Below are 57671 nucleotides of genomic sequence, written 5' to 3' on the forward strand. Positions count from 1 at the left end.
CGCGGATTCGCTCCTGCTCAGCCCGCGCTCTCGCCGGCGTCCTGCCAGCTCGCCCTGGCCGTCACTCTGCGCCCGGCGCTGCGGATGGCGCCTCCCTCCCCGCCTGTAAATTTTTCATTTTGTTTTTTTTAAAAGTGTTGCGGTGTGGTCTGAAGCTTCTTCACGAAACCTTCAGCCATAAAAAACGTAAGAAAAGAGAAAAAACCAGCAGCGGCGGGAAGCGCCATCCGGCTCCGCCGAGGGAGGGCACGGTTCCGGGATGAGCCGACAGGACGTCGGCGAAAGGGCGCGGTGAGCAGGAGCGAATGGCGGCCGGTCCCCGGGAAGCGGGCGTGAGCGAGGGAACCGCGCAGCGGCGGACGGGGCTGGCGCAGGGCCGGGGAGTGCAGAGGGCGCGGCCTGGCGTCCTCTGCCCGGTCGCCGTGCCGGGGCACAGGCTACTGCCGCCGCTGACGGCGAACGGAACCGCCTCCGTGGCGAACGGAACCGGCGCTTAACCCGGAACCGGTGCCCGTAGCAAACGGAACCGGCGTCCACGCCCCACTCCCAATCGTACCTCTTCGCGACCACGTAAACGGTTGCGGAGTTCCGTTCGCTGCAGATAGAATATGTGACAATTGTCACAAAATAACTGAATCCTATTGCAACACTTTTTGACAAATGTGATGAAAATCTATTTTCTAACGCTCTGTTACAGGCACATTACGCGGGCCTGAAGGCTGGCAGTCAGCACGCGTTATCGCCGCATACTGCTCAATACCCGGGAACGTACTCATTCGATCGTGGCATCTCTGCGGCGATCCTCAGCAAGTGGTCAAACAATAATGAAATTTAAATCGTTGATAGCAGGTGCATTACTGATTGGTAGCGGAATGGGCGCAGCGCAGGCAGAGAGCGACCCGCAATATCTGTCTGACTGGTGGCATCAGAGCGTAAACGTGGTGGGCAGCACCCATACCCGTTTCGGGCCGCAGTTTAATAACGACGTCTACCTGGAATATGAAGCCTTTACCAAACAGGAGTGGTTCGATTTTTACGGCTACATCGATTTGCCAAACTTCTTCGGTGCGGGCAACAGCAACGCCAATGGCATCTTCGATCACGGCACGCCGCTGTTTATGGAAATTGAGCCGCGCCTGTCGCTCGACAAGCTGGCGGGCACCAGCCTGGCATTCGGTCCGTTTAAAGAGTGGTTCTTTGCCAACAACTATATCTACGATATGGGCCGCAACAGCGACAACCGGCAGAACACCTGGTATATGGGTCTCGGTACCGATATCGACACCCACAGCGATGTCGGCCTCTCGCTTAACGTTTACGCCAAATATCAGTGGGAAAACTACGGTGCGGCCAACGAGAACAGCTGGGATGGTTACCGCTTCAAGGTAAAATACTTTGTGCCAATTACCGACCTGTGGGGCGGCAAGCTGAGCTATATCGGCTTCACCAACTTTGACTGGGGCTCCGATCTGCGCGATAAATCTGACCGCTCGCGCACCAGTAACTCTGTTGCCTCAAGTCATATTTTATCACTGAACTACGACCACTGGCACGTCTCTGCCGTTGCGCGTTATTTCCATAACGGCGGTCAGTGGGCGGATGGTCAGGAGCTGAATTTCGGCAATGGTCCGTTTGAAGTGAAATCAACCGGCTGGGGTTACTATCTGGTGGCAGGTTACAACTTCTAAGCATGGCAGTTTTGCCCCGCCGGATGCAGCACCGGAGGGGCAAAAACAGAGGCGTTAATCCTGCGACTTCACGACGTTGATACGCCACGGAATGTTGAACTTATCGATAAACATGCCGAAGCCGTCTGACCAGAATGTCTTCTGCCATTCGGTCGTGATTTTGCCGCCAGCAGAGAGTTTATCAAACCACTCTTTGCCCTCTTTCTCGTCAGTGGTTGCCAGGCTTACCGCATAACCCGCGTGCTCAGACGCCGGTGGCTTGCTGGTATCGCCGTCGCTCAGCATCAGCTCGCCCTGACCAATCTGCAGATGTGCATGCATGATTTTTTCCGGTGGCAGCGGCGGTGCGGATTTATCGCCCACCTGCTCTCCCTGCTCCGGATTATCGCCGAAGGTCATTTTTTGCAGCACTTTGCCGCCGGTGGCCTGCAGGTAAAATTCGATGGCTTCTTCACAGCGACCATACAGAAACAAATAAGGACTTACTTGCATCGTTCCCTCCGCTTATCAGTTAGTGAGCTTTTGCACTCACCACTAAGTGTAGACGATCGCGTTCAGCCCCCGCCCGCGCTGGCTTTGGCTGATCCGTCGCTGTTTTTCGCCCATAAAAAATCCGGGCACCAGGCCCGGATAATTAACGCTCCGCAGGCGCGCTTACTTCTCTAATGCGTGGATATCCGCGCTGCCCTGATAAGGCTGTACCGTTTTATCCTTACGCTGCTTCGCCACGTCGCCAGCCGTTACGCGGGTGGTAACGCCGTTGCCCCAGCTGCTGCGAATAAAGTTCACCACATCCGCAACCTGCTGGTCGCTGAGACGCCAGCCAAATGCCGGCATGGTGATGGCCGTCGGCGCGCCTTTCACGCCTGGGAGCGTACCGCCCACCAGCACAATGTGGATCAGCGAAGCCGGATCGTCAGCCATCACGACCGGGTTGCCGCGCAGCGCCGGATAGAAGCGCTGATAGCCTGAACCGTCAGTTTTATGGCAGGCAGCACAGCTGTCTACGTAGACTGACGCGCCCGGCTGGCTGTCATCGCCGTGCCACAGCGCTTTCGCTACCGTATCATCCGGGGTAAATACCGCCTGCTGCGGATCTTTGGCGCCCAGCGACTTCAGATACTTCGCAATCGCGCTGATATCCTCATCGCTGAGATGCTGCAGGCTGTGTTCCACCACCTCGGTCATACCGCCAAACGCCGCGGTGTGATCGTTACGGCCAAAGCGCAGGAACTGCTTCAGCTCCTCTTCGCTCCAGCGGCCCAGCCCGTCACGGTTGTCACCGCGCAGATTGCTGGCGGTCCAGCCATCAATCGGTGCGTTGCTGCCGGCAAGGTAGTCGCTGCCGTCACCGTTGTTCAGCGCTTTCTCCTGCATCGTAATGCTGCGCGGCGTATGGCACGCTCCGCAGTGTCCGAGCCCTTCAACCAGATAGCGTCCGCGCGCCAGCGCCGGATCTTCCTGTGCGGCGGGCTGGAACGCTTTCACGTCCGGTGCAAAGATGCCGCGCCAGATCGCCAGCGGCCAGCGCATGGAGAGCGGCCAGGGAATGTCGCTCTCTTTGTTCGCCTGGCTGACCGGCGCCACGCCGTGCATAAAATAAGCGTAAAGCGCTTTCATATCCTCGTCGCTGACAACCGCGTAGGAGGGATAAGGCATCGCCGGATAGAGCGTATCGCCATTTTTCGCTACGCCATGACGCACTGCTTTCTGAAAGTCGTCATAGCTGTAGTCACCAATGCCGGTCGCTTTATCAGGTGTGATATTGGTGGAGTAGATGGTGCCAATCGGCGTCGCCATTGCCAGTCCGCCGGCAAACGGCTTGCCGCCGGCCGCGCTATGGCAGGCCACGCAGTCCCCGGCGCGCGCCAGATATTCACCGCGTTTGATCAGTGATTCGGCGGCCACATCGTCAGCCAGCGCGCTGAACGTCAGGGTGCCCAGCATCAGGGCCAAAACTGATTTCATCATCGTCATGTTCCTTATGCCTGTACCAGCGGACCCGGGTTTTTCAGATACTGTTCGCGGATCGCTTTCGCTGACCAGTAGCTCAGTGCAGCGACCATACCGGTCGGGTTATAGCCCAGCCCCTGCGGGAAAGCTGACGCCCCCGGCACAAAGACGTTGGGCACATCCCAGCTCTGCAGATAGCGGTTGACCGCGCTGGTCTGCGGATCTTCACCCATGATCGCACCGCCGCTCATATGTGTGGTCTGATAGGAGGTCGTATCAAAATGGGTTCCCGGCGCTTTGGCGGAGCCGATAATGGTTTTCGGGTTCATCGCCTCGGTGATCTTGCGCATCTTGCCAATCATAAACTGCGCCATTTTGATGTCGTTATCCTGCCAGTCAAAGGTCATACGCAGCAGCGGCTGGCCGTACGCATCTTTATAGTTGGGATCGAGATCGAGATAGTTAGCGCGATAGGACTGGTGCGCACCGTGCGCATCCATGGAAACATGGTGCGTATAGGTATCGGTTACCGCCGCTTTCCACTGGCTGCCCCAGCCTGGCGTACCGGCTGGCACCGGCACGCCGGAGATAGGCTTGGTGCCGGCCTGGTTAACCCAGAAAGGAGACCCGCCAACAAAACCGTGCGGCCCGTGATCAAAGTTGTCCGCGTTAAAATCATCTACCGCCACACCCGCCCCGCCTGCGCCGATAAACGGGTTGGTGGTGGTGTTTTTATCAAACAGCGCTTTCAGCGTGGAGAGATTCTGATAGGCGAAGTTGCGCCCCACCACGCCCTCATTAGTGATCGGATTATAAGGTTTGCCGATCCCGGAGAGCAGCATCAGATGAACATTGTGGAACTGGAAGGCGGAGAGGATCACCAGATCGGCCGGCTGCACCACTTCACGTCCCTGACCATCAAGGTAGGTTACGCCGGTAGCGCGCTTTTTATCATCGGTCAGATTGACGCGCAGAACGTATGAATTGTTGCGCAGCTCAAACTTCGGCTCCTGACGCAGTGCCGGCAGGATATTGACGTTAGGCGACGCTTTGGAATACATGTAGCAGGCGTAGCCGCTGCAGAAGCCGCAGAAGTTGCACGGCCCCATCTGTGCACCGTAGGTATTAGTATAGGGTCCGGAGGTGTTCGCTGACGGCATATCATAAGGGTGATAGCCAACCGACTCCGCCGCCTGCGCAAACAGCTGCGCAGAGTAAGTACGCTTCTGTGCCGGCAGCGGAAAGTCGCTGGAGCGATCCGGCGCAAACGGGTTGCCGCCGTGTGCGTTATTGACCACTTTGCCCTTGATTGACCAGGCGCTGCCGGAGGTGCCAAACACCTTTTCGGCTTTGTCGAAGAACGGTTCCAGCTCATCGTAGCTGACGCCAAAATCCTGAATGGTCATGCCTTCCGGAATAAAGCTTTTACCGTAGCGCTGCTCATAGTGGCTGCGCAGATTCAGCTCAACCGGATCGACGCGGAAATGCACGCCGGACCAGTGCAGGCCCGCACCGCCGGTGCCGGTGCCGGGCAGAAAAGCGGCCAGCTGGCGATAAGGTACCGCGGTCTGCGACGCATCGTGACGGATAGTCACGGTGCTTTTAGAGAGGTCCTGAAACAGCTTTTTGCGAACGTTGTAGGTCAGTTCATCAATCGACTGCGGATAAGAGCCGTCCGGATAGGTGTCGCGATGCGGACCGCGCTCCAGCGCAACGACGTTAAGACCCGCTTCGGTCAGCTCTTTTGCCATAATGGCGCCTGCCCAGCCAAAGCCCACAATCACTGCATCAACTTGTTTTAATTCGTTTGCCACGCTTACGCCCTCGCTCCGCGAATGTCGACTGACGGGAACGGATAACGTTCACCGCGCTCTACCCAATCCATAAAGTCGGCGCGGGCGCCCGGGAAGCCAATCAGCTTCCAGCCCACCATGCCCTGGTTGCCGCCATGAATCGGGTCGCAGAAAAAGCCTTCGCGGGTATTCTGCAGCAGGTAAGAGAAAAAGGTTTTTGCCGGCAGCTGGGCAAACTCAGCCTTACCGGTTTCGAAGGCGCTCAGCAGCGCATCCTGCTGTTCGCCGCTCAGGCTGGCGAACACCTTGCCATGCTGTTTCTGACTCCAGGCATTGGCGTCGGCAATGCCTAAGCGATAAATCTGCTGCGGCACCAGCGGCAGCTGGTAGCCCAGCTCTTTCGGCATATCCGGGTGAAAAGGTCCCTGCATATACCAGTTGCTGCCGGTGGCGTAGGGCGTATTCATCTGACGATCGATAAATTCCGGTACGCCTGCTTCCAGCGCGCCTGGTCCGCGCTCGTCGCTGGGGATCAGCCGCGCCACGGCGGCGGTGATGAAGGCAAACTCTTCGGCGGTAAACCAGCCTGGCTGATAGTCGCGTGCCGGCTGCGCTGGCGCTGCTGCATCGCTGGCGGCGGCGGCAGGCGCGACCAGCACGCCCATGGCGGTTGAACCGACCGCCATAGCGGGTGCGAGGGTGATCGTCCTCAGCAGGAAATCACGACGTGAATGACCCTTTTTTTGTTCTGACATGACATTGCCTCAGTACCGCATATAATGCGGCATGGAAGGTTAAGTAGTTGCGTTGTAATGGTTTTTATTCTTGACTTAAGGGATACAGCACGTTTGTTACCGGTAACAAGATGACAATTGTAACACCGAAACGGTAACGAATTTAGTTTTCCGAAACAATTACGCACAAAATACTTAACATTTTCCCGCGCTGGTTTACATTCCGGCGACGGAATTGTCATGCCCGGAAACAACCCACTACAGACAGATAAACAGAAATAGCGGTATAAACGTGTCTACACCACAGCGGAGTGCTTATGTTTAAATCCTTTTTTCCGCGGCCCGGCGCATTTTTCAGCTCGGCAGCGATTTGGAGCGTGCTTGTTATTTTTGCCTGGTTTGGCTTTTTCAGCGACCTGCCGGCGCGCTGGCCCGCACTGCAGGCCGCGATGCAGCAGCCGCTGCCTACCAATGCCAGCCGGTTTATTCACGCCAGCCAGCTCTGGTTTTACGGCTACTACTGGTCTGCGGTTGCGCTGTTTGCCCTGGCGTGGATGATAATCGATCGCCATCCTTGGCAGCGCTGGTCGGTCTGGGGCACGGCGCTCATCATCTTTGTCACCTGGTTTAACGTTCAGGTCAACGTGGCGGTCAACGCCTGGTATGAGCCGTTTTACGATCTGATCCAGAAAGCGCTGACCAAAGCGGGTGCCGTACAGATAACCCAGTTTTATAGCGAAATCAGCGACTTTCTCGGTATAGCGCTTATCGCCGTGACGATTCTGGTCGCCAACGTCTTTTTCATCAGCCACTGGATTTTCCGCTGGCGTACCGCGATGAACAGCTACTACATGCACAACTGGCAGCGTCTGCGGCATGTGGAGGGGGCGGCACAGCGTGTGCAGGAAGATACGATGCGTTTCTCCACCACGCTGGAGGACTGGGGCGTCAGCTTTATTAGGGCGATCATGACGCTGGTGGCGTTCCTGCCGGTGCTGCTGGCGCTGTCGAAACATGTGAAAGATATTCCGATTCTCGGTTCAACACCCTATGGCCTGGTGATCGCCGCTATCCTCTGGTCGGTATTCGGCACCGCGCTGCTGGCGCTGGTCGGCATTAAGCTGCCGGGACTGGAGTTCCGCAATCAGCGGGTGGAAGCGGCCTACCGAAAAGAGCTGGTCTATGGCGAAGACGATCCGTCGCGCGCGTCACCGCCTACGGTGCAGGCGCTGTTCAGCCGGGTGCGCTACAACTATTTCCGGCTCTACTTTCACTATCTCTATTTCAACGTCACGCGCTTTCTCTATCTGCAGGTAGATAATGTATTTGGCGTGTTTCTGCTGTTTCCGGCGATTGTGGCCGGTGCGCTGACGCTGGGCCTGATGAATCAGATCCTCAACGTGTTTGACCAGGTACGCTCCTCCTTCCAGTATCTGATCACCTCCTGGTCGACGCTGGTCGAGCTGATGTCTATCTACAAGCGTCTGCGCAGCTTTGAGCAGATCCTGCAGGATATCCCGCATCAGGAGATGCTGCGCGAGGCGGCGAAAGAGCCAGCCGGCGAGTAACGGCATCCTGCGCCCGCCTTCTGCATGGCCGGGAAGACGGGCGCAGCTCACTGCGGTATCACTCTGGCGGGCAACTCAGCCTGCCATCACCTGAAATACTTTCTCTACCGCATACGCACCGGGATCTTTTACCCCATCCAGACTCTGCTGGTTGAGATAGGCTGAGCGTCCCGCTTTCGCACTGTTCATCTGCGCCGTGGCATCTGCGCCCTGCGCCGCCGCCTGCGCAGCCGCCGTCAGCGATTCGCCCGCCACCAGTTTTTCCAGCGCTGGCTGTAGCGCATCAATCAGCGTGCGGTCGCCCGGCTGCGCGCCACCGTAGTGCTTCATGCGCTCCAGCCCCTGCATCAGCGCCTCCGGCAGTGAGCTGCCCTCTTCCAGATGCTGTCCGGCGGAGGTAAACAGAATCGACATCAGTACGCCGCTGGAGCCGCCCATCGCCCCTGCCAGCTGCTCGCCAATCAGCGCGATCAGCGTCGGCAGCTCGTTCAGCGGCAGCTGCTTCTCCTGCAGCGCGCGCTGAATACGCTTTGCACCCGCAGCAAACGTGGAGCCGGTATCACCATCGCCGACCTTTGCGTCCAGCGCATTCAGTTCACTCTCCAGATCGATGAGCGTCTGCGTAACGCGCGTGATCCAGCCCGCCACCTCATCATTTTCAGAGGGATCGAAGTCGAGCGCGCTGCTGACTTTCTCTGCCGTCTGCAGATTGATGGGCGCAAACTCATAGGGCGCAACCCAGCCCTGCACCTGAACCGGTGCCTGCAGCGCCAGCAGGAACGGCTCTTCCAGCGCCAGCACGGAGAGTGAAAAGCCTTTCATATCCAGCGCGCTGACCAGCGTAGCGGGACCGATAAGATGGGTAATACGCGCGGCCAGCGGCGTGCGCAGGACTTCACGCGTCAGCAGCGCCAGCTCCAGCTGCGAAAAACCGCCTAAATTGTTGATAAGCAATAGCGCCAGCTTACCGTCCGGCAGCGCCTGCGCCAGTTTATCCGTCATCAGAGCGGTGATTTTTCCGCTGTCCTGCGTATCCAGCGTAATGACCCCCGGCTCGCCGTGGATCCCCATACCGAGTTCACTGTGGCCTGGCGCCACGCGCGCTTCGCGCTTCTCACCCGGAAGATGGCAGGTCGCAAACGCCAGACCAATAGAGAAAACAGACTCAATCGCCCGCTGCGCCAGCGCCTTCACCTCCTGCAGTGAATGCCCGTGCTCAGCCGCGTAGCCCGCAATCTTATGCACCAGTGCGGTGCCGGCGAGACCGCGCGGCTGCGGGTTTTCAGGCAGCGCAATATCATCCTCCACCATGACCAGTTCAACGTGATAACCCAGGTTTTTGGCTTTCTCAGCCGCCAGACCAAAATTAAGGCGATCGCCGGTATAGTTTTTAACGATCAGCAGACAGCCCGCGTCACCGGTCACGTTGATAATGGCGTTAAGCACCGCCTCCACGCTGGGCGATGCGAAAATATCACCGCAGACGGCCGCAGTCAGCATCCCTTTGCCGACGAACCCGGCGTGCGCCGGCTCATGGCCCGATCCGCCACCTGAGATCAGCGCCACCCGGCTTTTATCCCAGTCTGAACGCACCACAACGCGGATATCATCGCCCAAATCGAGACGACGCAGGTTACGCCACGGCGTGCTGAGTAAAATACCTTCGATGGCTTCGTTAATCAGATCGTTCTTTTCATGCATAAAAAACTGGCTCATCGCTTTTTTCCCCCTGGTGTAGTTGTCACTAAAGGTAGCGCATCTGTGCAGAAAACCGTCAAAGCAACGCGCGGAAATGCAAAGGGCGGCACACGCCGCCCCTGAATCAGAAAAAGCCCTGCCGCTGCACCTTAGCCATGCTGCCTGACGCGCGTATAGATGGTTACCGCCGCCAGCAGCATCATGACGCCGCTTGCCATAAAGACGCCGCCCGCGCCCTGCAGGTCAAACATCCAGCCGCCGGCCGCCGCGCCCGCCGTGATCGCCAGCTGAATGGTCGCCACCAGCAGTCCGCCGCCCGACTCTGCATCATCAGGCACGGCACGCGAAATCCATGCTGACCAGCCGGTGGGCATGGAGCCAAATGCCAGTCCCCATAGCGCCACGCCGGCTCCCACCAGCCACGGCAGCTGCGCCATTGCGGAGAGTACCACCGCCGTCACGCTCATCAGCAGCGCCATGCCGGTCAGCGTCAGCGAGACGCTGCGCGTAACCAGCACGCCCGCCAGCGAGGTGCCAAAGAAGTTAGCTATTCCAAACGCCAGCAGCGCGAGCGACAGCTGGTTAACGTTAAGCTGCGCGCTGCCCTCCAGATAAGGTCGCAGGTAGGTAAAGAAAGCAAAATGTCCGGTAAACATCAGGATCACCGCCAGCATGCCCCAGCGCATGACGCCCTGGCGCAGCAGATCAAGCACGCCGCCGCTTTGCGTCCGGTTTTCCGGCGGCATTGCCGGCAGCGTGAAGAACTGCCACAGCAGCGCCAGCACGCCCAGCAGCCCCGTCATCAGAAAAATGTTGCGCCAGCCAATCACATCGCCGAGATAGCTGCCAAGCGGTGCCGCAATAATTGTCGCCAGCGAGATGCCGCTAAAGACAATCGATAGCGCGCGCGGCACCTGCTCCGCCGGCACCAGTCGCATGGTAATGGCGGTTGACAGCGTCCAGAAGCCGCCAATCGCCATACCCAGCAGCACACGTGCCAGCAGGATCATCGGCAGACTGTCCGCCAGCGCCACCAGCAGCGCCGAGGCGATAAGCAGCAGGGTAAATGCCAGCATCACCAGACGACGATCAAACCGCCGCGTAAGCGTGCCGATCACCAGACTGGTGAGCAGCGCAACCAGCGCGGTTACCGTCACCGTCTGCCCCGCCTGACCTTCGCTGACCTGCAGCGACGCGGCTATCGGCGTCAGCAGGCTAACCGGCAGGAACTCAGCGGTGATCAGGCCAAACACGCCAAATGCCATGGCAAATACCGCGCCCCACGCGGGTTTTTCTGCCACCGCGCGGGCAGCTGTCAGTTCAGTTTCCAGACTCATTTGCGATCCCCATCACAAAAAAATAGTTTCGCTAAGGATAGAGCGCTGCGGTAAGACGATCTATGATACAGAAAGTTTATTAGTTGATAATTCGTCTGGATTGCGATGAGCCGTTATAAAGATTTAACCAGCGAGCTGCTGATGGGCATGCGCCTGTACGGCGTAAAATATCAGCGTATTGCGCTGCATGCGCCTTTTGGCCTGCAGTATGACGACGCGCCTGGCCGGGCGCAGCTGCATTTTGTCGGGCGCGGTACGCTGCTGCTGCGCGCCGCTTCCGGTACGATCTATCCGCTGCAGGCGGGCGATGCGTTACTGATCCCGCACGGAAAAGCGCATGCGCTGATCTCAGATGAGACGGCGCACTGTGAACCGATCACCACGTTTAACAGTAAGCCCATCTGCCCCAGCGTCTGCGCGATCAACGATGCGGCAGATGCCGATCTCTGTCCGGCGGATAGCGATGTGATCCTGTTCAGCGCCTGCATGGCGTTTGAACTGGGCGGTATGCAGCCGCTGGTACACACCATGCCGGATGTCATGCTGGTAAGCACCCTGCTGGGACAGTATCCGGAAATCCAGCCGATTCTGGATGCGATGGAGCGGGAAACCCGCCAGCGCAAAGCGGGCTTCGCCGGTATTCTGTCGCGGCTGGCGGATGTGGTGGCCGCGCAGATTGTGCGCGGCTGGGTAGAGAACGGCTGCGGCGCCGGCAGCGGTCTGGTCCAGGCGCTGCGCGATCCGCGACTGAGCCTGGCGATGGCGGCGATGCACCGTGCGCCGGGAGAAAACTGGACGGTGGAGCGGCTGGCGCGTGCGTCAGGCAGCTCGCGATCGGTGTTTGCTGCCCGCTTTCAGAACGCCACCGGCATGACGCCGCTGCGCTATCTTACCGAACTGCGTATGCGGCTGGCGAAAGAGCGTATCGTTGATCAGGGCGAGGCGGTAGAGAGCGTTGCGTTTGAGCTTGGCTATGGGTCGCTGGCTGCGTTCAGCCGCGCCTTTAAACGGATAACGGGCACGTCACCCGGCGCGCTGCGCGCCGGGCGGGAAGTGGCGTAAGCGTTAGCGGAAGACGCTAATCGCCTCAACCAGGCGGTTCGCCTGATGCGCCATGCGGGTTGAGGCTTCTGCGCCTTCAGCCACGCGCGCGGCATTTTGATGGGTTATCTCATCCAGATCTTCTACCGCCGTGCTGACCTCGCTCAGCGCCGTGGCCTGTTCAGCGGTAGCTGCGCTGATCTGTGCAATCAGCGTCGTCACGTTCTGCACCTGGCTGACAATATCCTGCATGGTGCGACCCGCGGCTGCCGCATAGTCGTTGCCTGACGCTACGCGGCTGGCGCTGGTCTCTACCAGCGTTTTAATTTCGCTGGCGGCTTTTGCGCTGCGCTGCGCGAGATTGCGCACTTCACCTGCGACCACGGCAAACCCTTTACCCTGCTCACCGGCCCGCGCCGCCTCTACCGCCGCATTGAGCGCGAGGATATTGGTCTGAAAGGCGATGCTGTCGATCACGCTGGTGATGCTGGCGATGCGCTTCGCGCTGTCGGCAATATCGCCCATCATGCCTGCCATCTCCTGCATCACCTCGCCACCTTTGATAGCAGCGTGGCTGGTGGTGCCCGACAGCGCATTGACCTCGCTGGCGGTTTCCGTGTTGCTCTTCACGGTGGCCGTCATCTCATTCATGGTGGCGGCCGTCTGCTGCACGTTAGCGGCTGCCTGTTCAGTCCGGCGGGAGAGCTCACTGTTGCTGCGTGCCATCGCATCACTGGCGCTGAGGACGTTGATCGCCTGGCCGCTGACGTCATCCACCAGCCAGCGGAACATTAGCCCCAGCTGGCCAATGGCGCGCAGCGTCATGCCGATTTCATCCACGCGGTCGGGCTGATCGACTTTATGGCTATTACCGGTCGCTACGCTCAGCGCCTGCTGGCACATCCGCTCAATGGGACGTGAAATTTGCTGCTCCAGCCAGAGGTTCGCCAGCAGCAGGCAGAGCGCCGTCGCAATGCTGAAGCCGCCGAGTGCCAGCGCCGTCAGGCCTGCCCCCCAGGCGCTGCCCGCGATCAGCGGCAGCAGCAGCGCCAGCGCTGAACGAATGCGCCAGCGCAGCGGCAGCGTTTTCAGCAGTGAGGTGGCGCGGCGCCAGCCGCTGCCGATAATCAATCCTTTATAGAAGCAGCGACCTTTGCTTCGCCCTTCGCGAAAATCGCGGTACAGGGTTTCAGCCTGCTGCACTTCCGCTGCTGAAGGTTTGGTCCGTACCGACATATAGCCGCGTACGCATCCTTCGCGTACCACCGGCACCGCATTGGCCCGCACCCAGTAGTGATCGCCATTCTTACGCCGGTTTTTCACCAGCGCGCTCCAGGGCTGCCCCTGCTTCAGGGTATGCCACATATCGGCAAACGCTTCGGGCGGCATATCCGGATGGCGTACCATGTTGTGGGGCTGACCGTTTACCTCTTCCGGCGTAAAGCCGCTGACCTCAATAAAAGCGTCGTTGGCGTAGGTGATATGGCTGCTGAGATCGGTAGTCGACATCAGCGTCGCATCGTCATTGAAAACGAATTCACGCTGTGTCACGGGCTGGTTGTTGCGCATACAGAGATCCCTGGTCAATTCAGGCTGATAAACATTATTCCGGATCTATCGGCTGATTAGCGGAACGACTTAAGCGCTGATGATTTATTTCTTGCTGCTAAAAAAGAGCTATTTAGATAAGCCACTGTATTTAAACGTTAAAAAGAATAGCTGAAAACCGGGTTGTGCGTTGCGGCTCACACCATTATTTAGCCAGAATGGAGGAAACGGTAAATATTTACGGGCGCAGCAGCGCCCGCAGCGGGCATTAACCCAAATCGATATTTTTCATGCCCCACCACCAGGTGAAGAGAAACCCGCCCGTCCAGGCGACCAGCAGACCGGCAAGATAGACCGCCATACCGGCAAAAATGCCCTGTGCTGACGTCATCAGCGGCAGCGTCACCAGGCCGGAGGGGCCAAACACCGTGTTCATCCCCACCGGCAGGCCGAGCCAGGCGACCAGACCGATAAAGAAACCGCCCAGTGCCCCTCCGCAGCAGGCGGTAATAAAGGGCTTGAGGCGCGGTAGCGTGACCCCGTAAATCAGCGGTTCCCCGACGCCCAGCAGCCCCGGCACAATTGCTCCTTTGATCTGGCTGCGCAGCAGCGACGCTTTTCCGGCTTTGCACCACAGCGCCAGCGAGGCACCGACCTGCCCCGCTCCCGCCATAGCCAGTATGGGAAACAGCGAATTAAAGCCCTGCGTCTCCATCAGCGCGAAATAGACCGGAATAAAGCCCTGATGGATACCGAACATCACCGCAATTAAAAACAGCCCGGCCAGAATGGCACAGCCAAACGGATTGTTATTGAGGTGAATAAACAGCCACGACATTCCTTTAAACAGCTCCCCCCCCACCGGCATAATGAGCAGAAACGTCACGGCGCCGGTAATAAGCAGCGTCAGCAGCGAGGTGAGGATCATATCCAGGTTATCGGGAATGATTTTACGCAGCTGCTTCTCTGTCCAGGCACCAAATATCGCGGCCAGCAGCACGCCGATAATGTTGCCGCGCGGATCGATCGTCAGCCCGAAAAAGTTCTCCATCCCGCTGTAGTACCCGACGGTGGCTTCCGGGCTGTAGCCAAGCACAAACAGCGAGGCGATAATCGCGCCGTTGACGCCGGTGCCGCCAAACGCTTTCTGCGCGTTATAGCCAATCAGAATGCTGAGAAAGGTAAACAGTCCTTTGCCAAACACTTTCATGTAGGCCACGGTCGCCAGCAGCCACGGGGCGTGCTCACCCGGCTGATTAAGGTGAAACAGTTGCTCGGTCAGGGTGGCAAAACCGAGCAGCAGGCCAGCTCCGATAAATCCCGGAATAAGCGGCGTAAAGATGGTGGCAAAGCAGGCGAGAAAGCGGTGCAGCGCACTGCTCTGTTTCGCTTTTAACTGCTGCTTTTGCGCCTGGGCGATCGCCTGCAGATCCTGCGCCGGCGTGCCGTCATTGAGCAATAGCTGCATCTTTTCCGCCGCGGTTTGCGCCTTGCCCGGCCCCAGAACAATCTGCAGCTGGGCGTCGCTGACAATCACGCCCAGTACGCCCGGCAGCTGTTTCAGCTGCGGGCTATCCGCCAGCGCAGCATTCACCAGCGTCAGGCGCAGGCGGGTCATGCAGTTGCCGCACATCGCTACGTTACCCGGCCCGCCCACGGCCCGCAGAATATCGCGCAGCAGCGTTTCAGTGATTGCGGCCATCAGCGTACTCCTGAGTCACGTAATGCGGCGCGGATAAACCCGCGGTTCTGATCCAGCAGCGCGCGCGCCTCTTCCGCCGTCAGGCCCGCCAGCACCATGACGATAGCGGTTTTGCAGTGGCCGCCGCACGCCGTCAGCGCCTGCTGAGCCGTGGCGTCGTCGCATTCGGTGGCCTGCTTAACGATGTTTATCTGGCGCTGAACCAGTTTCTGATTGGTAGCTTCCACGTCCACCATCAGGTTGCCATACACCTTGCCGCTGCGGATCATCGCGCCAGTGCTCAGCATATTCAGCACCAGTTTCTGTGCCGTGCCCGCCTTCATGCGCGACGAGCCGGTGACGACCTCCGGCCCCACAACCGGCGTCAGCGCGACATCAGCCGCCTGCGCCATCGCGCTGTCGGGATTGCAGGTCAGCGCGGCGGTAAACGCGCCCTGTTCGCGTGCGTAAGCGAGCGCGCCCAGCACATAGGGGGTGCGGCCGCTGGCTGCAATTCCGACCAGCACGTCCCGGGGGCTGAAACCGATATCCGCCAGATCCTGTGCGCCCTGTCCGGCGTTATCTTCCGCGTTCTCAACCGCCTGCAGGATCGCCGTATGCCCGCCGGCAATCAGCCCCACCACCTGACCGCGCGGCGTACCAAAAGTAGGCGGGCACTCACTGGCATCCAGGATACCGAGCCGGCCAGACGTGCCGGCGCCGCAGTAAATTAGTCGCCCGCCCTGGCTAAAGGCGTGCGCAATCGCCTCTGTGACCTGTGCGATCTGCGGCACAATCGCCTCTACCGCCAGCGCCACTTTTTTATCTTCGTCATTAATGACGCGCAGCATCGCTTCCGTGCTGAGCTCGTCAATATTCTGGCTGGCCGGATTGCGGCTCTCGGTGATCATCTTGTTGAGATCAAGGGTCATAATACGCTCCTGCAAATGAATAATTTATTCTGAAAAACTTATATCACAAAGAATTGTTAATTCATGTGCAGCGGCGCAGAATTTTTTTATTTTTACTGCAGGCATAAAAAAACCCGCCAGCGGCGGGTTTTGTTCTGCTTAGTAGCGGATCAGGTGGCGCTTTGCATACGCAGCTGCAGCTCGTAGGCGGCAGCCTGCTTAGCATCAAACTGATTTTCCCAGCGTGCAATGACCAGCACAGCGAGCGCATTTCCCACCACGTTCAGCGCCGTACGCGCCATATCCATGATGCGGTCAACGCCTGCGATAAACGCCAGCCCTTCAAGCGGGATCCCCACACTGCCCAGCGTCGCCAGCAGCACCACGAAGGAGACGCCCGGAACACCGGCAATCCCTTTTGAGGTTACCATCAGCGTCAGCACCAGGATGATCTCATCGGTCAGCGACAGGTCAATGCCGTAAAGCTGGGCAATAAAGATGGCGGCAATACTCTGATAGAGCGTAGAGCCATCCAGGTTGAAGGAGTAGCCGGTAGGCACCACAAAGCTGGTGATCGCTTTCGGCGCACCATACGCCTCCATCTTCTGCATAATGCGCGGCAGCACCGTCTCTGAACTGGAGGTAGAGTAAGCCAGAATCAGCTCATCCTTCAGAATACGCATCAGGGTCGTAATACGCAGCTTGCAGAAGCGCGCGACCGCACCGAGCACGACAAAGGCGAAAAACAGGATGGCGGCATAAACCAGCAGTACCAGTTTCGCCAGCGGGTAGAGCGATGCAAAACCGAAGTTCGCAATGGTCACCGCAATCAGTGCAAATACGCCCACCGGCGCATACCGCATGATCATATGAGTCACTTTGAACATGGTTTCTGATACCGAGCGGAACAGGCCGACCAGCGGATCGCGATGTTCCGACGGCAGCGCCGACAGACCCAGGCCAAACAGCACTGAGAAGAAAATAATCGGCAACATATCGCCTTTGACCAGCGAGGCGAAGATGTTCTGCGGGATCAGTGACAGGATGGTACTGACCAGGCCATGAGGAGCGCCCTGAACCGCTTCGGTGGTAGCTTCATATTTAGAGATGTCCACCGTTGCCAGCGTTGACATATCAATGCCGCTGCCGGGTTGGAATACGTTAGCCAGCGTGATGCCGACCACAATGGCAATGGTGGTGATCACTTCAAAATAGATAATGGTTTTCACCCCGATACGCCCGAGTTTTTTCGCGTCCCCGACGCCGGCAATGCCAACAATCAGCGAGGAAATAACAATCGGCACCACAATCATCTTGATCAGATGAATGAAGATATCACCGGCAGGAGTAAGAATATTGGTGATTAACCATTCACGATCGTCTGGCTGATTATGCAGCACGGTTCCTGCGATAATGCCGAGGATCAGGGCAATCAGGATCTGCCAGGCGAGGGTGAGTTTAAAACCTTTCATAACGCGTTATTTCCTCAGTTAAAACCCCTTTGCTCTGCTGCGAAGGTGCAGAAGATGGTACACACAGGGAAGTGAGCAAAAGCCCGATAAAATAGAGGGTTATAATGGGCTGTATTCCGCTTTGTTCTGCTGGCGGTTTGCACCAGCGCAAGGATACAGCCTGAGTTGATACCTGCTGAACAGCGGCCAGATAAGTACCATTTTCACTACGGTAAATGCAACCCCCGGCGCAATAGCTTAAATCGTGCGCAGCTCAGTAGCATAAAATGCTGCTGTTATCCTGTGGCTATAACCCGCTGTTATGAAAAGCGTTAATTCGATAATTTTCCGCATAGCTATTCAGATTTGACGATTTTATCGCCCGGCGCGTTTGCTCAATATTTAATCACAAAACCCTCTGTTGCCTGCTGCCAGCCGCTTTCAGCACGTCGCTTTTTTACCGCAAAAAGCGCCGTTTTCGCGCCCTTTACCGCATGCTGGCAGGCCGTGATCCAGACTGCAAAACCGAAACAAAGCCCCTGCCCCCTCTTCAATTAACCTTTGATTGACATATGATTAACATCTTCAAGGAGGTCAGCCATGAGCCAAATTCACAAGCATCCTGTACCCGCTGCCATTGCAGCGAATGCCCTGATTAATGCCGATGAGTATGCGGCGCGCTATCAGCAGTCCGTGGACGATCCTGACGCCTTCTGGGGTGAGCAGGGAAAGATTCTCGACTGGATCACGCCTTACAGCACGGTGAAAAATACCTCGTTTGCGCCGGGCAATATCTCTATTCGCTGGTATGAAGATGGCACGCTGAATCTTGCGGCTAACTGCCTGGATCGCCATCTGGCGACGCGGGGCGATCGCCCGGCCATTATCTGGGAAGGGGATGACGCCAGTGAAAGTAAAACGCTGACTTTCCGGGAGCTGCACGCTGACGTCTGCCGCATGGCAAATGTATTAACGCAGCTTGAGATTAAAAAAGGCGACGTGGTGGCCATTTATATGCCGATGGTGCCGGAGGCCGCTGTCGCCATGCTGGCCTGCGCGCGTATTGGTGCCGTGCATTCAGTGATTTTTGGCGGCTTTTCGCCGGAAGCCGTGGCGGGACGCGTGGTCGACAGCAACGCGAAGCTGGTGATCACGGCGGATGAGGGTATCCGCGCCGGACGTGCCATTCCGCTGAAAAAGAATGTTGATGACGCGCTGGCAAATCCGCTGGTGACCAGCGTGAAGCAGGTAATCGTATTTAAGCGCACCGGAAAAACCACGGAGTGGCATGAGGGACGCGATCTCTGGTGGCACGATCTGGTCAGCCAGGCCAGCGCAGAGCACGAAGCGGTGGCGGTTGAAGCGGAACACCCGCTGTTTATTCTGTACACCTCCGGTTCGACCGGCAAGCCAAAAGGCGTATTGCATACCACCGGCGGCTATCTGGTCTATGCGGCCAGCACCTTTAAATATGTCTTTGATTACCATGACGACGACGTTTACTGGTGCACCGCAGACGTCGGCTGGATCACCGGTCACAGCTATCTGCTCTACGGGCCGCTGGCCTGTGGCGCAACCACGCTGATGTTTGAAGGGGTGCCCAACTGGCCGAAGCCGAGCCGGATGGCGGAAGTCGTCGACAAGCATAACGTTACCCTGCTCTACACGGCGCCCACCGCGATTCGCGCGCTGATGGCGGAAGGCGATCGGGCGATTGAAGGCACCCGACGCAGCAGCCTGCGCATCATGGGCTCCGTGGGTGAACCGATCAATCCGGAAGCCTGGGAGTGGTATTACAAAAAGATTGGCGACAGCCGCTGTCCCATCGTCGATACCTGGTGGCAGACTGAAACCGGCGGCTTTATGATCACGCCGCTGCCGGGCGCAACCGAGCTGAAAGCGGGCTCGGCCACCAAACCCTTCTTTGGCGTACAGCCGGCGCTGGTGGACAACGAAGGCAATCAGCTTGAGGGCGCAACCGAGGGTAACCTGGTTATTAATGACTCCTGGCCTGGTCAGGCGCGCACGCTGTTTGGCGATCATGAACGCTTTGAACAGACCTACTTCTCCACGTTTAAGCATCGCTACTTCAGCGGTGACGGCGCGCGGCGCGATGAAGATGGCTACTACTGGATCACCGGACGCGTGGATGATGTCCTGAACGTTTCCGGACATCGTCTGGGCACGGCAGAGATTGAGTCCGCGCTGGTTTCACATCCGAAAATTGCTGAAGCGGCCGTGGTCGGTATTCCGCACAGCATTAAAGGGCAGGCCATTTACGCCTATATCACCCTGAATCAGGGCGAAGAGCCGTCAGCGGAGCTGTATACGGAAGTGCGCAACTGGGTACGCAAAGAGATCGGCCCTATCGCCACGCCGGACGTGCTGCACTGGACCGACTCGCTGCCGAAAACCCGCTCCGGTAAAATTATGCGGCGTATTCTGCGCAAAATTGCAGCGGGCGATACCAGCAACTTTGGCGATACCTCTACGCTGGCCGATCCAGGTGTAGTAGAGAAATTACTGGAGGAGAAGCAGTCGATCGCCATGCCGTAATCGTTGCCCTTATCAGCGGAGAGCATCAGCCTGTCCCCGGCAGGCTTCTCTCCGTTAGTTCACCTTACGCCGTATGCTGTTCACCATCGCACAACCCTGATAACCAGAATATTCAATCCGTTAAATCACATTAATGTGAGATTTCCGTCTGCTTTGCCTCTGGAGAAACTGTGATGAATGACACCCTGAATCAACAGGAAGCCGTCTGGCAACAAATAGAAAATAACCCCCGTTTTCAGGAGCTGGTCCATAAGCGCCAGGCTTTTGCGCTGCTGCTGAGCATTATTATGCTGGTCCTGTATGTCGGGTTTATCCTGCTGATCGCGTTTGCGCCCGGCTGGCTCGGTACGCCGCTGCATGCCGGTACTAATGTGACGCGCGGCATTCCTATTGGCGTGGGCCTGATTGTGGTCTCTTTTCTGCTTACCGGCGTCTATGTCTGGCGCGCAAATGGCGAGTTTGATCGCCTGACTAAACAGATCGTCAGCGAGGTAAAATCATGAAGCGCGCGCTCCCGATTCTGCTGGCGCTGGCGCCAGCGGGCGTACTGGCGGCCGATGCGCTGACCGGCGACGTCCAGCAGCAGGCGACCAACTATGAAGCGATAATCATGTTTGTGGTGTTTGTCGCGTTCACGCTGGGTATTACCTGGTGGGCATCAAAGCGCACCCGCTCACGCAGCGACTACTACACCGCAGGCGGCAATATTACCGGCTTCCAGAATGGCCTGGCGATGGCGGGCGATTTTATGTCCGCCGCCTCATTTCTTGGTATTTCGGCGCTGGTCTATACCTCGGGCTATGACGGGCTGATCTATTCGCTCGGCTTTCTGGTCGGCTGGCCGATGATCCTGTTTCTGATCGCTGAGCGGCTGCGCAATCTCGGACGCTATACCTTTGCCGATGTGGCCTCCTACCGGCTGCAGCAGAAACCGATCCGTACCCTTTCCGCCTGCGGTTCGCTGGTGGTGGTTGCGCTCTATCTGATTGCGCAGATGGTGGGAGCCGGCAAGCTTATCCAGCTGCTGTTCGGCCTTGATTATCATATCGCCGTGGTACTGGTTGGCATTCTGATGGTGCTCTATGTGCTGTTCGGCGGCATGCTCGCGACTACCTGGGTGCAGATCATCAAAGCGGTGCTGCTGCTGTTTGGTGCCAGCTTCATGGCGATTATGGTAATGAAAGCTACCGGTTTCAGCTTTAACACGCTGTTTACGGAGGCGATGGCGGTCCACCCTAAAGGCGCGGCGATTATGCAGCCCGGCGGACTGGTGAAAGATCCTATCTCCGCCCTGTCGCTGGGGCTGGGGCTGATGTTTGGTACAGCGGGACTGCCACACATTCTGATGCGCTTCTTTACCGTGGCGGATGCGCGCGAGGCGCGTAAAAGCGTGTTCTGGGCCACCGGATTTATGGGTTACTTCTATTTCCTGACCTTTATTATCGGCTTTGGGGCGATTCTGCTGGTGGGCGCAAACCCGCTGTTTAAAGACGCCAGCGGCGCCCTGATTGGCGGCACCAATATGGCAGCGGTGCATTTATCGAATGCGGTAGGCGGCAGCCTGTTCCTCGGCTTTATCTCGGCGGTGGCTTTCGCCACGATTCTGGCCGTGGTGGCCGGGCTGACGCTGGCGGGCGCGTCGGCAGTGTCGCACGATCTCTACGCCAGCGTGATCCGCAAAGGTCAGGCAACGGAGCGTGAAGAGCTGCGCGTCTCTAAAATTACCGTGCTGGTGCTGGGTGTGGTTGCCATTGCGCTGGGGATCCTGTTTGAGAAGCAGAACATCGCCTTTATGGTCGGTCTGGCCTTCTCTATTGCAGCCAGCTGCAATTTCCCGATTATTTTGCTCTCCATGTACTGGTCGAAGCTCACCACACGCGGCGCGATGGTGGGCGGCTGGCTGGGACTGCTGACGGCGGTGGTGCTGATGATTCTGGGCCCTACCGTCTGGGTTCAGGTGCTGGGTCACGCTACCCCGGTCTATCCTTACGAGTACCCGGCGCTGTTCTCCATGCTGGTCGCTTTTGTCTGCACCTGGTTCTTTTCCATCACCGATCACTCCGCTCAGGGTACACAGGAGCGCGCACGGTTCCGCGGACAGTTTATTCGTTCGCAAACCGGTATCGGTATTTCACAGGGGAAATCGCACTGATCGCAGCCGCACCGGGTTCGACACGGTCGCCATAAATGGCGTCATCGGATCCGGTGCGGGAATCGACCAGGGCGTCATTAATGGCGCCCCTACGGGATGACGTAGGGGGCGCATTTATGTGCCCCTGGTTTATTACGCGCACCGCATCAACCGCCATAAATCGCGTCATTCAGTCACGTGCGGGAATTGGCCAGGGCGTCATTAATGATGTCATCGGAACCGGGGCGGATATCAACCAGGGCGCCATTAATGGCGCCCCTGCGAGGTGATGTAGGGGGCGCATTTATGCGCCCCTGGTTTGCAGCGGCAGATCAGAAGCGGAGTGAGGCACCTACGTATGGGCCATCTACCAGCACATTATCTTTGCGGCTGCCTTTATTGTTCAGCTCGATATACTGGTAGCCTACGCGCAGGTTCAGCAGTGAAACTGGCGTAAAGCTCAGGCCGCCTGACGCTTCCTGATAGCTGTCCAGACGATCGGAAAACGCCTCTGGCGCATAGTAATATTCACCATACAGGCCCCACATGCTGTTGAAGCTGTACTGTGCACCTGCACCCACGGCGATGGTGAAGCCATCACGGCCATCTTCCGGGTGCGTAAACAGCGCTTTTGCCGTCGGCGCGACGCGCAGATCGCCAACATCGATGTTATAGCCCAGACCTGCACCGTAGGTGCTGCCGTCATGGTCGCTGCGCAGCCAGTTACCTTTCAGAAACAGACCCGGAGAGGTAGTACCGAGGCCAAGGTTCAGGTTGGTGCTGTGCTCACCCACGTCAACACTGCCCTCAATCGCCTGTACGCTACCGCTCAGCAGTGCAAGGCCCAAAACGCTTCCGGTAACAAGTTGCTTGATCATGCTAATCCACTCCATGAAGTAAAAAATAAGTCGGCGCAAAGAGTAGTTAGCATAGTCGTCAGACACAACTTTTATTGGAAACCTTTACGTAAAATTAAATTACAATGGGAACGATTTATCGATAAACGTGTCATGCGTGCCACAGCAGATGGCTCAGAAGCGGCGCCAGCAGAACCGTGACGACGCCCGAAAGCATCATCACCAGGCTGGATACCACCCCCTCCTGCTGACCAATCTGATAGGCGCGCGCAGTTCCGGCACCGTGAGAGGCAGCACCCAACCCGGCGCCTTTCGCCACCCCCTGTTTTATCGCAATGCGCAGAAAAAGAATATCCCCTGCCGCCATGCCAAACACGCCTGTGATCACCACAAACAGCGCGACCAGATCGGGCTGTCCGCCCATCGGACCGGCGGCGGCCAGCGCAAATGGCGTGGTGATTGAACGCACGGCCAGACTACGCTGAATACTCTCCGGCAGCGCCAGTAATCGCGCCAGCCAGACTGAGCTACACACGGCAACCGTGGTAGCGCACAGAACCCCCGCACTCAGCGACAGCCAGTGACGCCGGATGAGCGCCATGTTTTCATACACCGGCACGGCAAACGCCAGCGTGGCGGGTCCCAGCAGCCAGAGCAGCCAGTGACTCTCCGCAATATAGTTTTGCCAGCTGACATGCGTAATCAGCAGCAGCCCGACCAGTATCAGCGGCGTCAGCACCAGCGGCATCAGCATCAGCCGCCGCCAGCGCCGGTAGAGACGCTTGTTGAGGTAATAGACCAGCAGGGTGAGTGCCAGACAGAGCAGACTGATGATGGCGTTACTCATGGATATCCTGCCTGCGTGCCGCACGCGCCATTTCAAACCGGTAGAGGCGATCAACCACCAGCGATGTGACCGCCAGCACCAGCAGCGTGCTGATCGCAATCACGATAAAAATACGCCATCCCTCACTGCGCAGCAGATCGCTGTAATTGACCACCGCCACCACCGCCGGAATAAAAAACAGCAGCATTTCAGCCAGCAGCCAGTTTGCCCCGGCCCGGACCCAGCCCAGCGGCAATACGCGCAAAACAATCAATAACAGCAGCATAACCATGCCGAGTACATTTGCCGGTAGCGGCAGGTGCAGCCAGCGCACCAGAAGATCGCAGACGCTGAATAGCCCGATATAAAGCAGCAGCTGCAGCGGCAGTATCAGATGTTGTAACAGACGGGGGCGCGGATTAATGGCGGCAGCCATGGCGATCTCCGGTAAGGAATGTGAGAAACGCAGTATAAATCTGCCGCTAACCGTGAAAGAAATGAATTAAAATCATCCGGACTATGCCATTAAGGAATGATCATGGATATACGTGCCCTGCGCTACTTTGTCGCCGTAGTACAGCAGCAGAGCTTTACCCGTGCAGCAGAGCAGCTTTATGTTACGCAGCCCACCATCAGCAAAATGGTGCGCCAGCTGGAAGAGGAGCTGGGGTGCGCGCTGCTGCGGCGGGAGGGACGCCGTCTGCATCTCACCGACAGCGGTCAGGCGGTCTACCAGCGCGGTCTCGCGATCCTGCAGGAGTTTCATCAGTTGGAGGCGCAGATTGGTGATATCAATCAGCTGAAAACCGGTGAGCTGCGCCTGGGTATTCCGCCGATGGTGGGCATGCAGATTGCCGGCTCAATTTCAGCATTTCAGCGCCGCTATCCCGGCGTGCAGCTGCATATTGCAGAATCAGGCGGGCTGACCGCACAGCAGGCGGTGCTGAGCGGCGCGCTGGATATTGCGCTTACCGCCCTGCCGGTTGAGCCCGATTTACCGCTTAACACGCTGGAGCTGATGCGCCATCCGCTCTGCGTGCTGGTGTCGCGCAGCGCGGCCTGGCACGCCCGCCCGCATCTGACGTTGACAGAACTGGCGCAGCATCCGCTGCTGATCCTGAATGAAGAGTTTGCCCTTAACCGCCAGCTGATGCAGGCATTTCAGCGTGAAGGCGTAACGCCTCAGATTGCGCTGCGCAGCGGTCAGTGGGATTTTCTGGCTGCGATGGTGCAGGCGGGGATGGGCGTAGCCGTACTGCCGGAACCTATCTGTCAGCGGCTGGATCCGCAGTCGCTGGCGTGGCTGCCGCTGGCATCTGCGCTGGAGTGGCGTATCGGGTTGATCTGGCGTGAAGGGAGCTATCTGTCGCGCAGTGCGGAAGCCTGGATCAGCTGCTGTCGCACACACTGGCCGGATGATGCGCCGCGTCTGCAGGTGTGAGACGCGGCGGCATGCAAAGGAGGTTACTCCTCTTTCTCGATCAGTAGCGCTTCCAGCAGATCGAGATCGCGCAGCAGGCGCTGCATCGTTTCATTGGAAATCTGCTGCGTTGCGCGCAGGTGATACACTTCAGCACGTTCGGCGCGCAGCGCGGTCAGACGGAAACGACGCTCCAGGTTCTCAGCAAACAGCGCCTGATCCACGTCATCCTTGCCATCCACGCGGCGGCGCAGGTTGCCAATCACCCGCAGGCTGACCTCTTTAAGCAGCTCCGGATCGATATTCTCTTCGGTATCACTCTCCAGCCGCTGCTCCATCTTATGCAGGCTTTCAATCGCCACACCCGCCATCGCGGCTCGCGCATGCTGCAGTTCATGACGGTGGCCTGCTTTATCATGGCTGTCGATACCGCGCAGCAGGAGAGGCAGCAGGATAACGCCAACAAACAGCGAGAAGAGGATCACGCCGGTGGCGATGAATACCAGTTCATAACGCGCCGGGAAGGGCTCGCCATTACTGAGAAACAGCGGAATAGAGAGCACGCCCGCCAGCGTAATCGCACCGCGTACGCCCGCAAAAGAGGCAATCAGCAGCTCGCGCAGCGAGTAGTTTGAGAATTCCAGCGGTTTTTTCTTCAGCAGGCGCATGCTGGCGCGCTTCATGATCCAGAGCCAGCCAAAACGCACAATCATCAGCGCCGCATACACCAGCGCGACATCGGTAAACAGCATCCACAGCTCGACGTTGGGATCGGCATTCGCCTGCTCAACGGATGTCGCAAGGATATCCGGCAGCTGCAGGCCGAGCATCAGGAACACCATGCCGTTGAACACAAACTCCAGCATCTGCCAGACGCTGTTTGCACGCAGGCGCATCGCCAGCGGCGCCTGACGGATAATGCCGGATCGCGTGATGGTCATCCCGGCCGCGACGGCGGCAAGGATACCGGAGACGCCGAGATGTTCAGCAATCAGGTAGGAGGCAAACGGCAGCAGCAGCAGCAGCACGGTCTGCGTCGCCGGATCGTCTCCGCTCCAGCGGCTCAGCAGGCGCAGCGAGCGGCCATAGAGCCAGCAAACGGCCACGCCGGCAATCAGTCCGCCAATGGCCACTTTAAGAAACTCCACGCTGGCGCCGCCCCAGGTAAAGACCATGGTGCCCATCGCCACGGCGACCGCAAATTTCAGCGATACCAGGCCAGAGGCGTCGTTCATCAGCGCCTCACCCTGCACAATCGACATGATTTTCTTTGGGATGCGCCCTTCGCCAACGATACCCGACAGCGCCACGGCGTCGGTCGGTGACAGCACGGCTGCCAGTGCAAAAGCCGGGATCAGCGGAATACCCGGCACCAGCCAGTAGATCAGGTAGCCGATACCGACCACGGTGATGAGCACCAGTACCAGCGCCAGCCCGAGGATCTCGCGACCGTGGCTCAGAAACTCATTGATAGGCGTCTTCCAGCCGTCAGCAAACAGCAGCGGCGGGATAAACAGCACCAGAAAGAGTTCCGGATCGAAATCGACATGCAGGCCAAACGTGGGCCAGGCAAGTAAGGCACCCGCTGCGATCTGCACCAGCGGCAGCGGAATTTGAAACGGCAGGATTCTTGCCGCGACGCCGGAGAGTGACACCACCAGCGTCATAATGAGAATAGTAAAAAAGATTTCCATGCTTTCCTTAGGCGAATCGAAATGGTTAAAAGCGAGGGTCGTTACGCTAAAAAGTGTAAAACAAAACGCCGCACATAGGGGGACCCGATGTGCGGCGCTGGCAAAGTCAGGGGATTATCTGAAAATTACTGGAACCTGTGGTCAGATAGCCCAGCCTGCCGCATAAAAGGTGACCAGTGCAACAGCGATCGCTACCGTCCCCACGTTGAGTTTGCGCCACTCCCCGGCAAACAGACGGCCAATCACCAGCGAGGCGAAGCCCAGCATAATGCCGGTCACGATGTTACAGGTCAGCACAATAAACACCGCGGTCAGCAGGCCTGACATGGCATCTACAAAATCGCTGAAATCAATTTTTGCCACGTTGCTCAGCATCAGTAGCCCGACATACATCAGCGCCGGCGCGGTCGCATAGGCTGGCACCAGACCGGCAAGCGGCGACATGAACAGCATCAGCAGAAACAGTACGCCTACGACGATAGCGGTTAAGCCGGTTTTGCCACCCGCTGCCGTACCGGCTGCTGATTCAATATAGACTGCTGCCGGAGACGCACCGACCAGGCCGGCAAACAGGCTGCTGAGGGAGTCGCTGGTCAGCGCCCGGCCGCCATTGAGGATCTGCCCTTCTTTATCCAGCAGATTGGCCTGCCCGGCAACCGCACGAATGGTGCCGGTCGCATCGAATACCGCTGTCATAACCAGCGCCAGAACGCTGGGCAGTACGGCTGGCTGCAGCGCGCCTGCGATATCCAGACTGAACATCGCTGACTGACCGCTGGCATCCTTCAGGCTTGGCATCGCAAACAGCCCCTGCCAGGTCACCGCCGGATCAAACATAAGCCCAATCAGTGAGATAGCCAGTATAGTCAGCAGGATGCCGCCAGGTACGCGGCGTTTTTCCAGGCCAAAGATTGCCGCCAGACCCACCAGCGACATGATGACCGGAAACGCGGTAAAATCGCCCAGCGCCACCGGCAAGCCTGCGGCCGGGTTTTTTACCACCAGGCCAATACCGTCTGCTGCAATCAGCAGTAAAAACAGGCCGATACCAACCCCGGTACCGTGCGCCACGCCCATCGGCAGATTGCGTAAGATCCAGGCGCGGATACCGGTTACCGAGATAAACGTAAACAGTAATCCCATCAGGAATACGGCGCCCAGCGCGACCGGTACGCTGATGTGCTGCCCAAGGACCAGGCTGAATGCAGTGAAGGCGGTCAGCGAGATAGCACAGCCGATAGCCAGCGGCAGATTGGCCCAGAGTCCCATCAGCAGGGAGCCAAACCCGGCGACCAGGCAGGTGGCAACAAATACCGCCGTAGGGGAAAAGCCCGCTTTACCAAGCATGCCCGGTACCACAATAACCGAGTAGACCATGGCCAGGAAGGTGGTAAGCCCCGCCAGCACTTCCTGCCGCACGTTGCTGCCGCGTGCTGAAATGTGGAACCAGGCGTCCAGTTTTCCACTGGCCGGGCGTGAGTCGCCAGACATAATTATTCCTCTGCATATTTTAGATGTAAGTCGCCGCACAGCTGCCGCTTACGCATCACCCTGGTGGGGATTTCTCAAAGAGAAAAGAGGCGCAAACGATTACGCAGCTATGTACTTCCCGTCAAAGAGGGGGAGATAAAATGGCAGGCGATTATCTGGCGTTTGGGGTGACGTTTTCAACTGTTAATCGTCACCGGACTGGAGAAAGCACGCCTGCGGTGACGGCGGACCAATTCGGGGCGCATTAATGCGCCCCCTACGATTACCGGATTCCGGGCCGGCGTCAGTCGCTGAATTTAATCGGGCCGCCCTGCTTCAGCGCCCGCTGCCAGGCGGCGCGCTGCTGCATCTCTTCCAGCCAGCGGGTGGTGGCAGGCAGATTGTGCAGGCCGCCGCGCATCTGAAGCGCCAGCAGCGGAAAACTCATCTGAACATCAGCGATGCTGAAACGCGAACCGGCAAAAAACGCATGCTGACTTAAATGCTGTTCAATCACGCGGGTATGCAACGCCAGCTGCTTATTCAGCCAGGCTTTCTCCATTCCTTTACGCATGGCGCCACCGATCGGGCGCAGCAGCCAGGGAACCGGTTTTTTGCTTAGCTGCGCAAAAACCAGCTTGATGATCAGCAGCGGCATCAGCGATCCCTCGGCATAATGCAGCCAGTAGCGTCCCTGAATCTGTTCATCTTCATTGCTCAGCGTCAGCTGCTGCTCGCTGTCATACTTCAGCTGCAGATACTCCAGAATGGCGCCGGATTCAGCAATAACGCGGTTGCCATCGGTTATTACCGGTGATTTCCCCAGCGGATGCACCTTTTTCAGCTCATCGGGTGCCAGCATCGTATTTTCCCGCTGATAACGTTTGATCTGATACGGCACCGCCAGCTCTTCCAGCAGCCATAACACACGATGCGAACGGGAGTTTTCCAGATGATGAACGGTGATCATGTACAGCTCCTTGCTGATAAAGGTATCGCACCAGTATAGCGGATTAACGCCCCTGCTCATCCTGCTCCGGGTCAAGCAGCACGGCGCCTGAACCCTGCTGCGCCAGCCGGTCGCCGGGGTTGCGTAACGGACAGTCGCGCATCGACAAACAGCCACAGCCAATACATCCGTCCAGATCGTTCCGCAGCCGCGTCAGCGTCTCAATGCGTTTATCCAGCTCCTCACGCCAGTGCTGCGTCAGTGCATCCCACTCCTGCGTCGACATCCGTTTATTCGCCGGGACATGCATCAGGCTCTCACTCACCGTCGCCAGCGGAATACCGATACGCTGCGCAATTTTAATAATCGCCACGCGGCGCAGTACATCACGGCTGTAGCGTCGCTGATTGCCATTATTACGGGTGCTGGAGATCAATCCTTTGGTTTCATAAAAGTGCAGTGCCGAGACCGCTACGCCGCTACGTTTTGCCACTTCTCCTGGCGTCAGCACCGGCTTTGGATAGTTACGCTCTTTTTTTACCATCAGCCTTTACCTCAAGTTAACTTGAGGAACTATACTCGCTCACCATCAAAAGTACGAATTTCTCACCGGGTAATACCCCTTCAGAAGGATGAGGCTATGATGCAACAGGAAATCATTCATTCACTGACTAACTGGATCGATCAGAATCTGGATAAAGCACTGTCGATTGATGATGTGGCAGCAAAATCGGGTTACTCAAAATGGCACCTGCAGCGTATGTTCCGTACCGTGACGAAACAGACGCTGGGTGGCTATATTCGTGAACGGCGTCTGACGATGGCGGCAGAAGCGCTGCTGCAGACGCAGCGACCGGTTTTTGATATCGCTATGCAGTATGGTTACGATTCGCAGCAAACCTTTTCGCGCGTGTTCCGCCGGCAGTTTTCGCAGACGCCTACGGCCTATCGTCACGCCATGCGTCGTCAGGCGATTGCGCAACGGCCTCGCCTGCTTAGCTTTGACTGCAGCGACAATATGAACAGCTTCGCCCAGCGCACCACCGGTGAATGCTGCCCTGTCCGGTAATCAGCGCGCCTGCTTCAGGCGCTCTCTTCCAGCTTTAGCCGCGCGTCCCAGCCCGCCTTCGCGGGTACAAAATTTGTTCAAAAATTCAAATCCGCTGATATAATGTGATCCAAATCACACTCAATCCGACGTGAGAGCGTTTCCTGACGCGCTCTTTGCCGTCAGTGATGTCCGGTTAATGTCAGGGATATCACTGATTCGAAGAGGTTTTGCGTTAATGGCTACGTTAACAACCAGTTTACTGGTAATGCGCTGGGGTATTCTGAGCGCCGTTCTGATGTTTCTCGCCAGCTCAATGAAAATAAAACTGCGGCAAAAGAGCCATCCGATTATGGCGCTGCTGTGTGGCGGTCTGGGCGTGGGGATGTCGTGCTGGTTTGTGACCGGACTGCTGGGTATTACGCTGAGCATGGAGAACGTGCACAACTTTATGCAGATTGGCAAACAGGCTTTTATCGATGTGATGAGTCAGGCGCCGACTGAGTGGCCAATTCCCTGAATAGTATGCATAAAAAACCCCGCGCTGCGGGGTTCTTTATATTGCTGTGCGATCAAATTTTCTTCAACACGGCGGGAATACCGACTTCCGCAACCGAAACGCCCGGTCTCTTCGTACCGCGACGATCCTGAATCCACATATCACCCATCATCTGGTCCAGCCCGCGGTCCAGACCCGTTACCAGTCCGGCACCCGGTGTGAAGGTCAGCTCACCAAAGTAGATCTCTTCACCGTGGATATACCAGTCAACGCGGACATAGTCGAAATCGCTGGCCAGCGTCTTGCTCAGCGCCAGCGCCTTCTGCAGCTGCGGCAGAATAGGCTCAACATCCAGACCGGTATCGCGGATCTTATGATACGCCTCGTTCAGATTGTTGACGTAAAAGTTCATCGACAACAGCGGGTTGCAGCGGTTGTAGATCACCTGCAGCACATATTCAAAACTGCCATCGCGCTTATTGAACATGTGAAATTTGTAGTCAATCGGCGCACTTTTGCCATCGCCAATGTACTGCTCTACCAGAATCCGCGGCTTGATGTAGCGATAGTGGATCTCACGCGCTTCATTAGCGAAGTCCGTTTTCAGCCAGCGATGACAGTCGCTGATGATCTGCTGCTTCTTCAGCGCATCCGGCTCTTCCAGCAGGATCTCAACCATGTTGGAACCATGGTTAGGCTTGATCACAGTATTCTTCCACTGCGACAGGGTGTGAAGCGAATGCGGATCGCTGGTCTCGTAAACCAGCGGGATCAGATACTCACTGCCTACCTTCTCAGCAATGTATTCGCGTACTGAATACTTGTCCGACAGGCGACCATAGATTTGATAGTCGCCATACACAAATTTGCGATACAGCACCTTCTCGTTAAACACCTTTGGCTCGCGCAGATTAGGCAGCTTACGGAATTTACGGAAGTAGTAGATGCGATCCTGCGTAGCCCAGGGCATCTTCTTGATAAAATACTGAACGCTTCTTCTGAGTTCTTCTTTCAACCTGAGCATATCTGACCTCATTTGTAGGTTTTGTAGTTGAGTGAGGAAACCTGAATTTTTTGAATGACGCCGTTTTTAAAGAAGTAATTCATTACGGTAAGGGAGAGCAGCTCAGTGATGAAGACGCTCCAGGCGGCACCCATAATGCCGTACCCCTGGATCAGCCACCATGAGAGCGGCAGGCTGATAACCATCAGGCAGAGGATCTTCTTCAGCAGATAGTTAAACCCGCCCTCTTTGACCATGTAGCGGTAAGCTACGGTCCCCATTGCCGAAAAGCAGGTTGCTAACGACAGTAACGTAACGAGACTTCCCGATTGTGTGTACTCGTGACCATATAACGCGATGATAATCTTCTCGCCAAACATGGCGATCACCGCCAATAACAGCAATGAAACTCCCATGACATAGCCGTTCAGCCGCGCGGTGAGTTTGATTGCGGCTGCTCCACGCTCACGGAAAATTTCCGAAAAGCAGGAAGTGATGATGGCAACCGGGATAAAAATCCAGGAAGCCGAAATGGTGTTAGCCGCGGCGAACAGGCCCAGATCGCGGGCGGAAGCGATACCGGCCAGAAACATCTGCGCCGCTTTTACCTGCACGGAGATAAAAATGCTGGAGATAGCGAGCGGCAGACCGGCATACATCAGGTAGCGCAGATAGGTAGTGCGTTTCTGCTGCGGCGGCGCAATGTCCTGATGCTCACGGTAAAAATTGATGCGCTTGATGAGATAAGGCACCAGCGTTACCGCCACGATGGATACGGTCAGCCACAGCGGATTGAGATGCAGCCACGCGATGGTAAAGCTCAGCGCGAAGCCAAGCAGCAGTCCCACTGAGTTAGCCAGCGTATTGAGCCGCGACGCGAGACGCGCATTGTTGTAGACGCTAAAAGTGTCCTGCGTTACAAATACCGAGGAGATAAATGAGGCCAGTGCAAATGCGAGAAAATTCTCCTGCATGTTGTACCAGACCCAAATCAAGACCGGAATGGAGGTCAGCAGCAGCAGCGCGAGGCGCATGGTGCGCGCCACGGCCATCAGACGCAGACCTTTAGGCGCACTTTTGCTTATGCGCTTAAACAGGATGGTTTCGGTACCGAAAATCGCCACGGTCTGCACCATGGAGAATAGCGAAGCTGAAAATGCCATCTGGCCAAATATGGTCGGGCCAAACGATTTTGCCACATAGGAGGTGACAAAGATGACGCCGAACACCGAGACGACTTTTTCAGACATCATCCAGACGGCATTAGACATTACGCTCAATTTCATTGACTGGTCCTTAGTATTACTTACAGCAACTGCCTTGCGGTAAAACGTCCTTGAAATGAATTAACAAGCGCTCAGTGGGCCTGACAAAAATTAATAACTTCAAACCAGGCTGGTCCGAAAAATGAGACTCGCGTCAGGATTTAGAAGAGAAATTCAGGAAAATTCTGATTAAATCTGGTGCGAATTTCAGCGGATGTAAACGATTTCAACCCGAATTCGAGACAAAAGTTTACTGGCACGCCCTCTCTTTTTTGCAAGAAAGCTGTACCGAATATCCAATGTTTGTCGTATTTTTCTGCATTTGGGATGGAATGAATCTATATCAAAAAGCCAATGCCAGGAAGATGTTCATTGGCATTCATAATAAAATAAGATTTATCCCATGATGATATTTATTCTAAATATCTTAATTTATCCCTCGCAATTCAAATCGCGCACTTTAATACTGCATTAATACCGTTTTTGCAGTACCAGATATTAATACAGTAATTCTCATCCACTAATTGATAAGAAAGGTAAGAGCATTTATGAGAAAGTCACGATATAGCGAAGAGCAAATCACAAATGCCATTAAAGCTTCTGAAACAGGAGTAAAAGTCAGGGAGATTTGTGAAGAGCTCGGCATTTCAGAGGCTACCTTCTACAGCTGGAAGAAGAAATTTTCAGGCCTTTCTTCTGAAGAAGGAAGAAAGATCAAAGAGTTAGAGGACAAACTACAGAACCTTACCCGCGAACTGCAAACGCTGAGTTCCGATAAAGAGATGCTGCAGAGCGTGCTCAAAAACTTCTTTACCACCAATGAAAAGCGTCAGGCAGTCAACTTTTTGCAGACAACCTTTGATATTGGAACCCGCCGCAGCTGTCGTTTGCTCGACATCAGCCGCAGCGTTTACCACTATCCGTCAGGATCAGAAAATCGCTAATAGTTGTAAGGCCGCTGTTATTTGACTAAATGCTGAGATTTGTTCTTACCAGAAGAGATGAAGATCATTTAATCCGGCGTTCACAATATAACAATTCGCACCTCTTTTTCCTGATGAGTAATGGCAGGAAAATGCTTCTTTTTTTGCGGTAAAATTGATTCACACCAGCAAAAGTCTTGTAGTTTAAGCCATTTAGACGTTGCCCAATCTCATTGCGGTGAGATTGGCGCTTCGTTTATCGCATTAATGCCGCTGTTGCTGGCCTTAAATCACAGTTGTTTTTAGTTAGCACAACTGAACATCTCCTCCGGCTGCACCACTTTTCCCCTCTCATTTATCCTGGCCCTGACGGTTGCGCTTAAAAATCGGCGCGTCGCGTGGGATAAACAATTTATGATTTAATTTATCCAGGAATTTTCCCGCCCAAAAACGTAATGAGCTTTAAACTATGTAAGATAAAAAGCGATATGATCGATAAATAACATTCGGTTATTTGTCGCTGGTTTTAATATTTTTATGCGGAATGTGACCGGGATCATTCTTAACCGCAGCGCTCTCGCTTGATACCTGAATGGTTTTTCTTACCATTAAACAGGGCCATTCTCTGATTAAAACCGGGGGCAGCAGAGCGGTTCCAGCCAATTTTTATTCTCATTTCGTCTCATCAATATGCAACTGCTGCTCTGTTTTGCATAAAAAACAGACGTCCTGACACATTTATCATCGGGGTAAGCACGCCATAGCAGCCGGGCGTTATGTCAAAAGGTGATTAAAAGACAACCTGTCTGCCTGCTCAGGAGCATATAGCGGCGAATGTTCAGGCGGTAAGACGGGCAAAACAGGCAAAAACGGGTGGGCTAAATTCTTAAAAACGCCGGTATAACGCTACAAATCAACGCCGGTTGGACATCGCTGGCCGTGGTCACAGAATGAGGAGGCATGAACGCCAGCAACCTCAGCAAAAGCTGTTAGCGACATAATACGCAGAGCAAAACCGGCACGCCTCTGGCTGTAAAAAGCGCGTCACTGCTGGCGAGCTATATCGCAGCGTAAACCTGCCGGGCTGACGCTACGGCACTTCTGTTTTCGTCAGGCTGTCCGTTGCCTCTCAATCTCAGTCAGTAACTTCTGGACTAACCCTGCAGCAAAACGCTGTCGGCTAACAAGCTCATCTTCGTCTTCATCGTTCCCGCTATGGAAACGTGCATAGGCAACAGCTCCCACCTTCTCATAGCCTTCACCATGCTCGTCATCCCCAAAACGTCTGCCAAGCGCTGCCAGCCCGTCCGTCAAAGCCTCCGGGTGCTGCTTTGAACGAATACGCTGAACGAATAGAGCTGCGACTTCCTCTACCGAACCGGAATATCTGATCACGTGGATTAGGTCAGCAGCATCCTTCCTCTCCTGCCGTTGATCTAAAGCCAGCGCTTTCAGAATCACAAATGCTGGCACGTCTGCAAATCGCACTGTATCTACTGATATACCATCACCATCCAGAAGCTGTGCAGAAACGGTCTTCTCCTGATACCAGTCGTGGACGATTCTGGCATGCTTAATTGTTAGCGCCGAAACTCTTTCCCCATCGACGCTGATGGTCCGGCCTGGCTCCTCGTTACCCGCATCCCGGAGAAGCTCAACGACTACTTCGATGTTGTCATTGACCCTGCGACGCCAGCGCCAGGATGCAGGCTGCCCATCTTCAATCCATCGGGTAAAGCCGCGTGCTTTTAGCTGCTGCGCAAGGCTAGCGTACTCGTTGCCGGCTGCCAGTATTTCTAGGTTTAATACAACATCCACGTCTGAGGTTCCTGCATGTACAGGAATGTCAGGCGGAGTCGCTGGTGTAAGGTAACGGGGGACCAAACCACCGACAAGTCTCAGAGTTTCTCTCAAATTTCCAAAGGCGCTTAACAGTGTAAGCAGCGTCCTCTCGCATGCCAGTGTGACATTTTGATCGTATCCAGCCGCTGTACGAGGTTTCAATTCCGTTGCCATAAAGACTCCAATCGTTCTCTGATATGTTGCGCCAGTTCCTTGTTACGGCCCCGACCATCTAATAAGTCCAGATACAGAATGTAAGGACTGGCGAAAAAGGCAGGCTGATCCGAGCGCATATATCGATAAAGCAAGCTCGCAGGTTCGCGCTCGATGAGCGTAACGTTTGCCCCTTTACTCACTGGCTTCAGGCCTAATCTATCAGCCATCTTATCCGCATAGCCCCTGGGCACAATGATTTCTGCTCCCTCAGTACTGGTCAACAGTGGAGCATAAACATTCGCTGCAGCAGCACCCGTAAATGCCCACGGATAATCCACTTTCTGACGGTCTATCTCTTCCGCCAGGTGAGCCAGCAGATGCTCGGGCGTTTCGACAAAGGTGTACCACTTTGACCTTTTTTCTTTACGCCCCTGCCACTGCTCAGACCAGGCGTCTAAAAGCTTATCAGGGTGAGTGAGCATTCTGCGCTTGCCCGGTCCTCTACCAGTAGACTCCACCCATTCACGCAGCGTCAGCTCCTGCAGAACGAGAGAGCAGGTGTATGGAGATGTTTCGGCTTTTTCGGCCAGTTCTGCACCGGTTAACCACTTATGACTATTCATCAGAAGCGCATGTATTACACTTTCCCGAGCCTCAGTGAAAAGCTCAATGCCATGAGTGTTCTTTTTGGTACGGTGGGAAGGCTTTTCGATGTTAATGAGCCAGCCTTCATGCTTCAGATAAAGGCTGCCCCCCAGCTCGAATGAGGCGATATTTTGATTCCTGAGCTCCTGTTTAGCCCCGGGACTCAACTCACCTGCAGCAAGCAGTCCAATCGCTTCGTGACAATCACTGGTTTCATCTATGCCTCTGCGAAGCTGGTAGACAGCATTTCTCAGGTCTCTTGGGTAGACCTTTTTTTTGACGTCGACGAATACCTGCAGGGTTTTACCAGGAGTCTTGATCACAATCTTGCCATCAAGTTCAACTCCAGCTTCGGGAAGCTCGTGTGAGGCATTCAGTATAGAAGCTTCGGAGCCGAAGGCTTCAGCAATAGCTTCCCTCAGTGCATCCAGCATCTGTTGTTCGAATTCTGAATAATGTGGGTAATGGCTCATGACATTCGTTTCCAGCCCGTTATTAGCTGTGCAAAAATAAAGCTAGCTTAGCTAATATTAGTCATAATTGCATCATTAGCTGCGCAGCTAATAATTATTCTAAGGCTAATATTGCTCTTTCCTGCTTTACATCAGCTGACGCGTCCATACAGATAAAATATGCCACTCTTTTTTATCCTGGCTGTCATGCAGGATCTTTGGATCAAAAAACGGATATGAATTGATATTTGATGAGTGCCGAAAGTACAAAATAAAAAGCCCCTATATTAACAGGGGCTTGCGCATATATTTTAAAAGGTGACTTATCAGTCAGCTTCAGAACGGGATATCGTCGTCGAAATCCATTGGCGGTTCGTTGTTCGCCGGTGCGCTCTGCTGCTGTGGACGCTGCTGCGCGCCGCCGCTGAACTGATTGCCGCCCTGAGACTGCTGCTGCTGCGGCTGCTGTGGCTGACCCCAGCCGTTGTTATTTCCGCCGCCGCTCTGGCCGCCCATCGGTGCGCCACCTGCATTCGCACCACCCTGCTGACGTCCGCCCAGCATCTGCATGGTGCCGCCTACGTTGACAACAACCTCGGTGGTATATTTTTCCTGACCGCTCTGATCCTGCCACTTGCGCGTACGCAGCTGACCTTCAATATAGACCTGTGAGCCTTTACGCAGATATTCGCCGGCAACTTCAGCCAGTTTGCCAAACAGCACAACGCGGTGCCATTCGGTGTTCTCTTTGTTTTCACCGGTCTGCTTGTCACGCCAGCTTTCAGACGTGGCCAGCGTGAAGTTGGCTACAGCGCCACCGTTTGGCATGAAACGCACTTCCGGATCCTGACCCAGATTCCCGACAAGAATCACTTTGTTTACGCCACGACTGGCCATGTTGCTCTCTCCCGATGAGTTGATGCTATAAGTCTAAACGACAAAGTTTAACACGTCCTGATCTATGATGGATACTTTGGAGCGTGCTTCCAGTTTTGCGTCTCTAGTGTACCAAAGGATAAAACTACTGGATATTTATTCAGGTTATTTTTTGTGCCATAATGATGCGTTTCTATCCGTTATGCTTTGCTGGCATAGCGGGTGTAGTTCAATCCGGGAAAGGTGAATGGATAAGATCGAAGTCCGCGGTGCTCGCACCCACAATCTGAAAAATATTAACCTGATCATTCCACGCGATAAGCTGATCGTTGTCACCGGTCTCTCAGGTTCCGGGAAGTCATCGCTGGCGTTTGATACGCTCTATGCCGAAGGTCAGCGGCGCTATGTAGAGTCCCTCTCTGCTTACGCGCGCCAGTTTCTCTCGCTGATGGAGAAGCCGGATGTCGATCACATCGAAGGCCTGTCGCCCGCCATTTCCATTGAGCAGAAATCGACTTCGCATAACCCGCGCTCGACGGTGGGTACTATTACTGAAATCCACGACTACCTGCGCCTGCTGTTTGCCCGCGTGGGTGAGCCGCGCTGTCCCGATCACGACGTCGCGCTTGCGGCGCAGACCGTAAGCCAGATGGTGGATCAGGTGCTGGCGCAGGAAGAGGGTCGCCGCCTGATGCTGCTGGCACCGGTGGTGAAAGATCGCAAAGGTGAGCACACCAAAACGCTGGAAAACCTGGCGGCGCAGGGTTACATCCGTGCCCGCATCGATGGTGAAGTGTGCGATCTCTCCGATCCGCCGAAACTTGAGCTGCAGAAAAAGCACACTATTGAAGTCGTCATCGATCGTTTTCGCGTGCGCGACGATCTCGCGACACGTCTGGCGGAGTCGTTTGAAACCACGCTTGAACTCAGCGGCGGCACCGCGATCGTGGCGGACATGGACGATCCTGACAGCGAAGAGATGCTCTTCTCCGCCAACTTCGCCTGCCCGATCTGCGGCTACAGCATGCGTGAGCTGGAACCGCGCCTGTTTTCGTTCAACAACCCGGCCGGCGCCTGTCCGACCTGTGACGGCCTTGGCGTGCAGCAATACTTCGATTCCGATCGCGTGGTGCAGAACCCTGAGCTGTCGCTGGCGGGCGGTGCGATTCGCGGCTGGGATCGCCGCAACTTCTACTATTTCCAGATGCTGCGCTCGCTCGCTGAGCATCTCGATTTTGACGTAGAGGCGCCGTTCAGCAGCCTGAGCGACAAAGCGCGTCAGGTGATCCTGTATGGCTCGGGCAAAGAGAATATTGAATTCAAATATATCAACGATCGCGGTGATACTTCCGTGCGGCGTCATCCGTTTGAAGGGGTGCTGCATAATATGGAGCGCCGTTATAAAGAGACGGAGTCCAATGCGGTGCGCGAAGAGCTGGCGAAGTTTATCAGCAACCGCGCCTGCACCAGCTGTCACGGTACCCGCCTGCGCCGCGAAGCGCGCCACGTATTTGTTGAAGATACCAATCTGCCTACCATCTCTGAAATGAGTATTGGTCATGCGATGGAGTTTTTCACCAACCTTAAATTGAGCGGCCAGCGCGCAAAAATTGCTGAGAAAGTCCTGAAAGAGATCGGCGATAGGCTGAGTTTCCTGGTCAACGTCGGCCTGAACTATCTCTCCATGTCACGTTCGGCTGAAACGCTCTCCGGCGGCGAGGCGCAGCGTATTCGTCTGGCCAGCCAGATTGGCGCGGGCCTGGTTGGCGTCATGTACGTTCTTGATGAGCCCTCTATCGGGTTACACCAGCGCGATAACGAACGCCTGCTCTCGACCCTGATCCACCTGCGCGATCTCGGCAATACCGTGATTGTGGTAGAGCATGACGAAGACGCGATCAGAGCGGCTGACCATATCATTGATATCGGTCCGGGCGCGGGCGTGCACGGCGGACAGATAGTGGCTGAAGGTGATGTACACGCCATTATGGCGCATGAAGAGTCGCTGACCGGCCAGTTCCTGAGCGGCAAGCGCGAAATCGCAGTGCCGGCCGAGCGGGTGAAAGGCGATCCGGCTAAAGTGCTGAAGCTCACCGGCGCGCGCGGCAATAACCTGAAGGATGTGACGCTGACGCTGCCGGTTGGCCTGTTTACCTGCATCACCGGCGTCTCCGGCTCCGGGAAATCAACGCTTATCAACGATACGCTTTTCCCGATCGCGCAGCAGCAGCTTAACGGTGCAACCAGCGGTGAAGCGGCACCTTATCGTGAGATCGCCGGCCTTGAACACTTCGATAAAGTGATCGACATCGATCAAAGCCCGATCGGGCGTACGCCACGATCTAACCCGGCGACCTATACCGGCATTTTTACGCCGGTGCGTGAACTCTTTGCCGGTGTGCCGGAGTCGCGCTCGCGCGGCTACAATCCGGGCCGCTTCAGCTTTAACGTGCGCGGCGGACGCTGTGAAGCGTGCCAGGGCGATGGCGTGATCAAAGTGGAAATGCACTTCCTGCCCGACATCTATGTGCCGTGCGATCAGTGTAAAGGCAAGCGCTATAACCGCGAAACGCTGGAGATCAAGTACAAAGGCAAAAGCATTCACGAAGTGCTGGAGATGACGATTGAAGAAGCGCGCGACTTCTTTGAAGCGGTCCCGGCGCTGGCACGCAAGCTGCAGACGCTGATGGATGTCGGCCTCTCCTATATCCGTCTCGGCCAGTCCGCCACCACGCTCTCCGGTGGTGAGGCGCAGCGCGTCAAGCTGGCGCGTGAGCTGTCGAAGCGCGGTACCGGACAGACGCTCTATATTCTGGATGAGCCGACCACCGGCCTGCACTTTGCCGATATTGCGCAGCTGCTGGAAGTCCTGCATCAGCTGCGTAATCAGGGCAATACCATTGTGGTGATTGAGCATAATCTGGATGTGATTAAAACCGCAGACTGGATCGTGGATCTGGGTCCCGAAGGCGGCAGCGGCGGCGGTGAGATCCTGGTCGCCGGTACGCCGGAAACCGTGGCAGAGTGTGAAAAGTCACATACCGCACGCTTCCTGAAACCGATGCTGAAGAAGTAAGGCTTTTCTGTCTGCGCCTTTACCATTATCAGGCCGCCCTCCGGGGCGGCTTTTTATTTGCCGGTTATTCAGACGTGCCTGATTACGCAACAAAATGCAGAAACAGGCAAGAATCAGACAACTTCAGGCATGGTCGCATCCAGGCGAGCTGACTACGCTTATAGCGGTCTGCTTGCAACGCTGCCTCAGCGTTGCGGCCTTTCGAACTCCGTAAGGCGTTTGCATACCCTACTCACGACACATCCGACTGGAGACACCATGAATATTACCCATGCCTGGGCTGCACAGGACGCCAAATCAAAACTCGCCCCGTTCGACTACAAACCGCGCGAACTGCGTGAGCATGATGTGGAGATTGAAGTGCTCTATTGCGGCGTCTGCCACTCCGATCTACACCAGGCGCGCAACGAATGGAACAACACAATTTTTCCGGTCGTACCGGGCCATGAAATTGTCGGTCGCGTAACCGCCGTGGGCGCGCACAGCCATAAATATCAGCCCGGCGACCTGGTGGGCGTTGGCTGTATGGTTGACTCCTGCCGCAGCTGTCCGAGCTGTCAGGAAGGGCTGGAGCAGTATTGCGAAGAGGGCATGACAGGCACCTACAACGGCCAGGATCGCGAAACCGGCGCGGTCACCTACGGTGGCTACTCCACCAGCATGGTGGTCAACGAAGATTTTGTGCTGCGCGTGCCGGAAAACCTCGACCTGGCAGGCGTTGCGCCGCTGCTGTGCGCGGGGATCACCACCTATTCGCCGCTGCGCCACTGGAATGTCGGGCCGGGCAAAAAAGTGGGTATCGTAGGCCTCGGCGGCCTGGGCCATATGGGGGTGAAAATTGCCCATGCGATGGGCGCGCAGGTCGTGCTGTTTACGACATCGCCATCAAAAGTCGAAGATGGCAAACGTCTTGGCGCTGATGAAGTGGTGATATCTAAAGATGCCGATCAGATGGCGGCCCACGCTAACAGTTTCGATTTTATTCTGAACACGGTAGCCGCACAGCACGATCTCAACCCGTTTATCACCCTGCTGAAGCGTGATGGCAATATGACGCTGGTCGGTGTGCCCGAGCACGATCATCCGGCACCTCAGGTGGTTAACCTGATTTTCAAACGCCGCAGTGTCTCTGGCTCGCTGATCGGCGGCATCGCTGAAACGCAGGAGATGCTCGATTTCTGTGGCAAGCACGGCATCACCTCAGACATTGAACTGATTGCCATGGATCAAATTAATGAGGCGTATGAGCGCATGCTGAAAAGCGATGTAAAATATCGCTTTGTCATCGATATCAATACCCTGCGCGATACGCCTGCGGCGTAACGGCTCAGGCGTTGTGCTGGCTGGCGCCCGCCGCGTGCGTGGCGTCGGCCTGCTGGTAAGAGGCGTCAACCAGATAGTAAATCTGCGAATCCTTCAGCGATCCATCCAGCCACAGCGTGCTCCAGCAGGATTTATTCAGGTATTCGCTGGGAAAGACGTCGCTGTGCTCTTCACGCAACAGTTCAGCCAGTGCGGGAGAGGTTTTCAGCGTCACCGCCGGCCGCCCTGCTTTCTCATAAAGCATGGCAAACAGCACACCGTGGCTCTTAATCTGCGTTGCATCCCACGCGTCTTTAATGTCCTGTTCTGCGGCGGGTTTGCTCATGCAGTAGGTCAATAGCTCAGAAATCGTCATTGGTTATTCCCCTTGTAAAGTCGCGACGATGCGTCTGGCACCGCCCTGTATGCGATGTTCGCCCAGCCAGATGCCCTGCCAGGTCCCCAGCATCAGCCGCCCGCGACTGACCGGCAGCAGCAGTGAAACGCCCAGCAGTGACGACTTGATATGGGCAGGCATATCGTCTGCGCCTTCATAATCGTGCTGCCACCCTGCGTTTTCAGGCACCTGGCGTAAGAAATGCTGCTCCATGTCGCTGCGCACGGTGGGATCGCAGTTTTCATTCAGCGTCAGCGACGCGGAGGTATGCTGTAACAGCAGATGCAGCTGGCCGATGCGCACGCCATTGAGGCCGTTAAGCTGGCTTAAGATCTCATCGGTAATGAGGTGAAACCCGCGCGCTTTTGCGCTCAGGGTGAGGGTCTGTTGCTGCCACATAGCAAAGTCCTAAAAAAACAGGTCTCTTAAGTGTGCAGCATGTTGGCGAAAGGTAAACCCTGCCGCAGGAAAAAGCATCAGCCTGCCTGGCAGACGCAAAAAAAAACCATCCGCATTAAAACGGATGGTTCGTGGTGTCGCGTCCGGCGGTTACATAACGGCAGCAAACGCCTCTGCAACGCGTTTAACGTTACTGCGGTTCAGACCAGCAACGCACATACGCCCGCTGGCGATAAGATAGATCCCGAACTCATCGCGCAGGCGATCAACCTGCTGTGCGCTGAGACCGGTGTAGCTGAACATACCGCGCTGCTTCAGCAGATAGTCGACATTTTTACCCGGCAGAATTGCCTGCAGCTCGCTGACCAGCGCCTGGCGCATCTCCGCAATACGCAGGCGCATCGCTTCAACTTCTGCCAGCCACATGTTCAGTAATGCGGCATCATTCAGCACGCAGGAGACTACCTGCGCACCAAAATTTGGCGGACTGGAGTAGTTGCGGCGCACGGTGGCTTTCAGCTGACCCAGCACCCGTCCCGCTTCTTCAGCGCTGTCGCAGACCACAGAGAGCCCGCCCACGCGCTCGCCATAGAGCGAGAAGATCTTGGAAAATGAGTTGCTCACCAGCGCCGGCAGACCCGCGGCTGCGATAGCGCGAATGGCGTAAGCATCCTCTTCCATTCCTGCACCAAAGCCCTGATAGGCGATATCGAGGAACGGGATCAGCTCCTGCGCTTTCAGCACGGCGGTGGTCTCATCCCACTGGGCGTCAGTGAGATCGGCGCCGGTCGGGTTATGGCAGCAGGGATGCAGCAGCACAATGGCATGCTTCGGCAGCGATTTCAGGCAGCGGATAAATGCGTCAAACTTAACGCCGTTGGTCTCAGCATCGTACCAGGGGTAGGTGTTTACCGCGAAGCCCGCGCCGTTAAAAATCGCTACGTGATTTTCCCAGGTCGGATCGCTGACCCAGACCTCTGAGTGCGGAAAATAGCGCTTCAGGAAATCAGCCCCCACTTTCAGCGCACCGGAACCACCCAGCGTCTGAATAGACGCGATGCGTCCCGCTTTCAGCACCGGGTGTTCGTGACCAAACAGCAGCGGCGCAATGGCGTTGCGGTAAGGGCCTAAACCTTCCATCGGCAGATAGAGTGATGCCTGATGCGGCTGCGCCTGCAGACGCTCTTCAGCTGCCGCAACGGCCTGCAGCTGCGGAACGATCCCTGCTTCGTTGTAGAACAGGCCGATACTGAGATTGACTTTATGCGCGCGCGGATCTTGTTTGTAGGTTTCCATCAGCGACAGAATCGGATCGCCGGCGTAGGCATCAACGTTTTGAAACACGGTGCAGATCTCCATAAAAATGCATGAGTAAGCGTAAGACGGCGCTTTTATACCTGATAGCGGCCAGGACGATGGTTCAGCGCAATGATAAGGTTGAGGATCGCCGCGCCCGCAACAGAGGCCAGCAGCATCGGTAGCGGTACGACAAACAGCGAGGCGCATACCACACAGGTATCAACCATCATCTGTAGCTTCCCGGCACGCAGACCAGTGCGATCCTGCAGCCAGAGCGCCAGAATATTGATACCACCCAGGCTGGCTTTGTGACGAAACAACACTATAAACCCGATCCCCATGACCACGTTACCGAACAGTGTCGCATAAAAAGGATTTAATGCCGAAAAGTGGATAAACAGCGGATGCAGCTGTGTGAACAGGGAAACCAGCGCCACGGCACCAAAGGTTTTGCAGGTAAATTCCCACCCCATGCGGCGTATCGCCAGCCAGTAAAACGGCAGATTGATGGCAAAAAAGGCGGCGCCGAAAGAGGAGGATGAAAGGTAGCTGATTAAAAACGCGATACCGGCCGTTCCGCCGGTCAGCGCGCCCGCCTGCTTCAGCAGCATGACGCCAAATGAGACCATCAGCGTTCCCAGCACGATAGCCAGCGCATCTTCGATACGGGAGTGAGGAGCCGCCACTGGCTGAGCGATGTTGTCCATCAGGAGTTCTCTGTGCAAATAAAAGCGATATAGCTGCAAAAAACGCACCACTCCGGCCTCGCTGCTGCTTAGCCGGAGGGTGCCAGCGAATATCCCATTGATATCTAAGGCGCTTTATTGCACAGTTTTATGCATGAATCAGAATAAAACCGTTGATTCATGCACAAATTCGGTCTTAATCGCGAGAAATAAGCAGAGAGAGGGAGTCTGATGCACTTTTATGGCGCATTATGCACCTTTATGGCGCACTTTGTGCGCAGGCTTCATCATCAGGCCATTCTCTTTCAGCCGGTTGAGTACCACCGCCGTTTTAACGTGCGACACGCTCTGATGGCCCGCCACCAGCTGGCTGATCAGCGCGCTCAGCGAGGCGAGATCGGCCACCGCCACTTTCAGCAGATAGTCAGCGTCTCCGGTGGTTTTAAACGCGTCAACAATGGCGGGTTCCGCTTCCACCATCTGCAAAAAATTATCTTCGTAATCAGGCGTATGGTTTTTCAGCCGCACTTCAATCAGTCCGACCATGCCGAGACCCACCGCATCAGGCGACAGCCGGGCATGATAGCCAAGGATTAAATTCGCCTGTTCAAGGTTGATGCGGCGGCGTGAGCATTGTGATGCGGATAACCCCACCAGATCGCTCAGTTCCTGATTGGTAAGACGGCCGTTAGATTGTAATAGCGTCAATATCTTAAGATCGTAATCATCTACCTGCGTCATTCTGATCCCACAGCGTTGTCACATTCGCTTTGGCACAGATAACCTGATAGCGGGTCGCCTTGTCCAACACTATTTTCTGATGACGTGAGATGCATGCACAAAACGTGCATGCACTGGCAGGCAAAGGCTTATTCGTCGTCGTATTGCGGGCCGGCGTAGTTGTCAAAGCGCGACCACTGGCCGTTGAAGGTAAGACGCACGGTACCGATCGGCCCGTTACGCTGCTTGCCGATGATGATCTCAGCGATGCCTTTCAGATCGCTGTTTTCGTGATAAACCTCATCGCGGTAGATAAACATGATCAGGTCAGCATCCTGCTCGATCGATCCTGATTCACGCAGATCGGAGTTAACCGGACGTTTGTCGGCGCGCTGCTCCAGTGAACGGTTTAGCTGCGACAGCGCCACGACCGGCACATTCAGCTCTTTGGCCAGCGCTTTCAATGAACGCGAAATTTCGGCGATCTCCAGCGTACGGTTCTCGGAGTGCGACGGCACGCGCATCAGCTGCAGATAGTCGATCATGATCATGCTCAGACCGCCATTTTCGCGGAACACGCGGCGGGCACGCGAGCGTACTTCGGTTGGCGTCAGGCCGGAAGAGTCATCAATAAAGATGTTTTTCTTCTCCAGCAGAATACCCATCGTGGCGGAGATGCGCGCCCAGTCCTCATCTTCCAGCTGGCCGGTACGAATACGCGTCTGGTCCACGCGCGACAGAGATGCCAGCATACGCATCATCAGCTGCTCGCTGGGCATCTCCAGACTGAAGATCAGCACCGGTTTCTCATTGAGCATCGCGGCGTTTTCGCACAGGTTCATGGCGAACGTGGTTTTACCCATTGAGGGACGCGCCGCCACGATAATCAGATCGGACCCCTGCAGGCCAGCCGTTTTTTTGTTCAGATCCTGATAGCCGGTATCTACGCCGGTTACGCCATCGTGCGGCGTTGAGACCAGCGCTTCAATACGGGACACGGTGGCTTCAAGGATCTGCTCAATGTTCTGCGGGCCGTCATCTTTATTCGCGCGCTGCTCGGCGATTTTAAAGACGTTGGATTCGGCAAAGTCGAGAAGATCTTCACTGCTCCGCCCCTGCGGATCGTAACCGGCGTCGGCAATCTGATTGGCAACCGCGATCATCTCACGCACTACCGCACGTTCGCGCACGATATCTGCATAGGCGCCGATGTTAGCCGCACTTGGCGTATTTTTCGCGAGTTCGGCCAGATAGGCAAAGCCGCCCGCCATCTCCAGCTCGCCGCGCGTTTCCAGCGACTCTGACAGCGTGATCAGGTCGATAGGCTGGCCCAGCTCCAGCAGCCGCTGCATCTCAGCAAAAATCATGCGGTGTGAGCGGTTAAAAAAATCGTCTGCGACAACGCGCTCAGAGACGTTGTCCCAGCGCTCGTTGTCCAGCATCAACCCACCCAGCACCGACTGCTCCGCTTCTATGGAGTGCGGCGGCATTTTTACGCCTTCCAGCTGCCGATCGCGGGGTTCGTTCGATTTGTTGGTGGGTTTGTTTCCTGCCATAGTGAATGCATTACCGATCGTGAAAGGGACGCGCAAGTATACCGCCCCCGGATGAACATTCACAGGAGTCAGCATGGCAAAGCGTATTCAGTTCAGTCAGCACGGTGGCCCGGAGGTTTTGCAGTGGGCAGATTTTGATCCTGCCGATCCGGCTGAGCATGAGGTGCAGGTAGAAAACCGGGCGATAGGCATCAACTATATCGACACCTATGTGCGCAGCGGGCTCTACCCGGTTTCAGCCTTTCCTTCCGGACTCGGTACCGAAGCGGCAGGCGTGGTCAGCAAAGTGGGCGCAGCGGTCACGCGTTTTCAGCCTGGCGATCGGGTGGTTTACTGTCAGGCCGCTCTGGGCGCTTACAGTGAACTTCACAACGTTGCGGAAGAGCGGCTGGCGCTGCTGCCGGAGAGTATCTCTTTTGAAACGGCGGCTGCCTCATTTCTTAAAGGGCTGACGGTCCAGTATCTGCTGCGACAAACCTGGAAAGTCAAAGCGGATGAGACGTTTCTGTTTCATGCTGCCGCAGGCGGTGTGGGTCTGATTGCCTGCCAGTGGGCCAAAGCGCTGGGTGCACATCTTATCGGTACGGTGGGTTCTGCCGAAAAAGCGCAGATTGCCAAAGCGGCTGGCGCATGGGCCACCATCAACTATCGCGAAGAGGATATTGCACAGCGCGTCAGCGAACTGACGCAGGGGAAAAAAGTGGCCGTGGTGTACGACTCTGTCGGTAAGGATACCTGGGAACCATCGCTCGACTCTCTGCAGCGCCACGGGCTGCTGGTCAGCTTTGGCAACGCCTCCGGCCCGGTAACCGGCGTGGATTTAGGAATTCTTAATAAGAAAGGCTCTCTGTTTGTCACCCGCCCGTCGCTGTTTGGCTATATCACAAACCGTGAGGAGCTGGAGCAGGCGAGCAGTGAACTCTTTTCCCTGATAGCCAGCCGCGCCATTCAGGTAAACGTACCGGAGCAGCAGAAGTTCCCGCTGCGCGATGCCATGCGCGCGCATCAGATACTGGAGAGTCGTGCGACCCAGGGCTCCAGCCTGCTGCTGCCCTGATGCAGGCAAAAAAAGAGGGCTTCCTGAAGGAAGCCCCTGATTCTTTTTTTAGTTCGCGCTGGTGTAGGGACAGCGGTACTGAATCTGTATACGTATAGTGGCAGAAAACATAAGTAAAAAATATGTTTACGTTTTATTTAGCGCCAGCGGAATTCAGCGCTGTGATCTGAGCCGCATTTTTTACCAGCCGCGTCGCTCCATCCTGCTGATTTTTCTCCTGAGCCGGTTCAGTCTGGTGCTGCTACCCGGTGTGGTAACGCTGCGCCAGACCCAGACGGCGACCACGGCCAGCAGCAGCCAGGGTAACAGTTTTATAACAAAGGCAAACAGGCCGGTTAAAAACATCAGCGCGGTGGCAACGGCTAAAGCCGCAATCACCCCCAGCAGGGAAACGCCGGTCAGCAACAGCATTAAAAAGAACCCAAGCACAAATACAATTTCCACGTCTATTCTCCTCTGTCAGGACTCTGCTGACAGATACAATTTTCGTGCCAGATCGGTTAATTTATAAGATATTGATTGAAAAGTATTTATTCAGGGCACTGCGGTAGAAGTGGTGAAAAAAACCAGGTTTCAGGCAAAATAAAACCGCACCATTTCTGCTGCGGTTTTCAGAGCACGCGGATTACGCTTCCTGGGGGATGCGATCGGCCACCAGCGCCAGCGCGGCTTCCAGCACCCGCACATCAGCACCCGGTTTATGGGCATTTTCGCTCAGATACCGTCGCCACTGACGGGCACCCGGAATACCCTGAAACAGCCCCAGCATATGCCGGGTGACGTGCCCCAGATAAGTGCCCTGCGTCAGTTCCGCTTCGATATAGGGATACATTGAACGCACAACGGCGACCAGATCCACTGCCGGCGTTGTGCGGCCAAAAAGCTCGCGGTCAACCTGCGCCAGCACGGAAGGATTTTGATACGCTTCGCGGCCCATCATCACGCCATCCAGATGCATCAGGTGCGTCTTGGCCTCTTCCAGCGTTTTTACCCCGCCGTTGATCGCCATGGTCAGCGCCGGAAAATCACGTTTTAGCTGATAAACGCGCGGATAGTCCAGCGGCGGGATCTCCCGGTTCTCTTTGGGGCTCAGGCCTGACAGCCAGGCTTTGCGAGCGTGAATGATAAAGGTGTCGCAGCCGCCCCGCTCTGCCACGGTGCCGGTAAAGTCGCGCAGAAACGCGTAGCTGTCCTGCTCATCAATACCGATGCGGGTTTTTACCGTGACCGGAATAGAAACCACATCGCGCATCGCTTTAATGCAGTCAGCCACCAGGTTCGCATCCGCCATCAGGCAGGCACCAAAACGACCGTTCTGTACGCGGTCGGAAGGACAGCCCACGTTAAGGTTGATCTGATCGTAACCGCGCGCTTCAGCCAGTCGGGCACACTGCGCCAGCGCCGCCGGATCGCTGCCACCCAGCTGCAGCGCAACCGGATGCTCCTCTTCGCTATAGGCAAGGTAATCGCCTTTGCCATGAATAATCGCGCCGGTCGTCACCATTTCGGTATAGAGCAGCGTATCGCCGGTCAGCTTGCGATGAAAATAGCGGCAGTGACGATCGGTCCAGTCGAGCATCGGCGCGATAGAGAAGCGTTGCGAAGAGAAGTTATCAGTCATGAAGCGCAGTAGATCCGGAGTTAAATGATGAGAAACTGCGCAATGATACCACAGCCGTCACGGACGACACAGCCGCCCGTGACAGACCCGTCAGAAGTTAAAGCCGAGCTGTACCATCGCACCCCAGGTACGATCTTTACCGGCGGAGCCCGCGAGATCCAGATGCACCGCATTATTAAACGGCGACAGCCCGAGGCCGGCGGTAACCACGTTAACGTCATTTGATTTCAGATCGGCGCGATAGCCTGCCCGCAGTGCCAGCCAGTCGAGCACGCGATATTCCGCGCCTGCGCCCGCATACTGGCTGCTCTCCTGCGACTTAAAGCGTTTGGTTTCCGTCAGGTCCACATCGCCGGTCAGGGTAACCGGCCCGCGCTCCCATGCCAGTCCGGTTGTCACCAGCGGACGGATTTGATAGGTATCGCGATAGCCATTGACGACTTTGGTTTCCAGATCGCGTGAGATCAGGTTCTGCCCGGTCAGACCAAACGTCCAGTTTTCAGCAAACGCGGTTGCGAGACCGGCATCAACGTTAAAGCCGGTGTCTGAACTGCGATAGCGTCCGTTTTTAAGATCGTTTTTATCGTAGTTATAGACGCTGGCGCTGTAGTTATAGAGCCAGGTCTTCTGCAGCTTGGGCGTAATACCGAGCGAGACCGGATGACCGGCAACCGTGAACTCATGCGCCATGGCGATACCATAATCGGTGACCAGCGCTGCCAGTCCGTTCGCGCTGGAGCGCAGGTTATCCTGATCGCCCGGCTGCGGAAACGCCCCGTTTGCCAGACTATCCAGATAATCGATATCGCTCTGAGCCACATTGGCCCGGATATGGGCGGTGCCATAGGCTTTGGTAATAAAAGCAAACGGCAGCGTCGCATTGGGAACGGTGACGGCCAGCGCAACGCCAGCGGTGGCATCCGCTTTGTTACCTTTAAGCCCGCGCAGCTGATCGGCCATATCACCGGCTGCGGCACGCAGTTGCGGTACCGCATTGATGGCGGCAAACGGATCCGAGATGAGATTCGCGTTGATGTTATCAATCACGTCGCGATAGCGATCAACCGTATCGGTGATGTCATCAATGCGATCGACCAGCTTGTCTTTATCCGTCACCTGTAACCCGGCAGAGGGAAAAATAATGCCGGCGTTCTCTTCCGGCTGCGCGCGTGTCATCAGCGCGGGGTTAGCCAGCACGGCAGAGCTCCAGTGCGACGATGCGACACCGGTTCCGCCCATCGCATCATTGCGCGCATCATACCAGGTTCCCGCGGCCAGCGCTGAAGAGGAAACCAGCAGCGCGTTTAAACCAGCAAAATAAGCCACCCGGGCCAGCGTAAAGCGTGTTGTCATCATGAGGCTGCTATCACCTTAAAAAATTATTGAGTGTCGCGTAGGCGAAATAATGGTGTTAACCGCTATTCTGAATGGCGGCTAACGCTTCATTGCTGTGAACTGAAAGGGATAAGCACTGCTGTTCGCAGAATTGGACACGATTGCGTCACACTGCGCTTTTTTTAGCCACTCAGGCGAATTATTGCTCTTATAAGGCCAGTGATAACTTTAGCCTGCCTGAACCATATCGGGAATCTGGTCACTTGCAAAGCAAAAATAGCGCGCTAAACACGCTTAAAATTGCCGGATAAGTGTGATCGACAGCACGCTTCGGCCAGGGCAGGCAAAAACAGCATGGGCGGATGGAGTGTGATAAAATAACATCACCTGTTAGCCGGAGAACATTATGTCAACTCTTACCCCAGCGCAGCTGCTGACCCAGGTCGAGGCGCTCTGTCTCGATCGCGGCGTGCGTCTTACGCCACAGCGTGCCGAAGTACTGCGCCTGATGGCTGAGCAGAAAGGTTCTGTCAGCGCCTACGATCTGCTGGATCAGCTGCGTATGAGTGAGCCTCAGGCGAAGCCGCCCACGATTTACCGCGCCCTCGACTTTTTGCTGGAGCAGGGATTTATCCACCGCGTGGAGTCCAACAACAGCTATGTGGTCTGCCATCATTTCAATGAGCCGGCCCACAGCTCTGTCATGCTGGTTTGCGACAGCTGTGCCGCAGTGAGTGAACAGCAGGCGCACGGCGTGGAAAAAATCATTGCGGGACTGGCTGACCAGGCAAACTTCAGCCTGCGCCATACGGTAATTGAAGCGCACGGCCTGTGCGAAAACTGTGCGGAAATTGCCGCCTGTACACAGCACGCCAGCTGCGCGCACGATCATGAAGCGATGAGTAAAAAACGCGGCAAAAAGGGCTGAGCACACGCCTGAAGGCATGCGGGCGGGTTATGCTCTGAAGCGGGGTGGCACTAGCTGTGTGGATCGTTGTGCCGGCTTTCCCATTCGTTTACTTCGCGCTCCGCTTCTGCTCTGGCATAGCCGTAGCGCTCCTGAATTTTGCCGATCAGCTGCTCGCGTCTGCCTTCGATCACGCTCAGGTCATCATCGGTCAGCTTGCCCCACTGCTCTTTGCATTTTCCTTTAAACTGTTTCCAGCTGCCACTCGCTTCATCTCTGTTCATTGCATCTCTCCCCGGTTTGCTGAGCCAGACGGTATGCCACCACAGCGCGGGCTGAACCGCCGTATAACCCGCGTGCTGTCACGTTAAGGTTAACCGCTGCAGCACAAACTGCCAGTTTTGTGGGCTACCGCCTGACCGGCTGCTATCACACGCTGAACCAGCTGTCGCGCTGCCAGTGATGACGCCAGATCAGCCCGAGCGTAATGCCTCTCAGCGCGAGAAATACGGTAATAGCCAGCCATAAACCATGATTCCCGAGCCACGGCAGCGTCAGCAGCGTCAGCGCATAGCCCAGCGCCGCCAGCAGCATGCTGTTGCGCATATCCCGGCCGCGCGTGGCTCCGATAAACATCCCATCCAGCAGATAGCACCAGACGCCAGCCAGCGGCAGGATCACCTGCCAGATCAGATAGCGGTCAGCCGCCTCACGCAGCGACTCAATCGAGGTCAGCAGCGCGATAATTGCCGGACCGCAGAGGGCGTAAATCACAGCGAACAGCAGCGCCACAATGCCCGCCTGCCGGCAGGCGGCATACCAGATCAGCCGCAGCCGGCTGCGATCGCCTGCGCCGGTCGCCTCACCGGAGCAGGCTTCCACCGCATACGCAAAACCATCCAGCGCATAGGCAGTAAAAGTCAGGAACATCAGCAATACCGCATTGACGGCGACCACGTCAGCGCCGAGTCGCGCGCCCAGTAGCGTCAGCGAGGCGAAGCAGAGCTGCAGCAGCAGCGAACGCAGCATGATGTCGCGGTTAAGCCGGAACAGGCGCGCGGCGTCGCCGCGCCAGCTGGCTTTAAGCAGCGAAAATGATATGCCGCGCAGCGCCAGCACCCGCGCCACCATCCATAGCCCCACGGCCAGCGTCACATAGTCCGCGACGGCGGTGGCCGCTGCGGCACCCGCCACGCCCCAGTGCCACTGCAGAACAAACAGCAGATCGAGCAGGATATTCACGACGTTGCCGGTAATAAGCAGCACCATCGGCGCGCGCGCATACTGTACGCCGAGCAGCCAGCCGAGGATCACCAGATTTGCCAGCGTGGCAGGCGCGCTGAGCCAGCGGATAGCGATAAAGGTTTGTGCCTGCTGCTGCACCGCCTCGCTGCCGCCCATCAGCGCGGCTGCCAGCTCGCTGACCGGCGTTCGTAGCGCAATGAACAGCACGCCTGCCGTCAGCGCAATCAGCATCGGCTGGATCAGCGCCCGCGCCAGCGCTGGCTTATCGCGGGCGCCGAACGCCTGCGCCGTCAGGCCAGTGGTGCTCATCCGCAAAAAGAGCAGCAGCATAAAGACAAAGCTGGTGGCCGTTGCACCCACGGCTACGCCGCCGAGGTAAACCGGGCTGTCGAGGTGGCCAATGATAGCCGTATCCACAATGCCCAGCAGCGGTACGCTGATGTTAGAGAGGATCATGGGCAGCGCCAGGCGCCAGAGCGTGCGATCAGAAGAGGTAAACAGCGGCATCAGCCAGTCCTGTTATTGCGGGCAACGCGCCTCATGCAGCTGCACGGCGCCACGGTTGGAAGCAGAGGGGTAATATAGCAGACCGCGGCCTGTGCAGGCACAGACCGCAGCGGGGGGACTAACCAGGTATTACAGCCATTCACCGGTACGGACAATACCGACAGCCAGACCTTCAACGGTCAGAGACTGCTGGCGCGTATCCACTTCGATAGGCTGAAAATCGCTGTTTTCCGGCAGCAGATGCACGATAGCACCCTGCTTTTTCCAGCGTTTTACGGTGACCTCGTCGTCAATGCGCGCCACCACGACCTGGCCATTACGCACATCCTGGGTTTTATGCACGGCAAGCAGATCGCCATCCATAATCCCGATATCTTTCATCGACATGCCGCTAACGCGCAGCAGAAAATCCGCGCTCGGCTTGAACAGGTTAGCATCGACCTGATAGTGGGTCTCGATGTGCTCCTGAGCCAGCAGCGGCTCGCCGGCAGCGACACGCCCGATTAACGGCAGTCCGCCGCTTGTCTCTTCTTCCATCAGCAAGCGAATGCCGCGCGAGGCGCCAGAGACAATCTCAATGACCCCTTTACGCGCCAGCGCTTTCAGGTGCTCTTCAGCTGCATTGGGTGAGCGGAAGCCCAGCTGTGAAGCGATTTCAGCACGCGTTGGCGGCATGCCGGTTGTATTAATATGGTCGCGAATCAGGTCATAGACCTGCTGCTGCCTGCTGGTTAACGCTTTCATCCCGCCCCCTGGTTGTTTATACAGTCGCTGTGAGTATATACAGGTATTGGCGAAATGAAAACCGCAGCTGCGGCAAAAATCAGCGATATATCGGTACGGGCGGCCTTAATATGCGTGCGGCCAGAGCAGCGTTATCCAGACAAACAGCGCGAGAAGGATCGTCAGCAGTACGGCGGCAGAACCCATATCCTTAGCGCGGCCCGCCAGCGGATGACGCTCCTGGCCGATTCGGTCGACCACCGCCTCAATCGCGCTGTTGAGGATCTCCACCACCACCACCAGTATCACCGAACCAATTAGCAGTACGCGCGTCACTGCGTCCACATCCAGCCAGCAGGCGACAACTACCGCAATCACCGCTGCAACGGCTTCCTGACGAAAGGCCGCTTCATGTTGCCAGGCTGCGCGTATTCCCTGCCAGGAGTAGCCCGCCGCTTTGATAATACGCAGCAGGCCGGTAACGTTATTTGCCATGAATAGGGAACCCTTGAGTAATTTTGGCGTCAATGAGTGCGCAGCGTGCGATGGCACAGCCACAGATCTCCGCTGCACTTTCTGGTATGCTTGCCGCGCTTTGCTAACAAGAGGCTTCAAGTTGTCTATGTCAGGTTGGCGTAAACTCTATTACAAATTATTGAATTTACCACTCTCTATTTTGGTAAAAAGTAAGGTCATACCGACCGATCCGGTTTCGGAGCACGGTATCGATCCCACTCGTCCCGTGATGTATGTTTTGCCTTATGATTCAAAGGCGGATCTGCTTACATTACGCAACCAGTGTCTGCGGCTTGATCTGCCCGATCCGCTCGCGCCGCTGGAGATTGACGGCACGCTGCTGCCGCGCCATGTGTTTATTCATGATGGCCCGCGTGTCTTTCCTTACTATGTGGCGAACCCGGAGTCAGTGAAACTGTTTCACGACTATCTGGATCTGCATCGTAATAACCCGCAGCTGGATGTCCAGATGCTGCCGGTGGCGGTGATGTTTGGCCGTGCGCCGGGTCGTGAAATTCAGGGCGAGCCTACGCCGCATCTGCGCGTACTGAATGGCGTACAGAAGTTTTTCGCCATTCTCTGGCACGGTCGCGACAGCTTTGTCCGCTTCTCTTCCACCGTCTCGCTGCGCCAGATGGCGACCGAACACGGCACGGATAAGTCGATTGCGCAGAAGCTGGCGCGCGTGGCGCGTATTCACTTTGCCCGCCAGCGTCTCGCCGCGGTGGGACCAAGCCTGCCCGCCCGTCAGGATCTGTTCAACAAGCTGCTGCAGTCGAAGGCGATTGAAAAAGCGGTTGAAGATGAAGCGCGCAGCAAAAAGATTTCGCATGAAAAAGCGCAGCAAAACGCCGTTGAGATGATGGAAGAGATCGCGGCAGACTTCTCATATGAGGCGATCCGCGTTACCGACCGCATCATGGGCTGGCTCTGGAGCCGCCTCTATCAGGGCATTAGCGTCAACGGCGGCGAGCGCGTGCGTCAGCTGGCGCAGGATGGTCATGAAATAGTCTATGTGCCCTGCCACCGCAGCCATATGGATTATCTGCTGCTCTCCTACGTGCTTTATCATCAGGGGCTGGTGCCGCCGCACATCGCTGCCGGTATCAATCTTAACTTCTGGCCAGCCGGGCCCATTTTCCGCCGGCTGGGGGCCTTCTTTATTCGCCGTACCTTTAAGGGCAATAAACTCTACTCCACCGTATTCCGCGAATATCTGGGCGAGCTGTTCAGCCGCGGCTACTCGGTTGAGTACTTTGTTGAGGGCGGACGCTCGCGCACCGGTCGCCTGCTCGATCCCAAAACCGGCACGCTTTCAATGACGCTGCAGGCGCTGCTGCGCGGCGGCAGCCGTCCGATTACGTTTGTACCGATCTACATCGGCTATGAGCACGTAATGGAAGTGGGTACTTACGCCAAAGAGCTGCGCGGCGCAGCGAAAGAGAAAGAGGGCTTTGTGCAGATGGTGCGCGGCCTGCGTAAGCTGCGCAATCTCGGTCAGGGCTACGTTAACTTTGGCGAACCGCTGCCGCTGGTTAACTACCTGAACAAGCATATTCCCGAGTGGCGCGAGGCGATCGACCCGATCGATCCGCAGCGCCCCGCGTGGATGACGCCAGCGGTAAACGATATCGCTGCCCGCCTGATGGTGCGCATTAACGAAGCGGGTGCGGCCAACGCCATGAATCTGTGTGTGACCGCGCTGCTTGCGTCCCGTCAGCGCTCGCTGACGCGTGAGCAGCTGACGGAGCAGCTGGAGTGCTACACCCAGCTGCTGCGCAACGTGCCCTATTCACCGGAAGCGACGGTGCCCGATCTGAGCGCCGAAGCGCTGCTGGATCACGCGATGGGCATGAATAAGTTTGAAACCGAGCAGGACAGCATCGGCGATATCATTATTCTGCCGCGCGAGCAGGCCGTGCTGATGACCTACTACCGGAATAACATTCAGCACATGCTGGTGATGCCGTCGCTGATTGCCGCGATTGTGCAGCAGCACCGCGAAATCAGCGAAGCAGAGCTTCTGCGTCAGGTAAGCCTGGTCTACCCGATGCTGAAAAGTGAACTGTTCCTGCGCTGGGAAAGTGCCGAACTGCCGGCGCTGCTTAGCGCGCTGTGCGCGGAGATGGCGCGACAGGGGCTGGTAACGCAGCTGGATGGGCAGATTAAGCTGAGCGCCGCGCGCTATCGCACGCTGCAGCTGCTGGCAGCCGGTATTCGCGAAACGCTGCAGCGCTTTGCGATCACTTTCGCCATTCTCAGTGCCAAACCGACGATCAACCGCGGCACGCTGGAGAAAGAGAGCCGCAC

At 56.3% G+C, this 57671-nt stretch carries 51 protein-coding genes (1 of these 51 cut by a window edge); 16 read left to right on the forward strand and 35 right to left on the reverse strand.

Going from position 1 to position 57671, the window contains the following annotated elements; genetic code table 11:
* Both B4M48_RS02920 and B4M48_RS02925 read left to right on the forward strand, forming a co-directional pair.
* On the forward strand, positions 1-263 hold a 263-nt coding region (locus B4M48_RS02920), incomplete at its 5' end, for a hypothetical protein (RefSeq protein WP_288655887.1).
* 561 nt (positions 264-824) lie between these two features.
* A complete protein-coding gene (locus B4M48_RS02925; protein WP_039382084.1) occupies positions 825-1688 on the forward strand; it encodes a nucleoside-specific channel-forming protein Tsx in 864 nt (287 codons plus the stop codon).
* A 54-nt stretch (positions 1689-1742) separates the two neighbouring features.
* Here the strand turns inward: B4M48_RS02925 and yjdN are convergent, their stop codons facing one another.
* The 4 genes from yjdN to B4M48_RS02945 form a co-directional block, all read right to left on the reverse strand.
* The gene (gene yjdN, locus B4M48_RS02930; protein WP_039382083.1) at positions 1743-2180 is read right to left on the reverse strand and encodes a VOC family metalloprotein YjdN; all 438 of its coding nucleotides are present in this window, start codon (positions 2178-2180) and stop codon (positions 1743-1745) included.
* A 162-nt stretch (positions 2181-2342) separates the two neighbouring features.
* Positions 2343-3659, reverse strand: a complete 1317-nt coding sequence (locus B4M48_RS02935) for a c-type cytochrome (RefSeq protein WP_039382082.1) — start codon at positions 3657-3659, stop codon at positions 2343-2345.
* A gap of 11 nt (positions 3660-3670) precedes the next feature.
* A complete protein-coding gene (locus B4M48_RS02940) occupies positions 3671-5455 on the reverse strand; it encodes a GMC family oxidoreductase (protein WP_288655890.1) in 1785 nt (594 codons plus the stop codon).
* 2 nt (positions 5456-5457) lie between these two features.
* Positions 5458-6189 carry a gluconate 2-dehydrogenase subunit 3 family protein gene (locus B4M48_RS02945; protein WP_071668434.1) on the reverse strand — a complete coding sequence of 244 codons (732 nt, stop codon included), beginning with the start codon at positions 6187-6189 and terminating at the stop codon, positions 5458-5460.
* Between the two features lie 296 nt (positions 6190-6485).
* Between B4M48_RS02945 and sbmA the strand changes: the two genes are divergently transcribed.
* Positions 6486-7736, forward strand: a complete 1251-nt coding sequence (gene sbmA / locus B4M48_RS02950) for a peptide antibiotic transporter SbmA (protein ID WP_288655891.1) — start codon at positions 6486-6488, stop codon at positions 7734-7736.
* Positions 7737-7811: 75 nt separating this feature from the next.
* Here the strand turns inward: sbmA and B4M48_RS02955 are convergent, their stop codons facing one another.
* Entirely contained in the window at positions 7812-9452 is a 1641-nt protein-coding gene (locus tag B4M48_RS02955) for a dihydroxyacetone kinase subunit DhaK (RefSeq protein ID WP_250341071.1), read from the reverse strand.
* 131 nt (positions 9453-9583) lie between these two features.
* Positions 9584-10771 (reverse strand): MFS transporter, encoded by a 1188-nt coding sequence (locus B4M48_RS02960; RefSeq protein ID WP_094111313.1) that lies wholly within the window; start codon positions 10769-10771, stop codon positions 9584-9586.
* 105 nt (positions 10772-10876) lie between these two features.
* Here B4M48_RS02960 and B4M48_RS02965 point away from each other — a divergent pair, with 105 nt between their 5' ends.
* Positions 10877-11833: an AraC family transcriptional regulator gene (locus tag B4M48_RS02965; RefSeq protein WP_071668437.1), complete on the forward strand. Its 957-nt coding sequence runs from the start codon at positions 10877-10879 to the stop codon at positions 11831-11833.
* A gap of 3 nt (positions 11834-11836) precedes the next feature.
* On the opposite strand, the gene B4M48_RS02970 is transcribed toward B4M48_RS02965, so the two are convergent.
* The 4 genes from B4M48_RS02970 to gltP form a co-directional block, all read right to left on the reverse strand.
* Positions 11837-13381, reverse strand: coding sequence for a methyl-accepting chemotaxis protein (locus B4M48_RS02970; protein WP_071668438.1), 1545 nt, complete (start codon positions 13379-13381; stop codon positions 11837-11839).
* 247 nt (positions 13382-13628) lie between these two features.
* Positions 13629-15062: a PTS N-acetylmuramic acid transporter subunit IIBC gene (gene murP, locus B4M48_RS02975; RefSeq protein WP_071668439.1), complete on the reverse strand. Its 1434-nt coding sequence runs from the start codon at positions 15060-15062 to the stop codon at positions 13629-13631.
* Complete coding sequence (gene murQ, locus B4M48_RS02980; protein ID WP_039382055.1) at positions 15062-15973, reverse strand: N-acetylmuramic acid 6-phosphate etherase; 912 nt, start codon at positions 15971-15973, stop codon at positions 15062-15064. The genes murP and murQ overlap by 1 nt, the downstream gene beginning before the upstream one ends.
* A 149-nt stretch (positions 15974-16122) precedes the next feature.
* The gene (gltP, locus tag B4M48_RS02985; RefSeq protein ID WP_071668440.1) at positions 16123-17424 is read right to left on the reverse strand and encodes a glutamate/aspartate:proton symporter GltP; all 1302 of its coding nucleotides are present in this window, start codon (positions 17422-17424) and stop codon (positions 16123-16125) included.
* Positions 17425-18003: 579 nt separating this feature from the next.
* On the opposite strand from gltP, the gene acs reads away from it, so the two are divergent.
* The 3 genes from acs to B4M48_RS03000 all read left to right on the forward strand — a co-directional run bounded on the left by acs (position 18004) and on the right by B4M48_RS03000 (position 22111).
* On the forward strand, positions 18004-19959 hold the full coding sequence (acs, locus tag B4M48_RS02990) for an acetate--CoA ligase (protein ID WP_071668441.1): 1956 nt from the start codon (positions 18004-18006) through the stop codon (positions 19957-19959).
* Positions 19960-20132: 173 nt separating this feature from the next.
* Positions 20133-20462: a DUF485 domain-containing protein gene (locus B4M48_RS02995; RefSeq protein WP_039382048.1), complete on the forward strand. Its 330-nt coding sequence runs from the start codon at positions 20133-20135 to the stop codon at positions 20460-20462.
* Positions 20459-22111 (forward strand): cation acetate symporter, encoded by a 1653-nt coding sequence (locus B4M48_RS03000; RefSeq protein WP_071668442.1) that lies wholly within the window; start codon positions 20459-20461, stop codon positions 22109-22111. The genes B4M48_RS02995 and B4M48_RS03000 overlap by 4 nt, the downstream gene beginning before the upstream one ends.
* 311 nt (positions 22112-22422) lie before the next feature.
* Here the strand turns inward: B4M48_RS03000 and B4M48_RS03005 are convergent, their stop codons facing one another.
* The 3 genes from B4M48_RS03005 to B4M48_RS03015 form a co-directional block, all read right to left on the reverse strand.
* The gene (locus B4M48_RS03005) at positions 22423-22968 is read right to left on the reverse strand and encodes a YfaZ family outer membrane protein (RefSeq protein ID WP_039382044.1); all 546 of its coding nucleotides are present in this window, start codon (positions 22966-22968) and stop codon (positions 22423-22425) included.
* Positions 22969-23098: 130 nt separating this feature from the next.
* A complete protein-coding gene (locus B4M48_RS03010; protein WP_071668443.1) occupies positions 23099-23794 on the reverse strand; it encodes an LrgB family protein in 696 nt (231 codons plus the stop codon).
* The gene (locus B4M48_RS03015; RefSeq protein WP_071668444.1) at positions 23787-24209 is read right to left on the reverse strand and encodes a CidA/LrgA family protein; all 423 of its coding nucleotides are present in this window, start codon (positions 24207-24209) and stop codon (positions 23787-23789) included. The genes B4M48_RS03010 and B4M48_RS03015 overlap by 8 nt, the downstream gene beginning before the upstream one ends.
* Before the next feature lie 102 nt (positions 24210-24311).
* Here B4M48_RS03015 and B4M48_RS03020 point away from each other — a divergent pair, with 102 nt between their 5' ends.
* Positions 24312-25214 carry a LysR family transcriptional regulator gene (locus B4M48_RS03020; RefSeq protein WP_071668445.1) on the forward strand — a complete coding sequence of 301 codons (903 nt, stop codon included), beginning with the start codon at positions 24312-24314 and terminating at the stop codon, positions 25212-25214.
* A 23-nt stretch (positions 25215-25237) separates the two neighbouring features.
* On the opposite strand, the gene B4M48_RS03025 is transcribed toward B4M48_RS03020, so the two are convergent.
* From B4M48_RS03025 to soxR, 4 genes are all read right to left on the reverse strand, one after another.
* On the reverse strand, positions 25238-26887 hold the full coding sequence (locus tag B4M48_RS03025) for a Na+/H+ antiporter (RefSeq protein ID WP_039382034.1): 1650 nt from the start codon (positions 26885-26887) through the stop codon (positions 25238-25240).
* 141 nt (positions 26888-27028) lie between these two features.
* Positions 27029-28378, reverse strand: coding sequence for an NCS2 family permease (locus B4M48_RS03030; protein ID WP_283340740.1), 1350 nt, complete (start codon positions 28376-28378; stop codon positions 27029-27031).
* A gap of 283 nt (positions 28379-28661) precedes the next feature.
* On the reverse strand, positions 28662-29327 hold the full coding sequence (locus B4M48_RS03035; protein ID WP_071668472.1) for a glutathione S-transferase family protein: 666 nt from the start codon (positions 29325-29327) through the stop codon (positions 28662-28664).
* Between the two features lie 43 nt (positions 29328-29370).
* Positions 29371-29850: a redox-sensitive transcriptional activator SoxR gene (soxR, locus tag B4M48_RS03040; protein WP_039382028.1), complete on the reverse strand. Its 480-nt coding sequence runs from the start codon at positions 29848-29850 to the stop codon at positions 29371-29373.
* A gap of 96 nt (positions 29851-29946) precedes the next feature.
* On the opposite strand from soxR, the gene soxS reads away from it, so the two are divergent.
* Positions 29947-30375: a superoxide response transcriptional regulator SoxS gene (soxS, locus tag B4M48_RS03045; protein WP_039382026.1), complete on the forward strand. Its 429-nt coding sequence runs from the start codon at positions 29947-29949 to the stop codon at positions 30373-30375.
* Positions 30376-30592: 217 nt separating this feature from the next.
* Positions 30593-30874 carry a YjcB family protein gene (locus B4M48_RS03050; protein WP_039382023.1) on the forward strand — a complete coding sequence of 94 codons (282 nt, stop codon included), beginning with the start codon at positions 30593-30595 and terminating at the stop codon, positions 30872-30874.
* 52 nt (positions 30875-30926) lie between these two features.
* Here the strand turns inward: B4M48_RS03050 and B4M48_RS03055 are convergent, their stop codons facing one another.
* Both B4M48_RS03055 and B4M48_RS03060 read right to left on the reverse strand, forming a co-directional pair.
* On the reverse strand, positions 30927-31877 hold the full coding sequence (locus B4M48_RS03055) for an ATP-grasp fold amidoligase family protein (RefSeq protein ID WP_039382021.1): 951 nt from the start codon (positions 31875-31877) through the stop codon (positions 30927-30929).
* An 8-nt stretch (positions 31878-31885) separates the two neighbouring features.
* Positions 31886-33142, reverse strand: coding sequence for a polysaccharide biosynthesis C-terminal domain-containing protein (locus tag B4M48_RS03060; RefSeq protein WP_039382019.1), 1257 nt, complete (start codon positions 33140-33142; stop codon positions 31886-31888).
* Between the two features lie 527 nt (positions 33143-33669).
* On the opposite strand from B4M48_RS03060, the gene B4M48_RS03065 reads away from it, so the two are divergent.
* Positions 33670-34065 (forward strand): transposase, encoded by a 396-nt coding sequence (locus B4M48_RS03065; RefSeq protein ID WP_039382017.1) that lies wholly within the window; start codon positions 33670-33672, stop codon positions 34063-34065.
* A 1089-nt stretch (positions 34066-35154) separates the two neighbouring features.
* Here the strand turns inward: B4M48_RS03065 and B4M48_RS03070 are convergent.
* The 3 genes from B4M48_RS03070 to B4M48_RS03080 all read right to left on the reverse strand — a co-directional run bounded on the left by B4M48_RS03070 (position 35155) and on the right by B4M48_RS03080 (position 38036).
* The gene (locus tag B4M48_RS03070) at positions 35155-35862 is read right to left on the reverse strand and encodes a hypothetical protein (RefSeq protein ID WP_224144803.1); all 708 of its coding nucleotides are present in this window, start codon (positions 35860-35862) and stop codon (positions 35155-35157) included.
* A gap of 182 nt (positions 35863-36044) precedes the next feature.
* Positions 36045-37160 carry a type IV toxin-antitoxin system AbiEi family antitoxin gene (locus B4M48_RS03075; RefSeq protein ID WP_250341068.1) on the reverse strand — a complete coding sequence of 372 codons (1116 nt, stop codon included), beginning with the start codon at positions 37158-37160 and terminating at the stop codon, positions 36045-36047.
* A 315-nt stretch (positions 37161-37475) separates the two neighbouring features.
* On the reverse strand, positions 37476-38036 hold the full coding sequence (locus B4M48_RS03080) for a single-stranded DNA-binding protein (RefSeq protein WP_039382009.1): 561 nt from the start codon (positions 38034-38036) through the stop codon (positions 37476-37478).
* Between the two features lie 226 nt (positions 38037-38262).
* Between B4M48_RS03080 and uvrA the strand changes: the two genes are divergently transcribed.
* Complete coding sequence (gene uvrA / locus B4M48_RS03085) at positions 38263-41091, forward strand: excinuclease ABC subunit UvrA (RefSeq protein ID WP_039382007.1); 2829 nt, start codon at positions 38263-38265, stop codon at positions 41089-41091.
* Positions 41092-41349: 258 nt separating this feature from the next.
* Positions 41350-42414, forward strand: coding sequence for an NAD(P)-dependent alcohol dehydrogenase (locus B4M48_RS03090; RefSeq protein ID WP_039382002.1), 1065 nt, complete (start codon positions 41350-41352; stop codon positions 42412-42414).
* Between the two features lie 4 nt (positions 42415-42418).
* Here the strand turns inward: B4M48_RS03090 and B4M48_RS03095 are convergent, their stop codons facing one another.
* The 6 genes from B4M48_RS03095 to dnaB form a co-directional block, all read right to left on the reverse strand.
* Positions 42419-42769 (reverse strand): MmcQ/YjbR family DNA-binding protein, encoded by a 351-nt coding sequence (locus B4M48_RS03095; RefSeq protein ID WP_288655896.1) that lies wholly within the window; start codon positions 42767-42769, stop codon positions 42419-42421.
* 3 nt (positions 42770-42772) lie between these two features.
* Positions 42773-43189: a secondary thiamine-phosphate synthase enzyme YjbQ gene (locus B4M48_RS03100; RefSeq protein ID WP_071668448.1), complete on the reverse strand. Its 417-nt coding sequence runs from the start codon at positions 43187-43189 to the stop codon at positions 42773-42775.
* A 150-nt stretch (positions 43190-43339) separates the two neighbouring features.
* Positions 43340-44533: an amino acid aminotransferase gene (locus tag B4M48_RS03105; protein WP_108570134.1), complete on the reverse strand. Its 1194-nt coding sequence runs from the start codon at positions 44531-44533 to the stop codon at positions 43340-43342.
* 47 nt (positions 44534-44580) lie between these two features.
* Positions 44581-45195: a YitT family protein gene (locus B4M48_RS03110; RefSeq protein WP_039381991.1), complete on the reverse strand. Its 615-nt coding sequence runs from the start codon at positions 45193-45195 to the stop codon at positions 44581-44583.
* 228 nt (positions 45196-45423) lie between these two features.
* The gene (locus B4M48_RS03115) at positions 45424-45915 is read right to left on the reverse strand and encodes an Lrp/AsnC family transcriptional regulator (RefSeq protein WP_039381989.1); all 492 of its coding nucleotides are present in this window, start codon (positions 45913-45915) and stop codon (positions 45424-45426) included.
* A 128-nt stretch (positions 45916-46043) separates the two neighbouring features.
* Positions 46044-47450, reverse strand: a complete 1407-nt coding sequence (gene dnaB, locus B4M48_RS03120) for a replicative DNA helicase (RefSeq protein ID WP_039381986.1) — start codon at positions 47448-47450, stop codon at positions 46044-46046.
* A 73-nt stretch (positions 47451-47523) separates the two neighbouring features.
* Between dnaB and B4M48_RS03125 the strand changes: the two genes are divergently transcribed.
* Positions 47524-48507, forward strand: a complete 984-nt coding sequence (locus tag B4M48_RS03125; protein ID WP_039381983.1) for a quinone oxidoreductase — start codon at positions 47524-47526, stop codon at positions 48505-48507.
* A 180-nt stretch (positions 48508-48687) separates the two neighbouring features.
* On the opposite strand, the gene pspG is transcribed toward B4M48_RS03125, so the two are convergent.
* From pspG to B4M48_RS03140, 3 genes are all read right to left on the reverse strand, one after another.
* Positions 48688-48951 carry an envelope stress response protein PspG gene (gene pspG, locus B4M48_RS03130; RefSeq protein ID WP_039381981.1) on the reverse strand — a complete coding sequence of 88 codons (264 nt, stop codon included), beginning with the start codon at positions 48949-48951 and terminating at the stop codon, positions 48688-48690.
* 181 nt (positions 48952-49132) lie between these two features.
* Positions 49133-50128 (reverse strand): tRNA dihydrouridine(20/20a) synthase DusA, encoded by a 996-nt coding sequence (gene dusA, locus B4M48_RS03135; protein ID WP_071668450.1) that lies wholly within the window; start codon positions 50126-50128, stop codon positions 49133-49135.
* A gap of 90 nt (positions 50129-50218) precedes the next feature.
* Positions 50219-51481 (reverse strand): conjugal transfer protein TraF, encoded by a 1263-nt coding sequence (locus B4M48_RS03140; RefSeq protein ID WP_166714333.1) that lies wholly within the window; start codon positions 51479-51481, stop codon positions 50219-50221.
* Positions 51482-51869: 388 nt separating this feature from the next.
* Here B4M48_RS03140 and zur point away from each other — a divergent pair, with 388 nt between their 5' ends.
* Positions 51870-52391 (forward strand): zinc uptake transcriptional repressor Zur, encoded by a 522-nt coding sequence (gene zur / locus B4M48_RS03145; RefSeq protein WP_071668451.1) that lies wholly within the window; start codon positions 51870-51872, stop codon positions 52389-52391.
* Between the two features lie 50 nt (positions 52392-52441).
* Here zur and B4M48_RS03150 read toward each other — a convergent pair whose 3' ends face one another.
* The 4 genes from B4M48_RS03150 to B4M48_RS03165 form a co-directional block, all read right to left on the reverse strand.
* Positions 52442-52654: a CsbD family protein gene (locus tag B4M48_RS03150; RefSeq protein WP_071668452.1), complete on the reverse strand. Its 213-nt coding sequence runs from the start codon at positions 52652-52654 to the stop codon at positions 52442-52444.
* Positions 52655-52799: 145 nt separating this feature from the next.
* Positions 52800-54122 carry an MATE family efflux transporter DinF gene (dinF, locus tag B4M48_RS03155; protein WP_039381969.1) on the reverse strand — a complete coding sequence of 441 codons (1323 nt, stop codon included), beginning with the start codon at positions 54120-54122 and terminating at the stop codon, positions 52800-52802.
* A gap of 129 nt (positions 54123-54251) precedes the next feature.
* Positions 54252-54866 carry a transcriptional repressor LexA gene (gene lexA / locus B4M48_RS03160; RefSeq protein WP_039381966.1) on the reverse strand — a complete coding sequence of 205 codons (615 nt, stop codon included), beginning with the start codon at positions 54864-54866 and terminating at the stop codon, positions 54252-54254.
* A gap of 105 nt (positions 54867-54971) precedes the next feature.
* The gene (locus B4M48_RS03165; RefSeq protein ID WP_039381963.1) at positions 54972-55340 is read right to left on the reverse strand and encodes a diacylglycerol kinase; all 369 of its coding nucleotides are present in this window, start codon (positions 55338-55340) and stop codon (positions 54972-54974) included.
* 127 nt (positions 55341-55467) lie between these two features.
* Between B4M48_RS03165 and plsB the strand changes: the two genes are divergently transcribed.
* On the forward strand, positions 55468-57671 hold the 5' portion of the coding sequence (plsB, locus tag B4M48_RS03170; protein WP_039381961.1) for a glycerol-3-phosphate 1-O-acyltransferase PlsB. The gene runs 220 nt beyond the window's last position; only the first 2204 of its 2424 coding nucleotides appear in the window; its start codon is at positions 55468-55470; its stop codon lies beyond the right edge, outside the window.

It is taken from the genome of Pantoea sp. UBA6567 (assembly GCF_002434165.1).
Taxonomy (GTDB): Bacteria; Pseudomonadota; Gammaproteobacteria; order Enterobacterales; family Enterobacteriaceae; genus Pantoea; species Pantoea eucrina.

Excerpts from the sequence above, each read along its gene's own strand:
- B4M48_RS02925 (WP_039382084.1), top strand. The coding sequence starts at position 825 with ATGAAATTTAAATCGTTGATAGCAGGTGCATTACTGATTGGTAGCGGA.
- yjdN (WP_039382083.1), bottom strand. The coding sequence starts at position 2,180 with ATGCAAGTAAGTCCTTATTTGTTTCTGTATGGTCGCTGTGAAGAAGCC.
- B4M48_RS02935 (WP_039382082.1), bottom strand. The coding sequence starts at position 3,659 with ATGATGAAATCAGTTTTGGCCCTGATGCTGGGCACCCTGACGTTCAGC.
- B4M48_RS02945 (WP_071668434.1), bottom strand. The coding sequence starts at position 6,189 with ATGTCAGAACAAAAAAAGGGTCATTCACGTCGTGATTTCCTGCTGAGG.
- sbmA (WP_288655891.1), top strand. The coding sequence starts at position 6,486 with ATGTTTAAATCCTTTTTTCCGCGGCCCGGCGCATTTTTCAGCTCGGCA.
- B4M48_RS02955 (WP_250341071.1), bottom strand. The coding sequence starts at position 9,452 with ATGAGCCAGTTTTTTATGCATGAAAAGAACGATCTGATTAACGAAGCC.
- B4M48_RS02960 (WP_094111313.1), bottom strand. The coding sequence starts at position 10,771 with ATGAGTCTGGAAACTGAACTGACAGCTGCCCGCGCGGTGGCAGAAAAA.
- B4M48_RS02965 (WP_071668437.1), top strand. The coding sequence starts at position 10,877 with ATGAGCCGTTATAAAGATTTAACCAGCGAGCTGCTGATGGGCATGCGC.
- B4M48_RS02970 (WP_071668438.1), bottom strand. The coding sequence starts at position 13,381 with ATGCGCAACAACCAGCCCGTGACACAGCGTGAATTCGTTTTCAATGAC.
- murP (WP_071668439.1), bottom strand. The coding sequence starts at position 15,062 with ATGGCCGCAATCACTGAAACGCTGCTGCGCGATATTCTGCGGGCCGTG.
- murQ (WP_039382055.1), bottom strand. The coding sequence starts at position 15,973 with ATGACCCTTGATCTCAACAAGATGATCACCGAGAGCCGCAATCCGGCC.
- gltP (WP_071668440.1), bottom strand. The coding sequence starts at position 17,424 with ATGAAAGGTTTTAAACTCACCCTCGCCTGGCAGATCCTGATTGCCCTG.
- acs (WP_071668441.1), top strand. The coding sequence starts at position 18,004 with ATGAGCCAAATTCACAAGCATCCTGTACCCGCTGCCATTGCAGCGAAT.
- B4M48_RS02995 (WP_039382048.1), top strand. The coding sequence starts at position 20,133 with ATGAATGACACCCTGAATCAACAGGAAGCCGTCTGGCAACAAATAGAA.
- B4M48_RS03000 (WP_071668442.1), top strand. The coding sequence starts at position 20,459 with ATGAAGCGCGCGCTCCCGATTCTGCTGGCGCTGGCGCCAGCGGGCGTA.
- B4M48_RS03005 (WP_039382044.1), bottom strand. The coding sequence starts at position 22,968 with ATGATCAAGCAACTTGTTACCGGAAGCGTTTTGGGCCTTGCACTGCTG.
- B4M48_RS03010 (WP_071668443.1), bottom strand. The coding sequence starts at position 23,794 with ATGAGTAACGCCATCATCAGTCTGCTCTGTCTGGCACTCACCCTGCTG.
- B4M48_RS03015 (WP_071668444.1), bottom strand. The coding sequence starts at position 24,209 with ATGGCTGCCGCCATTAATCCGCGCCCCCGTCTGTTACAACATCTGATA.
- B4M48_RS03020 (WP_071668445.1), top strand. The coding sequence starts at position 24,312 with ATGGATATACGTGCCCTGCGCTACTTTGTCGCCGTAGTACAGCAGCAG.
- B4M48_RS03025 (WP_039382034.1), bottom strand. The coding sequence starts at position 26,887 with ATGGAAATCTTTTTTACTATTCTCATTATGACGCTGGTGGTGTCACTC.
- B4M48_RS03030 (WP_283340740.1), bottom strand. The coding sequence starts at position 28,378 with ATGTCTGGCGACTCACGCCCGGCCAGTGGAAAACTGGACGCCTGGTTC.
- B4M48_RS03035 (WP_071668472.1), bottom strand. The coding sequence starts at position 29,327 with ATGATCACCGTTCATCATCTGGAAAACTCCCGTTCGCATCGTGTGTTA.
- soxR (WP_039382028.1), bottom strand. The coding sequence starts at position 29,850 with ATGGTAAAAAAAGAGCGTAACTATCCAAAGCCGGTGCTGACGCCAGGA.
- soxS (WP_039382026.1), top strand. The coding sequence starts at position 29,947 with ATGATGCAACAGGAAATCATTCATTCACTGACTAACTGGATCGATCAG.
- B4M48_RS03050 (WP_039382023.1), top strand. The coding sequence starts at position 30,593 with ATGGCTACGTTAACAACCAGTTTACTGGTAATGCGCTGGGGTATTCTG.
- B4M48_RS03055 (WP_039382021.1), bottom strand. The coding sequence starts at position 31,877 with ATGCTCAGGTTGAAAGAAGAACTCAGAAGAAGCGTTCAGTATTTTATC.
- B4M48_RS03060 (WP_039382019.1), bottom strand. The coding sequence starts at position 33,142 with ATGAAATTGAGCGTAATGTCTAATGCCGTCTGGATGATGTCTGAAAAA.
- B4M48_RS03065 (WP_039382017.1), top strand. The coding sequence starts at position 33,670 with ATGAGAAAGTCACGATATAGCGAAGAGCAAATCACAAATGCCATTAAA.
- B4M48_RS03075 (WP_250341068.1), bottom strand. The coding sequence starts at position 37,160 with ATGAGCCATTACCCACATTATTCAGAATTCGAACAACAGATGCTGGAT.
- B4M48_RS03080 (WP_039382009.1), bottom strand. The coding sequence starts at position 38,036 with ATGGCCAGTCGTGGCGTAAACAAAGTGATTCTTGTCGGGAATCTGGGT.
- uvrA (WP_039382007.1), top strand. The coding sequence starts at position 38,263 with ATGGATAAGATCGAAGTCCGCGGTGCTCGCACCCACAATCTGAAAAAT.
- B4M48_RS03090 (WP_039382002.1), top strand. The coding sequence starts at position 41,350 with ATGAATATTACCCATGCCTGGGCTGCACAGGACGCCAAATCAAAACTC.
- B4M48_RS03095 (WP_288655896.1), bottom strand. The coding sequence starts at position 42,769 with ATGACGATTTCTGAGCTATTGACCTACTGCATGAGCAAACCCGCCGCA.
- B4M48_RS03100 (WP_071668448.1), bottom strand. The coding sequence starts at position 43,189 with ATGTGGCAGCAACAGACCCTCACCCTGAGCGCAAAAGCGCGCGGGTTT.
- B4M48_RS03110 (WP_039381991.1), bottom strand. The coding sequence starts at position 45,195 with ATGGACAACATCGCTCAGCCAGTGGCGGCTCCTCACTCCCGTATCGAA.
- B4M48_RS03115 (WP_039381989.1), bottom strand. The coding sequence starts at position 45,915 with ATGACGCAGGTAGATGATTACGATCTTAAGATATTGACGCTATTACAA.
- dnaB (WP_039381986.1), bottom strand. The coding sequence starts at position 47,450 with ATGGCAGGAAACAAACCCACCAACAAATCGAACGAACCCCGCGATCGG.
- B4M48_RS03125 (WP_039381983.1), top strand. The coding sequence starts at position 47,524 with ATGGCAAAGCGTATTCAGTTCAGTCAGCACGGTGGCCCGGAGGTTTTG.
- dusA (WP_071668450.1), bottom strand. The coding sequence starts at position 50,128 with ATGACTGATAACTTCTCTTCGCAACGCTTCTCTATCGCGCCGATGCTC.
- B4M48_RS03140 (WP_166714333.1), bottom strand. The coding sequence starts at position 51,481 with ATGACAACACGCTTTACGCTGGCCCGGGTGGCTTATTTTGCTGGTTTA.
- zur (WP_071668451.1), top strand. The coding sequence starts at position 51,870 with ATGTCAACTCTTACCCCAGCGCAGCTGCTGACCCAGGTCGAGGCGCTC.
- B4M48_RS03150 (WP_071668452.1), bottom strand. The coding sequence starts at position 52,654 with ATGAACAGAGATGAAGCGAGTGGCAGCTGGAAACAGTTTAAAGGAAAA.
- dinF (WP_039381969.1), bottom strand. The coding sequence starts at position 54,122 with ATGCCGCTGTTTACCTCTTCTGATCGCACGCTCTGGCGCCTGGCGCTG.
- lexA (WP_039381966.1), bottom strand. The coding sequence starts at position 54,866 with ATGAAAGCGTTAACCAGCAGGCAGCAGCAGGTCTATGACCTGATTCGC.
- B4M48_RS03165 (WP_039381963.1), bottom strand. The coding sequence starts at position 55,340 with ATGGCAAATAACGTTACCGGCCTGCTGCGTATTATCAAAGCGGCGGGC.